General features: G+C 46.1%; 63 protein-coding genes and 2 tRNA genes (1 of these 65 running past the window's edge). 49 read left to right on the top strand and 16 right to left on the bottom strand.

Going from position 1 to position 56273, the window contains the following annotated elements; translation table 11 throughout:
• Positions 1-213, top strand: partial view of a CCA tRNA nucleotidyltransferase gene (locus tag DWW13_RS05535; RefSeq protein WP_117801461.1) — the 3' end only. 1116 nt of this gene lie to the left of the window's left edge; the window shows 213 of its 1329 coding nt (coding positions 1117-1329); its start codon lies beyond the left edge, outside the window; the stop codon is at positions 211-213.
• Positions 214-287: 74 nt separating this feature from the next.
• Here the strand turns inward: DWW13_RS05535 and DWW13_RS05530 are convergent, their stop codons facing one another.
• Entirely contained in the window at positions 288-2153 is a 1866-nt protein-coding gene (locus DWW13_RS05530) for a beta-N-acetylhexosaminidase (protein WP_118600703.1), read from the bottom strand.
• A 248-nt stretch (positions 2154-2401) separates the two neighbouring features.
• Between DWW13_RS05530 and DWW13_RS05525 the strand changes: the two genes are divergently transcribed.
• The 11 genes from DWW13_RS05525 (at position 2402) to DWW13_RS05475 (ending at position 13256) form a co-directional block, all read left to right on the top strand.
• Positions 2402-3379, top strand: coding sequence for a phosphotransferase (locus DWW13_RS05525; RefSeq protein WP_117509466.1), 978 nt, complete (start codon positions 2402-2404; stop codon positions 3377-3379).
• A 241-nt stretch (positions 3380-3620) separates the two neighbouring features.
• Positions 3621-3893, top strand: a complete 273-nt coding sequence (locus DWW13_RS05520) for an HU family DNA-binding protein (protein ID WP_022462103.1) — start codon at positions 3621-3623, stop codon at positions 3891-3893.
• 10 nt (positions 3894-3903) lie between these two features.
• The gene (locus DWW13_RS05515) at positions 3904-4143 is read left to right on the top strand and encodes an RNA-binding S4 domain-containing protein (protein ID WP_022462104.1); all 240 of its coding nucleotides are present in this window, start codon (positions 3904-3906) and stop codon (positions 4141-4143) included.
• Positions 4144-4230: 87 nt separating this feature from the next.
• Complete coding sequence (yabP, locus tag DWW13_RS05510; RefSeq protein ID WP_330410109.1) at positions 4231-4509, top strand: sporulation protein YabP; 279 nt, start codon at positions 4231-4233, stop codon at positions 4507-4509.
• Positions 4510-4511: 2 nt separating this feature from the next.
• Positions 4512-4919, top strand: coding sequence for a spore cortex biosynthesis protein YabQ (gene yabQ / locus DWW13_RS05505; protein WP_117509465.1), 408 nt, complete (start codon positions 4512-4514; stop codon positions 4917-4919).
• Positions 4920-5019: 100 nt separating this feature from the next.
• Positions 5020-5349, top strand: a complete 330-nt coding sequence (locus tag DWW13_RS05500; protein WP_118719512.1) for an FtsB family cell division protein — start codon at positions 5020-5022, stop codon at positions 5347-5349.
• A gap of 74 nt (positions 5350-5423) precedes the next feature.
• Positions 5424-6905 carry a SpoIIE family protein phosphatase gene (locus DWW13_RS05495; RefSeq protein ID WP_055218705.1) on the top strand — a complete coding sequence of 494 codons (1482 nt, stop codon included), beginning with the start codon at positions 5424-5426 and terminating at the stop codon, positions 6903-6905.
• 15 nt (positions 6906-6920) lie between these two features.
• Complete coding sequence (gene tilS, locus DWW13_RS05490) at positions 6921-8342, top strand: tRNA lysidine(34) synthetase TilS (protein ID WP_118719510.1); 1422 nt, start codon at positions 6921-6923, stop codon at positions 8340-8342.
• On the top strand, positions 8339-8875 hold the full coding sequence (hpt, locus tag DWW13_RS05485; RefSeq protein WP_022462110.1) for a hypoxanthine phosphoribosyltransferase: 537 nt from the start codon (positions 8339-8341) through the stop codon (positions 8873-8875). Before tilS ends, hpt begins: the two co-directional genes overlap by 4 nt.
• A 9-nt stretch (positions 8876-8884) precedes the next feature.
• Positions 8885-10747: an ATP-dependent zinc metalloprotease FtsH gene (ftsH, locus tag DWW13_RS05480; protein ID WP_118719508.1), complete on the top strand. Its 1863-nt coding sequence runs from the start codon at positions 8885-8887 to the stop codon at positions 10745-10747.
• Between the two features lie 418 nt (positions 10748-11165).
• The gene (locus tag DWW13_RS05475; RefSeq protein WP_118719506.1) at positions 11166-13256 is read left to right on the top strand and encodes a glycoside hydrolase family 13 protein; all 2091 of its coding nucleotides are present in this window, start codon (positions 11166-11168) and stop codon (positions 13254-13256) included.
• Positions 13257-13382: 126 nt separating this feature from the next.
• Here DWW13_RS05475 and DWW13_RS05470 read toward each other — a convergent pair.
• Together DWW13_RS05470 and DWW13_RS05465 are read right to left on the bottom strand one after the other, a co-directional pair.
• Positions 13383-13468: transfer RNA gene (locus DWW13_RS05470), tRNA-Leu, on the bottom strand.
• A gap of 3 nt (positions 13469-13471) precedes the next feature.
• Positions 13472-13553, bottom strand: a tRNA-Tyr gene (locus DWW13_RS05465).
• Between the two features lie 192 nt (positions 13554-13745).
• Between DWW13_RS05465 and DWW13_RS05460 the strand changes: the two genes are divergently transcribed.
• The 16 genes from DWW13_RS05460 (at position 13746) to guaA (ending at position 28264) form a co-directional block, all read left to right on the top strand.
• Positions 13746-14555: an FAD binding domain-containing protein gene (locus tag DWW13_RS05460; protein WP_117761114.1), complete on the top strand. Its 810-nt coding sequence runs from the start codon at positions 13746-13748 to the stop codon at positions 14553-14555.
• A complete protein-coding gene (locus DWW13_RS05455; RefSeq protein ID WP_022462114.1) occupies positions 14555-15025 on the top strand; it encodes a (2Fe-2S)-binding protein in 471 nt (156 codons plus the stop codon). The genes DWW13_RS05460 and DWW13_RS05455 overlap by 1 nt, the downstream gene beginning before the upstream one ends.
• A complete protein-coding gene (locus DWW13_RS05450) occupies positions 15022-17361 on the top strand; it encodes a xanthine dehydrogenase family protein molybdopterin-binding subunit (RefSeq protein ID WP_082424482.1) in 2340 nt (779 codons plus the stop codon). Before DWW13_RS05455 ends, DWW13_RS05450 begins: the two co-directional genes overlap by 4 nt.
• A complete protein-coding gene (locus DWW13_RS05445; RefSeq protein ID WP_118719504.1) occupies positions 17352-17939 on the top strand; it encodes a nucleotidyltransferase family protein in 588 nt (195 codons plus the stop codon). Before DWW13_RS05450 ends, DWW13_RS05445 begins: the two co-directional genes overlap by 10 nt.
• Before the next feature lie 126 nt (positions 17940-18065).
• Positions 18066-18647: a xanthine phosphoribosyltransferase gene (locus DWW13_RS05440; RefSeq protein WP_055218716.1), complete on the top strand. Its 582-nt coding sequence runs from the start codon at positions 18066-18068 to the stop codon at positions 18645-18647.
• A gap of 12 nt (positions 18648-18659) precedes the next feature.
• Positions 18660-18911 carry a hypothetical protein gene (locus DWW13_RS05435; protein WP_022462118.1) on the top strand — a complete coding sequence of 84 codons (252 nt, stop codon included), beginning with the start codon at positions 18660-18662 and terminating at the stop codon, positions 18909-18911.
• Entirely contained in the window at positions 18908-19387 is a 480-nt protein-coding gene (locus tag DWW13_RS05430; RefSeq protein ID WP_118719502.1) for a sensor histidine kinase, read from the top strand. Before DWW13_RS05435 ends, DWW13_RS05430 begins: the two co-directional genes overlap by 4 nt.
• Before the next feature lie 127 nt (positions 19388-19514).
• Positions 19515-20612: a glycoside hydrolase family 172 protein gene (locus DWW13_RS05425; RefSeq protein WP_055218718.1), complete on the top strand. Its 1098-nt coding sequence runs from the start codon at positions 19515-19517 to the stop codon at positions 20610-20612.
• Positions 20613-20889: 277 nt separating this feature from the next.
• Complete coding sequence (locus tag DWW13_RS05420; RefSeq protein WP_117761120.1) at positions 20890-21669, top strand: polyphosphate polymerase domain-containing protein; 780 nt, start codon at positions 20890-20892, stop codon at positions 21667-21669.
• A gap of 286 nt (positions 21670-21955) precedes the next feature.
• The gene (locus DWW13_RS19850) at positions 21956-22189 is read left to right on the top strand and encodes a hypothetical protein (protein ID WP_330418082.1); all 234 of its coding nucleotides are present in this window, start codon (positions 21956-21958) and stop codon (positions 22187-22189) included.
• Complete coding sequence (locus DWW13_RS19845; protein ID WP_055227235.1) at positions 22161-22409, top strand: hypothetical protein; 249 nt, start codon at positions 22161-22163, stop codon at positions 22407-22409. Before DWW13_RS19850 ends, DWW13_RS19845 begins: the two co-directional genes overlap by 29 nt.
• A complete protein-coding gene (locus DWW13_RS05410) occupies positions 22409-24442 on the top strand; it encodes a carbohydrate-binding domain-containing protein (RefSeq protein WP_118719500.1) in 2034 nt (677 codons plus the stop codon). Before DWW13_RS19845 ends, DWW13_RS05410 begins: the two co-directional genes overlap by 1 nt.
• A 138-nt stretch (positions 24443-24580) precedes the next feature.
• Positions 24581-25081, top strand: a complete 501-nt coding sequence (locus tag DWW13_RS05405) for a GreA/GreB family elongation factor (protein ID WP_022462124.1) — start codon at positions 24581-24583, stop codon at positions 25079-25081.
• Between the two features lie 28 nt (positions 25082-25109).
• Positions 25110-25589 carry an S-ribosylhomocysteine lyase gene (locus DWW13_RS05400; protein ID WP_022462125.1) on the top strand — a complete coding sequence of 160 codons (480 nt, stop codon included), beginning with the start codon at positions 25110-25112 and terminating at the stop codon, positions 25587-25589.
• A 90-nt stretch (positions 25590-25679) separates the two neighbouring features.
• Positions 25680-26558, top strand: coding sequence for an aldose 1-epimerase family protein (locus DWW13_RS05395; RefSeq protein ID WP_117761124.1), 879 nt, complete (start codon positions 25680-25682; stop codon positions 26556-26558).
• A gap of 161 nt (positions 26559-26719) precedes the next feature.
• Positions 26720-28264, top strand: a complete 1545-nt coding sequence (guaA, locus tag DWW13_RS05390) for a glutamine-hydrolyzing GMP synthase (RefSeq protein WP_055218727.1) — start codon at positions 26720-26722, stop codon at positions 28262-28264.
• A 77-nt stretch (positions 28265-28341) separates the two neighbouring features.
• Here guaA and DWW13_RS05385 read toward each other — a convergent pair whose 3' ends face one another.
• The 3 genes from DWW13_RS05385 to DWW13_RS05375 all read right to left on the bottom strand — a co-directional run bounded on the left by DWW13_RS05385 (position 28342) and on the right by DWW13_RS05375 (position 30451).
• Entirely contained in the window at positions 28342-29523 is a 1182-nt protein-coding gene (locus tag DWW13_RS05385) for a site-specific integrase (protein WP_005333347.1), read from the bottom strand.
• A gap of 34 nt (positions 29524-29557) precedes the next feature.
• A complete protein-coding gene (locus DWW13_RS05380) occupies positions 29558-29752 on the bottom strand; it encodes a DUF3173 domain-containing protein (RefSeq protein WP_005333349.1) in 195 nt (64 codons plus the stop codon).
• A 381-nt stretch (positions 29753-30133) separates the two neighbouring features.
• On the bottom strand, positions 30134-30451 hold the full coding sequence (locus DWW13_RS05375; RefSeq protein WP_005333350.1) for a helix-turn-helix domain-containing protein: 318 nt from the start codon (positions 30449-30451) through the stop codon (positions 30134-30136).
• A gap of 192 nt (positions 30452-30643) precedes the next feature.
• On the opposite strand from DWW13_RS05375, the gene DWW13_RS05370 reads away from it, so the two are divergent.
• The 8 genes from DWW13_RS05370 (at position 30644) to DWW13_RS05330 (ending at position 39275) form a co-directional block, all read left to right on the top strand.
• Positions 30644-30832: a 2-ketoisovalerate ferredoxin oxidoreductase gene (locus tag DWW13_RS05370; protein ID WP_425458801.1), complete on the top strand. Its 189-nt coding sequence runs from the start codon at positions 30644-30646 to the stop codon at positions 30830-30832.
• Between the two features lie 398 nt (positions 30833-31230).
• Entirely contained in the window at positions 31231-32370 is a 1140-nt protein-coding gene (locus DWW13_RS05360; protein ID WP_117887977.1) for a transposase, read from the top strand.
• Positions 32364-33422, top strand: coding sequence for a YqaJ viral recombinase family nuclease (locus tag DWW13_RS05355; protein ID WP_005333354.1), 1059 nt, complete (start codon positions 32364-32366; stop codon positions 33420-33422). The genes DWW13_RS05360 and DWW13_RS05355 overlap by 7 nt, the downstream gene beginning before the upstream one ends.
• Positions 33423-33473: 51 nt before the next feature.
• Positions 33474-35711 (top strand): SF1B family DNA helicase RecD2, encoded by a 2238-nt coding sequence (recD2, locus tag DWW13_RS05350; protein ID WP_117887978.1) that lies wholly within the window; start codon positions 33474-33476, stop codon positions 35709-35711.
• Between the two features lie 83 nt (positions 35712-35794).
• Positions 35795-36742: a hypothetical protein gene (locus DWW13_RS05345; RefSeq protein ID WP_117887979.1), complete on the top strand. Its 948-nt coding sequence runs from the start codon at positions 35795-35797 to the stop codon at positions 36740-36742.
• A gap of 54 nt (positions 36743-36796) precedes the next feature.
• Complete coding sequence (locus tag DWW13_RS05340) at positions 36797-38011, top strand: CHC2 zinc finger domain-containing protein (RefSeq protein ID WP_117887980.1); 1215 nt, start codon at positions 36797-36799, stop codon at positions 38009-38011.
• A 2-nt stretch (positions 38012-38013) separates the two neighbouring features.
• Complete coding sequence (gene srtB / locus DWW13_RS05335; RefSeq protein ID WP_117887981.1) at positions 38014-38796, top strand: class B sortase; 783 nt, start codon at positions 38014-38016, stop codon at positions 38794-38796.
• Positions 38797-38858: 62 nt separating this feature from the next.
• Complete coding sequence (locus DWW13_RS05330) at positions 38859-39275, top strand: hypothetical protein (protein ID WP_020436703.1); 417 nt, start codon at positions 38859-38861, stop codon at positions 39273-39275.
• A 577-nt stretch (positions 39276-39852) separates the two neighbouring features.
• Here DWW13_RS05330 and DWW13_RS05325 read toward each other — a convergent pair.
• The 3 genes from DWW13_RS05325 to DWW13_RS18710 all read right to left on the bottom strand — a co-directional run bounded on the left by DWW13_RS05325 (position 39853) and on the right by DWW13_RS18710 (position 41769).
• On the bottom strand, positions 39853-40659 hold the full coding sequence (locus DWW13_RS05325; protein WP_117887982.1) for a hypothetical protein: 807 nt from the start codon (positions 40657-40659) through the stop codon (positions 39853-39855).
• Positions 40631-41224: an RNA polymerase sigma factor gene (locus DWW13_RS05320; RefSeq protein ID WP_020436704.1), complete on the bottom strand. Its 594-nt coding sequence runs from the start codon at positions 41222-41224 to the stop codon at positions 40631-40633. The genes DWW13_RS05325 and DWW13_RS05320 overlap by 29 nt, the downstream gene beginning before the upstream one ends.
• Positions 41225-41373: 149 nt before the next feature.
• On the bottom strand, positions 41374-41769 hold the full coding sequence (locus DWW13_RS18710; protein ID WP_118011129.1) for a hypothetical protein: 396 nt from the start codon (positions 41767-41769) through the stop codon (positions 41374-41376).
• A 321-nt stretch (positions 41770-42090) separates the two neighbouring features.
• Here DWW13_RS18710 and DWW13_RS05310 point away from each other — a divergent pair, with 321 nt between their 5' ends.
• A complete protein-coding gene (locus DWW13_RS05310; RefSeq protein ID WP_020436706.1) occupies positions 42091-43029 on the top strand; it encodes a ParM/StbA family protein in 939 nt (312 codons plus the stop codon).
• Positions 43030-43033: 4 nt separating this feature from the next.
• Entirely contained in the window at positions 43034-43405 is a 372-nt protein-coding gene (locus DWW13_RS05305) for a hypothetical protein (protein WP_005333400.1), read from the top strand.
• Positions 43406-43555: 150 nt separating this feature from the next.
• Here DWW13_RS05305 and DWW13_RS05300 read toward each other — a convergent pair whose 3' ends face one another.
• Positions 43556-43885 carry a helix-turn-helix transcriptional regulator gene (locus DWW13_RS05300; RefSeq protein WP_005333402.1) on the bottom strand — a complete coding sequence of 110 codons (330 nt, stop codon included), beginning with the start codon at positions 43883-43885 and terminating at the stop codon, positions 43556-43558.
• 413 nt (positions 43886-44298) lie between these two features.
• Between DWW13_RS05300 and DWW13_RS05295 the strand changes: the two genes are divergently transcribed.
• Positions 44299-44739, top strand: a complete 441-nt coding sequence (locus tag DWW13_RS05295; protein WP_023921559.1) for a sigma factor-like helix-turn-helix DNA-binding protein — start codon at positions 44299-44301, stop codon at positions 44737-44739.
• Complete coding sequence (locus DWW13_RS05290; RefSeq protein ID WP_005333406.1) at positions 44739-44927, top strand: helix-turn-helix domain-containing protein; 189 nt, start codon at positions 44739-44741, stop codon at positions 44925-44927. The genes DWW13_RS05295 and DWW13_RS05290 overlap by 1 nt, the downstream gene beginning before the upstream one ends.
• Positions 44928-45057: 130 nt before the next feature.
• Here the strand turns inward: DWW13_RS05290 and DWW13_RS05285 are convergent, their stop codons facing one another.
• Positions 45058-46413: an MATE family efflux transporter gene (locus DWW13_RS05285; RefSeq protein ID WP_005333407.1), complete on the bottom strand. Its 1356-nt coding sequence runs from the start codon at positions 46411-46413 to the stop codon at positions 45058-45060.
• A 210-nt stretch (positions 46414-46623) separates the two neighbouring features.
• Between DWW13_RS05285 and DWW13_RS05280 the strand changes: the two genes are divergently transcribed.
• Positions 46624-47148 carry a PadR family transcriptional regulator gene (locus DWW13_RS05280; RefSeq protein WP_005333410.1) on the top strand — a complete coding sequence of 175 codons (525 nt, stop codon included), beginning with the start codon at positions 46624-46626 and terminating at the stop codon, positions 47146-47148.
• 153 nt (positions 47149-47301) lie between these two features.
• Here DWW13_RS05280 and DWW13_RS19985 read toward each other — a convergent pair whose 3' ends face one another.
• A complete protein-coding gene (locus DWW13_RS19985) occupies positions 47302-47604 on the bottom strand; it encodes a winged helix-turn-helix domain-containing protein (RefSeq protein WP_226861513.1) in 303 nt (100 codons plus the stop codon).
• Between the two features lie 292 nt (positions 47605-47896).
• Between DWW13_RS19985 and DWW13_RS05270 the strand changes: the two genes are divergently transcribed.
• From DWW13_RS05270 to DWW13_RS05245, 6 genes are all read left to right on the top strand, one after another.
• Complete coding sequence (locus DWW13_RS05270) at positions 47897-48208, top strand: winged helix-turn-helix domain-containing protein (RefSeq protein WP_023921561.1); 312 nt, start codon at positions 47897-47899, stop codon at positions 48206-48208.
• Positions 48209-48413: 205 nt separating this feature from the next.
• On the top strand, positions 48414-49073 hold the full coding sequence (locus tag DWW13_RS05265) for a recombinase family protein (protein ID WP_040015506.1): 660 nt from the start codon (positions 48414-48416) through the stop codon (positions 49071-49073).
• Between the two features lie 46 nt (positions 49074-49119).
• Positions 49120-49341, top strand: a complete 222-nt coding sequence (locus tag DWW13_RS05260; protein WP_005333419.1) for a DUF5348 domain-containing protein — start codon at positions 49120-49122, stop codon at positions 49339-49341.
• 114 nt (positions 49342-49455) lie between these two features.
• A complete protein-coding gene (locus tag DWW13_RS05255; RefSeq protein WP_243026036.1) occupies positions 49456-49707 on the top strand; it encodes a hypothetical protein in 252 nt (83 codons plus the stop codon).
• A 2-nt stretch (positions 49708-49709) separates the two neighbouring features.
• A complete protein-coding gene (locus DWW13_RS05250; RefSeq protein ID WP_005333422.1) occupies positions 49710-49967 on the top strand; it encodes a type II toxin-antitoxin system HicA family toxin in 258 nt (85 codons plus the stop codon).
• A complete protein-coding gene (locus DWW13_RS05245) occupies positions 49951-50313 on the top strand; it encodes a type II toxin-antitoxin system HicB family antitoxin (RefSeq protein ID WP_005333424.1) in 363 nt (120 codons plus the stop codon). Before DWW13_RS05250 ends, DWW13_RS05245 begins: the two co-directional genes overlap by 17 nt.
• Positions 50314-50373: 60 nt before the next feature.
• Here DWW13_RS05245 and DWW13_RS05240 read toward each other — a convergent pair whose 3' ends face one another.
• The 4 genes from DWW13_RS05240 to ligA form a co-directional block, all read right to left on the bottom strand.
• The gene (locus tag DWW13_RS05240) at positions 50374-51738 is read right to left on the bottom strand and encodes an ATP-binding protein (RefSeq protein ID WP_117470422.1); all 1365 of its coding nucleotides are present in this window, start codon (positions 51736-51738) and stop codon (positions 50374-50376) included.
• Between the two features lie 89 nt (positions 51739-51827).
• Positions 51828-52301: an LPD11 domain-containing protein gene (locus tag DWW13_RS05235; RefSeq protein ID WP_005333427.1), complete on the bottom strand. Its 474-nt coding sequence runs from the start codon at positions 52299-52301 to the stop codon at positions 51828-51830.
• Positions 52302-52322: 21 nt separating this feature from the next.
• Positions 52323-52826, bottom strand: coding sequence for an NADAR family protein (locus tag DWW13_RS05230; protein WP_023921566.1), 504 nt, complete (start codon positions 52824-52826; stop codon positions 52323-52325).
• A gap of 77 nt (positions 52827-52903) precedes the next feature.
• Positions 52904-54898 carry an NAD-dependent DNA ligase LigA gene (gene ligA / locus DWW13_RS05225; RefSeq protein WP_040015507.1) on the bottom strand — a complete coding sequence of 665 codons (1995 nt, stop codon included), beginning with the start codon at positions 54896-54898 and terminating at the stop codon, positions 52904-52906.
• 277 nt (positions 54899-55175) lie between these two features.
• Between ligA and DWW13_RS05220 the strand changes: the two genes are divergently transcribed.
• Entirely contained in the window at positions 55176-55430 is a 255-nt protein-coding gene (locus tag DWW13_RS05220; protein WP_005333435.1) for a hypothetical protein, read from the top strand.
• A 73-nt stretch (positions 55431-55503) separates the two neighbouring features.
• Complete coding sequence (locus tag DWW13_RS05215) at positions 55504-56229, top strand: M15 family metallopeptidase (RefSeq protein ID WP_008373954.1); 726 nt, start codon at positions 55504-55506, stop codon at positions 56227-56229.
• The last annotated feature ends 44 nt before the right edge of the window (positions 56230-56273 follow it).

The following is a 56273-nucleotide window of genomic DNA, read 5'->3' as shown; positions in this document are numbered from 1 at the left end:
AAGGTAAGGGAGTGCGTCAGAGAAATTCTCGATAACGGCGACTGCTTTACGTTGAAAATGCTGGCCGTTTCCGGCAAAGATCTGATGGAACTCGGTGTCCCAAAAGGCCCGAAAATCGGCGAATGCCTGAACGCGGCGCTGGAAGAAGTGATGAAAGATCCGGCGAAGAATACAAAAGAATACCTGACAGAGTACGTAAAAACACTGCTGTAAAGCCAAAACGGCAAACAAAAGAGAGCCGGGGACAGAACAATCCGTCCCCGGCTCTCTTTTGTTTTTTGCTGGTTTTATGCGTTCAGATCACGCAGCAGATCCGCATACCAGCAGAACACATGGGCAATGCGGTACAGTTCGCTCTCCTTGGAGACGGTGCGCCACAGCTCTTTATAGCTGTGCAGCCACCGTTCGAGATCTCCGGCGAGTGCAAAACAGTCTTCTTTCTCCGGCAGAGTGCCCTCGGAAAGAAGGGAAGCGCGCAGGAACGGCAGCAGGCGGTTCAGCACTTTCAGGCCGTCTGCGGCGAGCAGGTACGCATAGATCATCGGACGGTTCTCCGGGCGGACGGTGCCGGCTTTCTCGTACAGAACGGCGCAGAGCGCGTCGATTGAAGCATTTGCTGCATCCGCATCGCCTTCCGCGCAGGAGCGGAGCAGTTCGGCAGCCTCTTCTTTGTCCTGATGCAGTTCGAGTGCTTCCTGTACCATAACGGCAGTGCGCCACGGATACGCATCCTGATGGCAGAGAAGATCGAGCACGGAAACGAGTTTTCCGGAAGCATCACCAAATTCCAGCACGGAAATCTGGCGGTTGATTTCCTCCTCCGGCAGAATGTCTGCATTCCAGGAGAACGCCGCGCCGTAGATCATGCCGATGCGGGAGAAGTCCGGGTGATTGATGTGGCCGTAATCGCCCCAGTCAGTGTTCAGAAGTCCCATCGCATGGCATTCGTGGCCGTAGCGCGCCATTCTGGAAATGTTTTCATACGCCTCATGATACTTGTTGATGAGCTGGTTCCATCCCTGTACGCCCGGGCACACATACAGATGCTCGGCACCGGAATTGGCAAGGCGGGTCAGACGCTCCGATGAAACATTTGACGCATAATCCCAGTGGAGGCAGATCAGGTTCTTCGGCAGGAGATGATAAGCTTCCGGCTCCTGGCTGATGACATCACTCCAGAACATCGGCGTGCGGCCGGATTCAGTGATATAGTTGGCAAGCTCTGTCACAAACTCGGTGTAGATGACGGTGGTTCCCTTTTCCTCGGCGAGTGCGCGGGAAGCCCCTTTTCCAAGGTCAAACGTTTCATCCGCGCAGAGATTGAAATACTTCGAGGAGAAGAGCTGCATATATTCGGAAAGAATGTGTTTGGCAAGGGAGAGGCTCTCCGGGTTTGTGATATCGAGCGTATGGTGCGCCTGGCGGTCATAGAAGGAGAACGGAGCCGAAGCAGAGCCTTCCAGTTCGCACAGATGTGCATACGATTTCGTGCAGAGCAGCTTGTACAGATGGCCGAAGCTTGCAAGCGACGGAACGAGATCAATGCCAAGTCCCTTGCAGTAGCGGTCCAGCTCGAGGATGTCCTCTGCAGTGAGCGGCGTATCGTCGCGCCACATCTCGGTCAGATCGTCGAAGAGATAGCTGTGCTCGATGTAGAGCTGAAGCTGATTGATTTTATAGAAGCTCAAGGTGGCGGCAAGCTGTTTCAGATAGGAAAGCGTCGGAACACGTCCGCGGGTCGCATCGTGGTAGAAGCCGCGGTTTTCCATGGCCGGTTTGTCGGAGATCAGGACGGTTGGAAGAACAGCACCTGCCTGGCGGATCATCTGACGGAGTGTCTGCACGCCGTAGAGAACGCCGCTTTCCAGAGATCCGCAGATCGTGATGTTTTCCGGTGTGACAGCGAGGGTATAAGCCTCACGGGATAATTCCGGAGAGGCAGTCAGATAGATCAGGTGTGATCCCACCGGCTGATGACGGCGGCAGATGGCAGGACGGAATCCCGTCTGTGTCTCAATCTCCTGCTGCAGAAGCTGTGCTGCAGAAAAAAGCTCAGCCGGGCTCTCGGAATCGAGAAAAATGCGGCTGTCATAGTGAATTGTAAAGGTGCCCTCTCCGTAGGAAAGGGAAGATGGCTGTGGTAAGAAAATCATAAAAACCCTCCTTAAAATAAAATGATTTTAGAGAACCCCATAACAGGTGTTTTTCATCCTGTCAAGTTTGGAATATTTTACCATGCGGTGAAATTAAAAACAATAAAATAAGAGAAAAAGAAAACACTTTCAACATTGCTTTTGGGATGAAAGAAAAAACAGAAACCAGTATGCATGGCACAGGGCGGATACGCATACATTGAATCGTGACCCCAAAAACGATCACAACAGGGAAAGGAGTCAGGCTCTTGTATGATTATGGATTGAGTGTGCTGTCCCATTACGGTCTTACGGCTTCCGGCACAATGCGGGTGCGGGGCGCTTTATTGTGCCACACCGAACAGGGGGATAAGCTGATCAGCGAGTTCGGGACGGCGGCGGAAAAACTGGAGCAGCGGTATCTTCTACAGTGCCGCATCACGGAGTCGGGGCTCCTGCGGTGCGATCAGATTCTGCGGAACGAAGAGGGAGCGCTTGCAACGCGCGGGGACGACGGAGGAACGTACATTGTGCGGAACTGGTACCCGGGCCGGGAATGTGAGACGGGAAACAGTGAGGATCTTATCCGCGCCTCGGACGCGCTGGCGCGGCTACATACGGCAGCTCATCTGCCGGTGAAAATGGAATACCGGAGGGAATCCATCGTGGAGGAGTGCATCCGCCACAATGTGGAAATTCGAAAGATCCGAAAGTATTTGCAGACAAAAAAGAAGAAAAATGAGTTCGAAAAACTGCTGTTGGCAAGCGCCGGTCCGTATCTGGAACAGGGAGAGCGGGCGGCCGCGGAAATGAAAGCTTCTTCCTATGAAAAACTGCGGCAGCGGGCGGACGAAGAAGGCGCCGTCTGCCACGGGGAATTCAGCCAGCACAATATTCTGCTGGAAAACGGCAGAGGCGAAACGGCGGTCAATTTCGACAAGTGGAACTTCGATCTCCAGGTGGCAGATCTTGGCTATTTTATGCGGAAAATTCTGGAAAAACACGGCTGGAGCGAGCGCGCGGCAGAACGGATTTTAAACGCCTACAGCGCCAGACGGCCGCTCGATGAGGGGGAAATCGAGACACTCCGCCTCTATCTTTCCTATCCGTGGAAATACTGGAAACTGGCAAACCGCTACTACGGAAGCAGAAAATCGTGGATATCCGGGCGGAATACGGAGAAACTAAAAACACTCAATGCGCAGCAGGCAGACTGGCTGCGGTTTGTTAAGGGATCCTTCTTTTAACCGTGCGGTGGAAAAGAGTCTGTTTTGGGCAGAAATCGCCATAAAACCGCTGGTATGGGGGACTTTTTTCTTGACAAGAGAGACGCATTAGTATATAAATATATACAGCTACGCGAAAAAGCCGGTCAACGTAACAGACTGATCATCCGGAAGAAAAACAGCCGGCAGGGCAGGTCGTGTGTATCAGCGGGCCCGCGTACCATGTAAAAAACAAATGTAAGATACAGGAGGAGTAAAACTCATGAACAAAACAGAATTAGTTGCAGCTATGGCTGAGCAGACAAATTTATCCAAAAAAGATGCAGAGGCTGCTTTAAAAGCATTTATCGATGTAGTATCTGAAGAATTAAAGAAAGGTGAGAAAGTTCAGCTGGTAGGCTTTGGTACCTTCGAAGTATCCGAAAGAGCAGCAAGAGAAGGAAGAAATCCGCAGACTGGCGAGACCATGGAAATCAAAGCTTCCAAAACTCCGAAATTCAAAGCAGGAAAAGCTTTAAAGGACATGATGAACTAAGTAAAAATCTATGCGCTTAGATAAATTTTTAAAAGTATCACGACTGATCAAGCGGCGTACCGTAGCCAATGAAGCCTGTGATGCAGGCCGTGTCCTCGTCAACGACAGACCGGCAAAAGCATCCGCACAGGTCAAGGCAGGAGATGTACTGGAAATTCAGTTCGGAAGTAAATCCGTCAGGGTAGAAGTGCTGAATGTGCAGGAAACCGTGAAAAAAGAAGAAGCACAGGAGCTTTACCGCTACTTATAAGAAGTGCGGCAGGATTCATGTGCAGCGAATAAAAAGAGAAAACCTTCATATAATGGGTGTATAGACCATTGTATGGAGGTTTTTTGTATGGGGGAGATGAACGAACAGGCGCACCGCCTTTTGCTGGAACAGCGGAAAACACTTTCTCTTGGCGGCGTGCAGGATGTGAAAAGCTTTGATGAGAACGAAGTTCTGCTCGTGACCGTCTGCGGTGTTCTTACCATCCGCGGAAAAGAGCTGCATGTGGGCCGCCTGGAGCTGGAAAAGGGAGAGGCGGATATCGAAGGCAGCATCGACAGCCTGGTCTATACGGAACATGGGCCGCTGCAGAAGAAGGGGTCTGCGCTTGCGCGGCTGTTCCGGTAAAAATGAGTGCGTATGTCACCCGGGAGCTGATTCTGTTCGCCTGTTCCATCTGGCAGGGGGCAGTCCTGGGGTTCTGGTACGATCTGATCAAGACAGCGCGGAAACTGATCCGCCACAGCCATGCGGCGGTATCTGCAGAGGACCTCTGCTACTGGATTGCGGCAGCGCTGTATCTGTTTGTACGGATTTACGGAGAGAACAGCGGCATTCTCCGCGGGTATCTGTTTGGTGGCATCCTTGGGGGCGCTGCATTGTACCACGCATCGTTTGGACGCTTTCTTCCGGAACTTCTGGCAAAGGGAATCAAAAAAGCAGGGCGAATCCTCGCTTTTCCAGGAAAATGGCTGGTAAAAAGTATGAAAAAACGGAGAAAAAGGTTGAAATTTCATGGGAAGAACGGTAAGATGTAACTACACATGTAAGAACAAAAGAAACAAGTCTGCGGACGAAAAACAACAGATAGTTTGGCTGCAGACGGTTGGAAAATAGAAAGCAAGGGTAAAGAAAAGAATGAAAGAAAGGGAAGAAAAGAATTCTGGCCGAAAGAAAAAAGTCAGAAAGAAGAGCCGTACAACAGAGTTCTCAATTACCGTAGTCCTGTGCTGCCTGGTTGCAGTCCTTACCGTAAAGGGAATCAGCCTTCAGCAGAAGGTCAATGCAAATGCATCCCGTCTTTCCAGTCTGGACAGCCAGATTGAAGAGGAGAAGCAGCGCACCGATGATATTACCGCCTTGAAAGAATACATGCAGACCGATGAGTACATAGAAAAAACGGCAAGAGAAAAATTTGGCATGGTAAAGGATAATGAGATTTTATTTAAAGAATCCCAGTCGAAATAAACAAAACAGATAAAGAAAGGGCATGATTTCGCAGTCCCCTTTGAAGTCCAGAACAAAGAGAGGAGGAGCGGAACATGCCGGAGTGGATCATTGCCATGTTCCTGATCGGCGCATTGCTGTCAGCAGGGGACATGGCTAAAATTTTTTTGGAAGCCAGAAGAAGCCGCCGGGAAGCGGCCGTCTATGACAATCATCCGCAGAAACTGCAGATGGAGCACTACGCCGATTCGTTCCGCGTTCTGGCAGAGAGCTTTTACCAGATGCCGTCAAAAAGTGTGATGCCGGAGACGGGCCGGGTGGACAAGATTCTGGAAAAAGAACAGCAGGAAGTCTGTAGCCGCTGTGCGAAGGCGTCGTGGTGCTGGGAGCAGTACGGAAACCTGACGCGCGAGCGGTGCCAGGAACTTCTTCAGACAATCGCCGACGGGGATGAGGACGAGATCAGCCGTGCAAAAGGCGAATGGAACGCCTCCTGCCTGAACGGCTCCCGCTTTCTGGAACTGTTCTGGAACCGCTACCAGCAGGAACGCCAGACGGCGCTCTGGTCGGGGCGTGTGGCGGAGAGCCGCCGCGTGGTGGCAGAACAGTTAAGTGAAGTCGCCGGGATTATGGACCGCGCCGCGTGTGATCTGTACAGCCTCAACAGTCTGCCGGACGAGCTCTCGGAAAAAATCTGCCGCCAGATGAAGAAAAACGGGGCTTTCGTCCAGAAAATCTGGCTCCAGGAGCGGCCGAAAGAGCATTTACAGATCTATATGACGGTCAAAGCAGGCCGTCACTGCCGGATCACGCTTCGCCAGACGGCGGAACTGATCGGTTCCCTGTGCGGAATCCCGATGGTTGCGGTACGCGACGGGGCACAGGTCTTAAGCGGAGAATACCAGACGGTGCTGTTTCAGGAGGATGTGAAATTCCAGGTTCTCTACGGTGTGGGACGCATCACCAAGGAGCAGGAGAGTATCTCCGGGGACAATTACAGTGTGCTCTGCGAAAACGGCCAGTTTGTCCTCTGCCTGTCGGACGGCATGGGTTCCGGGATCGAGGCAAACAGGGAGAGCGAGACGGTGGTGGAGCTGTTTGAACAGTTCCTGCGCGCCGGATTCCCGCGGATCATGGCGGCACGGATGATCAATTCGATGCTTCTGCTGCAGCCAAAGGAAGGGATGTTTTCCACGTTTGATGTTGCTTCGATTAATCTCTACACAGGCGTCTGCAGCTTTTTGAAAGGAGGTGCATCGCCGACGTTCCTTAGGCGGGATACGTGGGTGGAGGTTGTGGAGTCGACCAGTCTTGCCGCAGGTCTCGTTTCCCAGACGGATTTTGATACCACAACGAAAAAGCTGTACGACGGTGATTACCTTGTGATGATGACGGACGGAGTGCTGGACGCGCTGCCCGGGGACAGGACGGAGCAGATGAAGCAGCTTCTTCTCGAAGTGAAAAACAGCGAGCCGCGGGAATTTGCCCGGGAGCTTTTGGAACGCGTGCTGCGCCTCGGCGGCTGCCGCGCACGGGATGATATGACGGTTCTGGTCGCCAGAATCTGGAAAAAATAGGAGTAAAAACGAAGGATGCGAGAGAAAGTAAGAGCCTTTATGGAACAGTATCATATGGTAACGGCAGGCGAACGCGTGCTGCTCGGCCTCTCCGGCGGCGCGGATTCTGTCTGCCTGTTTCATCTGCTGCGGGAACTGCAGGAGCCGCTTGGCTTTTCGCTGCTGGCTGTCCACGTCAACCATAACCTGCGCGGCGCGGAAGCCGGGCGGGATGCGGCATTTGCAGAAAATCTGTGCCGGGAATATGATGTTCCGTTCTATCTCTATTCCTGTCCCGTGGAGAAGATCGCAAAAGAAAAGCATCTCTCGACGGAGGAGGCGGGACGCGCGGCGCGGCAGGAAGTTTTTGCAGCGTGCGCAAAGGAGCAGAGGGCAGTGAAAATTGCGCTCGCCCATCACCAGGATGACGTTGCGGAGACGATGCTGCATCACCTGGCACGGGGAACGTCGCTGGCCGGACTTGCCTCCTTACGCCCCGTGCGGGGGAATGTGATCCGTCCGCTTCTCTGCGTCGGACGAAAAGAGATCCGGCAGGAACTGGAAAGCCGGAAGTGTTCCTGGTGTGAGGACAGCACGAATGCAGAGGATGCTTACACGAGGAACGGAATCCGCCACCATGTGCTGCCGTATCTGACCGAAGAGGTCAATCCGCGTGCCGCCGCGCATATGGCACAGACATCGCTGGACCTGCTGGAAACGGAGGAATATCTGGAGCAGCAGACGGATCAGCTGATGGAGCGGTATGCATCCGCAGAGAAAAATGCGGTTGTGCTGCGTGATGCGGTGAGCAGCGAAGCGCCTCTTCTGCAGCGCTACGTGATCCGGCGCGTTCTGGAACAGCTGGCGGGAAAACGGAAGGATCTTACCAGGGAGCATCTGGAATCTGTGCGGGAACTTTTTGAAAAGCAGGTCGGAAAAAGTGTCTGCCTGCCGTATGGAATCACCGCCGTGCGCGGATACGAGACGCTCCGCCTGGAAAAGCAGGGAGTGCATTTAAAAGAAGAACGGAAAAGGAAAAGCGGCGAAGAAGTTCCAATTCCGGTTCCGGCCGGGTGTGAAGAGGAAAAAAGTCTCGCATTTGCAGAAAATCCAGTCACGATTGTGAAAAAAACATCGGTTTTTCCCGAAAGAATTGAAGAAAAAAAGTATACGAAATGCTTTGACTGTGATAAAATAAAAGACGGTCTTGTCCTCCGCACGAGAAGAAGCGGAGATTATCTGAGAGTAACCGCAAAAGGCGGGAAAAAGAAACTAAAAGATTATATGATTGATGCCAAGATACCGAAAGAGGAGCGGGATTCCATTCTGCTGCTCGCCGACGGACCGGAGATCTGGTGGGTCGTGGGGTATCGCAGAGGAGAGAGCGGCCGTGTCGGGGAAGACACGAAAGCAGTTCTGCAGATACAGATTGGCGTTGGTAAGGAGGAAAACAGATGAAAGAGACAATCAGAGTATTATTAAGCGAAGAAGAAGTAGACAGACGAATTAAAGAAGTAGCAGACCAGATCAACCGCGATTACGCAGGAAAGGAAGTGCACCTGATCTGCGTTTTAAAAGGCGGCGTATTCTTTATGTGCGAGCTGGCAAAACGCATCACAGTGCCGGTAAGCCTTGACTTTATGTCCGTATCAAGTTACGGCGATGACACCAAGTCCAGCGGAGTTGTCCGTATTGTAAAAGACCTGGATCAGCCGCTGGAAGGAAAAGACGTTCTGATCGTGGAGGATATCATCGATTCCGGAAGAACGCTTTACTATCTGATCGACATCCTGAAAAAGAGAAATCCGAAATCCGTACACCTGTGTACTCTGCTCGACAAGCCGGAGCGCAGAGTGCGCGATGTCAAAGTAGATTATACCTGCTTTAATATCCCGGACGAGTTCGTCGTAGGCTACGGTCTGGATTACGCACAGAAATATCGGAATCTTCCATACATCGGAGTAGTGGAGTTTCACGAAGACGAGGAGTAAAAAGAAAATATGAACAGACAGCGCAGTGGATTTGGACTCTACGCGGCGTTTATGGTGATTATCGTGCTTGCCATGTTCTACATCACCGGAAAAATCAGCGCAGGCAGCAGCCCAAGTCAGCAGAAATTTGAAACCGCCGTAAAAGACGGCAAAGTGACATCCGCGCAGATTGTCCAGAACAAAGAAGTGCCGACCGGCTCCGTCGTGGTACAGGAGCAGGGCGGTGACAGTTATACGGTCAATGTGACCGACGTAAACGCAGCTATCAGCCTTCTGGAGAATGCTGATGTAACGTACACCGTGCAGAATGTCCAGAGAGACAGCATTTTCATGACATCCGTCCTGCCGGCCCTGCTGCTCGGTATGATCCTTCTTTTCGGCATGTCGATGATGAACCGCTCCATGGGCGGCGGTGGAGGCGGCGGAAACAAAATGATGAATTTTGGAAAAAGCAACGCCCATATGTCCACCGACAAAGACAAAAAAGTCCTGTTCCGCGATGTTGCGGGCTTAAAAGAGGAAAAAGAAGACCTTGTTGAGGTGGTCGATTTCCTGAAAGCACCGGAGAAATATACACAGGTCGGTGCGAGAATCCCGAAAGGAGTTCTTCTTGTGGGCCCTCCTGGAACCGGTAAAACCCTTCTGGCGAAAGCTGTTGCAGGAGAGGCAGGCGTGCCGTTCTTCAGCATTTCCGGATCGGATTTCGTGGAAATGTTCGTCGGCGTCGGCGCTTCCCGTGTCCGCGACTTGTTTGAGGAAGGAAAAAAACATGCGCCGTGTATCATCTTCATCGATGAGATCGACGCCGTGGCAAGACGAAGAGGCACCGGCATGGGCGGCGGCCACGATGAGAGAGAGCAGACATTAAACCAGCTTCTCGTTGAGATGGATGGTTTCGGCGTCAATGAGGGCATCATCGTGATGGCAGCGACGAACCGTGTCGATATCCTGGATCCGGCGATTCTCCGTCCGGGACGTTTTGACCGCCGCGTGGTTGTAGGACCGCCGGATGTCATGGGCCGTGAGGAAATCCTGAAAGTCCATGCAAAGAACAAACCGCTGGCCGAGGATGTGGATCTGAAGCAGATCGCGCAGACGACCGCAGGCTTCACCGGCGCAGAGCTGGAGAACCTGCTGAACGAGGCAGCGATTATGGCGGCAAAGGACCGCAGAAGATTTGTGCGCCAGTCCGATATCAAGTCTGCTTTCATCAAAGTGGGCATCGGTGCGGAGAAGCGCAGTAAAGTCATTTCGGATAAAGAAAAACGGATCACCGCATACCATGAGACAGGCCATGCGATCCTGTTCCATATGCTGCCGGATATGGAGGCGGTCTATACGATCTCCATTATCCCGACCGGTCCTGGCGCAGCGGGCTACACGATGCCGCAGCCGGAGAACGATGATATGTTCCAGACGAGAGGCAAAATGATGCAGTACATCACCGTATGCCTCGGCGGCCGTGTGGCAGAGGAGCTGATCTTCGACGATATCACAACGGGCGCATCCCAGGATATCAAACAGGCGACGGCTACCGCGCGTTCCATGATTACGAAGTACGGTATGTCTGAGAACCTTGGTCTTGTCGCTTACGATTCCGACTCGGATGAGGTCTTCATCGGCCGCGACTGGGGCCATACGAAGAGCTACAGCGAGAATGTAGCCGCAGCCATCGACGAGGAAGTCCGCCAGATGATCGAGAAATGCCACGATCAGGCGAAACAGATTATTCTGGAGCATTCCTATGTGCTGCATGAGTGTGCAAAGCAGCTGATGGAAAAAGAGAAGCTGAGCCGTGCTGAATTCGAAGCCATTTTTGAGCAGGAAGCACAGATGACAGGAACAGCACCGGAAGTTTCTGGAGAAATCTGATATCTTTTTATTTGCAATAGAAAACCTGCAGAGAACAAAAAAAGTTTTTTGCAGGTTTTTTTCTGTGATTTTACGGGCGTTTGTGCAAATTAAAACAGAAAATCCGAAACGCCGGAAAAATTCATCGTTATTTTGAATAAGAATCAAATGAAAAAAAATCGCGATTTGTGCAGACTTTTCGAGGGACGTATGGTACTATAATAACTGTAAAAACCCCCCAATACATTATATAGTTTTTGCTACACCCCATAAGAGAAATACCTTCTCCAAAAGAGCCAGCGTACCCCGCTGGCTCTTTTACTATATAAAAATCCAATAAACACAATCGTTACATGTGTTCAGAAAAAGGTTGTATTACATGGCGGTGTGGGGTAAAATATAAGGAATGAATGATTGAGAAAGACAGAGGCGTTAGTTCATGGATAAAACAAGAATGCAGCAGTATATGTCACAGATGCGGGCGATGTTCAACAAGCATGCGCTCTACAGCGATGAATCCCCGCAGTATCAGATTCCGTTTGAGCCGAACCCGGGCGACACGGTGAAGATCCGGTTCCGTACCCTGAAAAATAATGTAGATGCGGTTTATTTCATCAGCGGTTCCACCCGTGCACAGATGCAGGTCGGTTTGGTCCGGAACGGTTTTGATTATTACGAGATCGAGATTCCGGTCGGAAATGAGCCGATCCGCTATTTTTTTGAGATTCAGGCAGGCCGCGTGGTCTGTTATTACAACAAGCTCGGTGTCACAAGAGAGCTGCAGGAGATGTACTCTTTCGGCATTATCCCGGGCTTCCATACGCCGGACTGGGCGAAGGGCGCTGTCATGTATCAGATTTTTGTGGACCGCTTCTGCAACGGAGATCCGTCCAACGATGTGCTGACGGGAGAGTACAGCTACATCGGTGAGCAGGTCAACAAGGTGGATGACTGGAACCGCTTCCCGGAGCAGATGGATGTCCGCAATTTCTACGGCGGCGATCTGCAGGGCGTCATTGACAAGATGGATTATCTGCAGGATCTCGGTGTGCAGGTCATTTATCTGAATCCGGTGTTTGTTTCGCCGTCGAACCATAAGTATGATATTCAGGATTATGACTATATTGATCCGCATTTCGGAAAGATTGTCTCCGACGAAGGCGATCTGCTCTGGCCGGGCGACAAGGACAATACGCGGGCAACGCGGTATATTGACCGTGTGACGAACAAGGCGAACCTGGAGGCGAGCAATGAACTGTTTATCCACCTGGTGGAGGAGGCGCACAAGCGCGGCATGAAGGTGATTCTGGACGGCGTTTTCAACCACTGTGGTTCGTTTAACAAGTGGCTGGACCGCGAGCGGATTTATGAGGCCGGAAAGGGCTATGAGCCGGGCGCGTATGTGGCGCAGGACAGTCCGTATCACACGTTTTTTAAGTTTTATAATGAGCATAGCTGGCCGTACAATGAGTTTTATGACGGCTGGTGGGGCCATGATACGCTGCCGAAGCTGAACTACGAGGGTTCGGAGAAGCTGATGGAGGATATTATGCGCATCGGCGCGAAGTGGGTTTCTCCGCCGTTTAATGCGGACGGCTGGCGGCTGGATGTGGCCGCTGACTTAGGACACAGCCCGGAGTTTAACCACAAGTTCTGGAAGGAGTTCCGGCGCGTTGTGAAGGAGGCGAATCCGGAGGCGATTATTCTGGCGGAGCACTACGGCGATGCGATGAGCTGGCTGCAGGGCGATGAGTGGGATACAGTGATGAACTATGATGCGTTTATGGAGCCGGTTTCCTGGTTCCTCACGGGTATGGAGAAGCACAGTGATGAGTTTAACCAGGGGCTTCTCGGAAACAGTGAGAGTTTTATCGGGGCGATGACGTATCATATGCCGGCGTTTTATGCGCCTTCGCTGTATACGGCGATGAATGAGCTGGATAATCATGATCATTCGCGGTTCCTCACGAGAACGAATCATCGTGTGGGGCGTGTGGCGAATGTTGGGCCGTATGCGGCTGCGGAGAATACGAATAAGGCGGTGCTGCGCGAGGCGGTTGTGATTCAGATGACGTGGCCGGGGGCGCCGACGCTGTATTATGGGGATGAGGCCGGCCAGGTCGGGTTTACGGATCCGGATAACCGGAGGACGTATCCCTGGGGACAGGAGGATCAGGAGCTGATCCGATTCTATAAAGAAATGATTGCGGTGCATCGGAGATTTCCGGTGCTGGCGATGGGATCGCTGAAATTTTTGTACCATGATTATAATGTGCTTTCTTATGGACGGTTTAATCAGGAGGAGCAGGTAATTGTGGTGATTAATAACCGGAATGAGAGGGTGCATGTGGAGATTCCGGTGTGGCTTACCGGGATTAACCGGAGTTCGGTGGTGAAGCTGACGCAGGTGTTTGCGACGGATGCGGTGGGATTTTCTTCGGAGGAGAAAGAAATCGAGGTACCGGCGGGCATACTGGAGATGGATTTGCTGCCGTTATCGGGAGTGGTACTGCATAGACGCGAGGAGTGACGGACGCCTCGCCGCCGCATCACGCAAGACCGAACGGGCGGCGGCGAGGCTGGTAGTGGGGGCGGAAGGTTGAAAAATAGAAATGGAAAAAGAGCTCCGATTCGTATGAATCAGAGCTCTTAATCGTGCCGCAAACCGGGATCGAACCGGTACGGGTATCACTACCCACGGGATTTTAAGTCCCGGGCGTCTGCCAGTTCCGCCACTGCGGCATATGGACGGAGATGGATTCGAACCATCGAAGCAATTTGCAGCAGATTTACAGTCTGTCCCCTTTGGCCACTCGGGAATCCGTCCATGTATTTTGTTTTGTGTCAGAATGACTTCCGACATTGATTGATTATACTGGATGTGGAGCAAAAATGCAAGTGTTTTTTTGAAAAAATAAGAAAAAAGTTGAAAGGGGGGAGCGGGTCAGGTATAATATGATATATATGGGCTTCTATATTGAGAAATAAACAACCTGAAAATGGAGGGCATAGGGTAACTATGATTAAAATTAAGGATTATATCCGTGCGGGGTCGCTGGAAGAGGCGTATGAGCTGAATCAGAAGAGAAGCGCCTGTATTTTAGGCGGAATGCTCTGGACGAAGATGGGAGAGCGACAGGTGCAGACGGCAATTGATCTTTCCGGACTCGGACTGGATCAGATTGAAGAGTCGGAAGAGGAGTTTTCCATCGGATGCATGGTGACGCTGCGGCAGATGGAGGAGCATGAGGGGCTGAATGCTTATACCGACGGTGCGGCACGGGAGAGTGTGCGGAGTATTGTCGGGGTGCAGTTCCGGAATCTGGCTACGGTGGGAGGCAGTATTTTCGGCAGATTTGGATTTTCGGATGTGCTGACGCTGTTTCTGGCGCTGGATACGGAGGTGGAGCTGGTTCATGCGGGACGGATGCCGCTGGCGGAGTTTGCCTGTTCAAAGAGAGACAGGGATGTGCTGGTAAGGCTGATTGTGAAGAAGCATGAGGGTGTTACGGTTTATCAGAGTCATCGAAATTCCAGAATGGATTTCCCGGTGCTGACGTGTGCGGTGCGGGTGGAAGACGGAAAAGGATGTGCGGTGCTTGGGGCAAGACCGGCGAAGGCGGCACGTGTAGAGCTTCCGGCGGAGCTGGCGGAAAAGCTGGCGGCTGGAAAGGCATCTGCGGAGGAGCTGAAGGCGGCGGCTTCGGAGATTTCTGATCAGTTTACGTATGGCAGTAATATGCGCGGAAGTGCAGAATATCGTCATCATCTGGGACGGGTGCTGCTGCGCAGATGTATGGAAGAAATTCAGAAGAAGGAGGAGCAGTGATGAAGATTTCGATGATCTTAAATGGAAAGAAGACGGAAGCGGAAATCGATGCAGACATGCTCCTGATCGATTTTGTGAGAAGCCAGGGATGCTACAGTGTGAAGCGCGGCTGTGAGACGTCGAACTGCGGGCTGTGTACGGTTTTTCTGGAGGGAAAACCGGTGCTGTCGTGTTCGGTGCTTGCGGCGCGGGCGAATGGATGTAAGGTGGATACGCTGGAAGGCCTGCAGGAGGAAGCAGAAGAATTTGGTTCCTTTATTGCCGGACAGGGCGCCGAGCAGTGCGGGTTCTGCAATCCGGGGATGATTATGAATGCGATTGCGCTGTTCCGGGAAAATCCGGATCCGAGTGAGGAAGAAATTAAAGAATATCTGGCGGGAAATCTCTGCCGCTGTTCCGGATATGAAGGACAGCTTCGGGGAATTTTGAATTTCCTTGCCTGGAAAAAGCAGCAGGGAGGTGCGTCATGAGCAGAGAAAATCATATCTATGAACCGGACTGGTCGGGAAGAACCGATCAGCTCTGCAGTGTGAATAAGCCGGTGATCAAAAAGGATGCCCTCGCGCTGGTAACCGGAAAGCCGGTTTATGTAGATGATCTGGCGCCGAAGGATTGTCTGATTGTCAAGGTACTGCGGAGTCCGCATGCCAATGCAATCGTAAAATCCGTGAAAAAGACGGCAGCAGAGCGTGTTCCGGGCATTGAGGCGATTTATACCTGGGAGGATGTGCCGAAACAGCGTTTTACAATGGCAGGACAGACCTACCCGGAACCAAGCCCGTATGACCGTCTGATCCTCGATCAGCATGTGCGCTACGTGGGAGATCCGGTGGCGATTATTGCCGGAAAAGATGAAAAATGCGTGGACCGTGCGCGGAAGCTCCTGAAAGTAGAGTACGAAGTGCTTCCGGCCATTCTGGATTTTCATCAGTCCAAGGATAATGAACTGCTGGTGCATCCGGAGGAAAGCTGGAAATCGCTCTGTCCGGTCGGTGCGGACAATCAGAGAAATCTCTGTGCAAGTGCGGAAGATCACAACGGAGATGTGGAAGCCGTGCTCGCAGAGTGCGATGAGGTTGTAGAGCATACGTATCATGTACGCGCAGCCCAGCAGGCGATGATGGAGACGTTCCGGACATACTGCTTTATGGATACCTACGGACGGCTGAATGTGCTGAGCTCGACCCAGATCGTTTACCATGCGCGCCGCATTCTGTCCAATGCACTCGGCATTCCGAAATCGAAGATCCGTGTTTCCAAGCCGAGAATCGGCGGCGGATTCGGAGCGAAGCAGACGGTGGTTGCCGAAATTTTCCCGGCGTTTGTAACCTGGAAAACCGGAAAACCGTCGAAAATGATCTTTACGAGAGAAGAGTCCCAGACAGCATCCACACCGCGCCATGAGATGGAAGTAACGATCCGCCTCGGTGCGATGAAGGATGGAAGAATCCGTGCGATCGATCTGTATACACTTTCCAACACGGGTGCATACGGCGAGCATGGACCGACAACGGTCGGCCTTTCCGGCCACAAATCGATTCCGATGTATGGATCTCTTGAGGCTTACCGGTTTGCGTATGATGTTGTGTATTCCAACGTAATGTCAGCCGGTGCTTACCGCGGATACGGTGCGACGCAGGGTATCTTTGCCGTAGAATCTGCTGTCAGTGAGATGGCAGCGCGTCTTGGCATCGATCCGATCCGGATCCGGGAGCAGAACATGGTCCGTGAGGGACAGTTCATGCCGGCTTACTATGGCGAAACGGCAAACAGCTGTGCGCTTGACCAGTGTGTGGAGCGTGCGAAAGAGATGATCGGCTGGGATGAGAAATATCCGTGCCGTGATATGGGAAATGGAAAGGTGCGCAGCGTCGGCATTGCGATGGCGATGCAGGGCTCCTGTATTTCCAATCTCGATGTCGGATCGGCAACAATCAAAGTCAACGACGACGGCGGCTATACGATGCTGATCGCAGCGGCCGATATGGGAACCGGCTGCGATACGATTCTGTCCCAGATGGCGGCAGAGTGTCTGGAGTGTGATGTGGATGACATTACCGTTGTCGGCGCAGATACCGATACGTCCCCGTATGACTCCGGTTCCTATGCATCGAGTACGACGTATATTACCGGAAAAGCGGTGGAAAAAGCCTGCATGACGCTTCGGAAACGAATCTGTGCCCTGGCGGCAGAGCGGATGAACGTGCCGGAAGATGAGACAGAATTTACCGGTACCGGCGTCGTGCATGAAAAGAGCGGAAGCAGCATGACGATGGAAGAAATCGCAACAGCGGCCATGTGCAATAACGGCATCGCGCTGGAAGCGACGGAAAGCAACTGCTCTCCGGTATCGCCGCCGCCTTATATGGCTGGTGCGGTCGAGATCGAGCTGGATAAAGAGACCGGCGAGGTCAGGATTCTCGATTATGCCGCCGTTGTCGACTGCGGAACCGTCATCAACCCGAACCTTGCGCGCGTACAGGTCGAGGGCGGTCTGGTGCAGGGCATCGGCATGACGCTGTTTGAAAATATCCAGTACACGGACAAGGGTCAGATGATCAATAATTCGTTTATGCAGTATAAAGTGCCGACCCGCCTCGATATGGGCAAGCTACGCGTCGAGTTTCGGAGCAGCTACGAGCCGACCGGTCCGTTCGGTGCAAAATCGATCGGCGAGATCGTCATCAACACACCGGCTCCGGCGCTGGCACATGCAATCTACAATGCGACGGGTCTGTGGTTCCGCGAACTGCCGATCACGAGCGAGCAGATTGCAATGGGAATTGCGGAAAAAGAATGCGAGTAACGATACTTTATCTGGCAGCCGGGAACAGCAGACGGTTCGGGGAAAATAAGCTGCTCTATCCGCTGGATGGAAAGGCGGTGTACCGCCATCTGCTGGACCGGCTGGCCCAAATTGCCGGAAGGCATGAGAACTGGGAACTGCTGGTTGTGACGCAGTATGAAAGGATTCTGGAGGAGCTTGCGCCGCTGGTAAAGGCCGGGCGTCTGCAGACGGTGTTTTCGCCGGACAGCGAAAAAGGAATTTCCTATACAATCCGCGCGGGAAGCGAGGCAGCGGAGAAGCAAAATGCCGATGCCTGTGCGTGTTTTGTGGCGGATCAGCCGTACCTGAAGGAAGAGACGGCGGAGCGCTTTCTGGAATCCATGGAGATGCAGAAGGCTCCACTTGGCTGCGTTTTCTGCGGCGGCGAGAGCGGCAATCCGGCGTGGTTTTCAAAACCTTATTTTTCAGAACTAAAAGAACTTTCCGGCGACCGCGGCGGGAAAAAGGTGCTGAAACGGCACTGGGAATCGGTAATTCCGTTCCTGGTCGAAGCCGCGTGGGAATTAAAGGATCTGGACCGGAAAGAGGATCTCTGATGCAGAGACACCGGCGGCTGCCATGAATAAAATTTGAGACAGTGCGAAATTTGATGGATTTGGACTTGCATTTCCAGTGAGAAGTAAGTACAATGGGTATAATAAAAATTCGGGAGGCTTCAAAAAATGCAGTTATTGGAAGACAGAATCCGCAAAGACGGAAAAGTACGCGAGGGAAATGTCCTGAAGGTGGACAGCTTTTTAAATCATCAGATGGACGTCAATCTGTTCCGGGAAATCGGAAAAGAGTTTCAGCGCCGTTTTGCGGGAGAGGAGATCACGAAAATTCTGACCATCGAGGCATCTGGAATCGGAATTGCCTGTGTTGTGGCTGAAATTTTTAATGTTCCGGTTGTGTTTGCAAAGAAAACACAGACCAAAAATATCGCCGGCGATGTTTATACCACAAAAGTAGAATCTTTCACCCATGGAAGAGTTTATGATATCATTGTTTCCAAAGAATTTCTGGGAAAAGGAGACAAAGTTCTCCTGATCGATGATTTCCTGGCAAACGGAAAAGCGCTGGAAGGACTGGCAACCCTGGTACAGGATTCCGGTGCAGAGCTCGTAGGAGCAGGCGTTGTCATCGAAAAAGGGTTCCAGATCGGAGGAAAACTGCTGCGTGACCGCGGCATTCATCTGGAATCTCTTGCCATCGTCGATGGTATGGATGATAAAACCGGGGAAATTACCTTCCGGAAACAGTAAGGAGGCGTCAAAATGGCAAATCTGATTGCAAGAATTGCCGTTCTTCTGGTTCTGGCGGCCGCAGGAATGGTGCTGGCCGACAGAAAAGAAAAAATTGATCTCAGTGTGTCACTGCTGCTGTTTCTGGCGGCAGTCAATGTGACCTCTTTTTTCAGCCTGAAAGATAACAGGATTGTAGTTGTCATGATTCTGACGGTATATTTTCTGTTGTACGCAGGCGCAAAAGAGCTGCTGCGGAGACGGGCAGAGAAAAAAAGAAAATGAATGCAAACCGAACATCCGGCTGCGAGCACCCATGCAAAAGTGCCGGTCGGATGTTTTTTGAATTTTCCTGTAAATTCAAAAAACATCCGGGCAGGATCGCGCTGCAGAGCGATATTGCAGAAGAACTCCATATGGAAGGGGATGCCGCAAGAATCCACCAGCTCGTTTCTCTTCTTGTGGATAACGCCGTTAAATACACTCCGGAGGGTGGAAAAATCCACATTTTCTGGCGAAAAAACGGCAAAAAAGCAGAATTTTCGGTGCAGAATACCTGCGATACCCTGCCGGAAGGTGATCTCAACCGCCTCTTTGACCGCTTCTACCGTGCGGATGCGTCGCGGGCCAGGGAAAGCGGCGGCTATGGAATCGGCCTTTTCGTGGCAGCTGCAATTGTAAAGGCACATAAGGGAAAAATCACCGCAGAGCGGACACGAGATGGCATCTGTTTTAAAGCAGTCTTTCCGGCAAAAGGATGAAAGAAACAAAATTCCGGAAAAATGACGGCAGGGTAGGAAAGGCAGACACACAAAAAAGCAGAAATCAAAAGCTTCCAAGAGAGAAAAAACAAAAGAAAACAAAAGAAAACAAAAGGAGGAATATATGATGTTTGATTGTGGTTTACAAAACATTTTCCAGCTGAAAAGCGGACAGTCCCGTTCTATTAACTGGGAAAATCGGAATGGAGAAAAAGGAAAAGGCGGCATGGCATCCAGCGATCTTGGTCCGTCCAGAAAAGGTTCCCCGTGTATCCCGAAAATAGAAGCAGGAGAGACCGTAACACTTGGTGAGATCCAGGGAGAAGGCATCATTCAGCACATCTGGATCACCGTCACAGACCGTACCAGTGAACGTAACCGTTATGTTCTGCGAGATCTTGTTCTGCGCATGTACTGGGACGATGAAGAATTCCCATCCGTTGAATGCCCGCTTGGCGATTTCTTCTGCTGCGGCTTCGGTGTTTCCTACCAGGTAAACTCAGTCCCGATTGCTGTCAATCCGACCCGTGGTTTCAACAGCTATTTCCCGATGCCGTTCCGTAAAAACGCCCGTATCACGATTGAAAATCAGTGTGACGAGCCGATTCCGGCCTTCTTTTATCAGATCGACTATTGTCTGACGACGGTTCCGGAAGATGCTGCCTATTTCCATGCCCAGTGGCGTCGTCAGCGTATCACGGAAAAGGCAAAAGACTACGTTGTCCTCGACAACATCAAAGGGAAAGGCCAGTACGTTGGAACTTATCTTGCACTTACCAGCCTCGAACGCTACTGGTACGGAGAAGGTGAGATGAAATTCTACATCGATGGAGACAAGGATTATCCAACCATCTGCGGAACCGGAACAGAAGATTACTTCGGCGGTGCCTGGAGCTTTGCAACACAGCAAAATGGCCAAACCGTTGAAAATCAGTACTGCACTCCGTATCTTGGATATCCTTACTACTCTACCCACGATACCTTCCTTCATAATGATTACCACAATGATGATCAGATGCCACAGCGTAGCTTCTACCGCTGGCATCTTCTTGATCCCATCCTTTTTGAGAAGGATCTTAAGGTAACCCTGCAGCAGATTGGTGTCAGTCACGGAGGCCTCTTTGAACGTCAGGATGATGTCGCTACCACAGCTTACTGGTACCAGACGCATCCTCATGTACCATTCGCGCCACTCATGTCCAGAAAAGAGCGCTGGCCAAGATGATTTTTGACGCTTTTCCTATTTTATATGTTTCATGACTTTGCATATCGGCTACAAGAGTCCGTTCCGAACAAATCTGCTTCCAACGAATTTGTCCGGAAACGGCTCTTTCTTTTTTTATATGGTATTCGAAAAGCGATCCGGATTACAGAGGTCCGTCTTTTCACAAAGCTTTCACATTTTCCGTCCATTCTTTAAGGTTCCTTTAAAGTTTCCTCATTATACTTAAAAATGTAAAAAACATTTCCGGAAGTAAATCAAACGAAAGGATCAATCGATTATGATGCAAAGCCAACAGATTCCCATGACCTTCCAACGGTATGAAACAAAATACATGCTTTCCCCGATCATGGCTCGCAAGCTTCGCAAGAGCCTTCCGGGTCATCTGCAGATGGATGAATACGGCCTTGATACCATCTGCAGCCTCTATTACGATACCCCGGATCACCAGCTCATCCGCCGTTCGCTGGAAAAACCCGTCTACAAAGAAAAACTGCGACTCCGCAGTTATGGTCCGGCCAAAGAGACCAGCCCCATATACGTAGAACTAAAGAAAAAATATGAAGGAATCGTCTACAAACGCCGCGAGCGCATGATATTATCAGAAGCGGTTCCCTATCTTGCGGGAAAATCAGAACCGGGCTTCGACAGCCAGATTCTCCACGAAATCACCTGGTTTCGCAACTACTACCGGGGGCTTGCTCCCGCTATGTACATCGCCTACGACCGCATCGCCTGCTTCGGCACGGAAGACAGGAACTTTCGTGTTACCTTCGACACCAATATCCGATGGCGTACCGAAAATCTGTGTCTTGACGGTCCAACGGAAGGAATCAGGCTTTTAGAACCAGGCTGGTATCTCATGGAGGTGAAAACACCAGGTGCTGTGCCCCTATGGTTCAGCAAAATTCTGGATGATCTTGCAATCTATCCGGCATCATTTTCTAAATACGGCTTTGCCTATCAGATCGAAAATCAGAAAGCATCAGAAGAAAAAGAAAAAGCTTTCATACCATTCACAGATATCCGGCAAACCGTATCAAAAACAGCATTCCGTTAGCTGAATCAGGTAAGTCCTCTGCGGCCATTGCGAAAAGCAAGAAGCAGTGGGTGGACTCACGGCTTGCGAAGAGCCTTTTTCAAACATAATCTGCTTCACAAAAAAGAAAATGTAACTATTCAGAGCCATGCAAAATAGAAGAAAAATCGCGAATCATGTTTGCATGAATGAGCGGTTTTTCTGGAATTTCATATGGCGAGAAGCAACATCGCAATGTAGCGTAAGCGGAATCGAGATGGGGCTCTGAATAGACAAGAAAATAAAAAAATTCTGGGAGGAATTTGCTATGCTTAACACAATATTCAGTTCCGTTTTTACAGAAACAACCGCCGCCTTCACCTTTGGTCAGTTCCTTGCCTGCACAGCAGTGTCTCTGATTCTGGGACTGTTGATCGCTGCTGTTTACAGGTACAAAAGTGAATGCACCAAAAGCTTTGCTGTCACGCTTGTTCTGATGCCTGTGATCATACAGATGGTGATCATGCTCGTCAATGGAAATCTTGGAACCGGAGTCCCTTGATTATACCAGTGTTTTTGACGATATCTTTACCAGGTATCTGACCCGTTGCGAGCTTGTACAGGTAAAAACCACGAATATGGGAAGTCTTTTCAAGCTGGAGTATCGCATCGTATTCCGCGAGGAAGGCGAAGAGAAAAACATGATTGACCAGCTCCGCTGCAGAAACGGAAACCTTGAAATCCTGTGCAGTCGTGCGCAGACCGGAAGGGAGGAATTATAATGAATCGAAACAGAAAGAAAAAAAACAGAAAAAAAGAGACCGGCGCAGTCGTCAGCCTGCTTCTTGCATCATCGCTGGCCTTCGGCGGATGCGGCACAGCAGTGACATCTTCCAGCTCTGTGAATGCCGAATCTGCCCGTACAGAGTCAACCGGCGAAACATCTGCCGACAACGCGGATACCACATCAGAGAGCACAGATTCGGAAAATGCAATGGAAAGTGCTTCCGATATTAATTTTGATCTGGAACTGACCGAATCCACTATCGACACCGAATTCACAGACCGTGAGAAGAGCGGAAGCTACAAAGCGTCGGAAGCCGTAAAAATTACACTTAATAAGACGACAGCTACCGTCTCCGGCAGCGGAGTCAAAGCAGATGGCAGCACAATTACCATCACGGAAGAAGGCGTTTACATCGTAAGCGGAACACTTGAGGATGGCCAGATTATCGTAGACGCATCCGATTCCGACAAGGTTCAGATCGTACTCGATGGAGTCCATATCAACTGTAAGACGAATGCTGCCATCTACGTTCGCGAAGCGGACAAAGTTTTCATCACGCTTGCTGAAAACAGCAGCAACACGCTTGGCGGTGGAAACGAGTACACTCAGATTGACGACAACACGGTAGACGGCGTTATCTTCTCCAAATCAAATCTTGTCTGCAACGGGACAGGAAGTCTGACCATCGAGGCAGACTACAAGCACGGGATTGTATCCAAAGATGACCTTGTGATTACCGGCGGAACCTACAAAATCGCCGCTGCGGACAACGGGATCACAGCCAAAGATCAGATTAAAATTCTGAACGGAAGCTTTGACATTGATGCTGCAAACAGTGCGGTCAAAGCGAAGAATACGGATGACGCAGAGCTTGGAAATATCTATATTGCTGGTGGGATTTTTACGATCGAGGCGGAACAGGATGGATTCCATGCAACCGGCAGCATCGTTGTCGATGATGGAACCATCACCGTAAACTCTGGTGACGACGGTTTCCATGCGGAGCTCGACACCGTCATCCATGGCGGAACGATCCTTGTTGAAAAAAGCAACGAAGGCCTGGAAGGAAAACGCGTCGTGGTCAACGGCGGTGACATTACCATAAACGCCAGCGACGATGGCATCAATGCCGCAAATTCCGGCGACGATGGCGTCAACGCCATAAATCCTGGCGCCAATGCTGTCGGTTCCGGTGACGATGACAGCAATGCCGCAAGCTCAAACAACGATAGCAGTGCTGCCGTAAACTCCGGTGATGATGGCAGCATATCCGGCGAGGCAGACGGAAAGGAACCTCAGCAAATGCCGCCTGATACAGAAAACGGCAGCGATATGCAGCCATCGCAGGACTTCGATCCGGAGAACGCTCCGTCTGACGGAAATGCGCCGCAGAACTTCGATCCGGGGAACGCTCCGTCTGACGGCGATGCTCCACAGAAGATGCAGGGAGGCCCCGGCGGTGGAGGCAACTCTGAGCTTTACATTAAAATTACCGGCGGAACCCTGACCGTATCCGCCGATGGTGATGGTCTTGATTCCAACGGCGGTCTTCTCGTGACCGGCGGAACTACGATCGTGTACGGGCCGACCAGCGATGGTGACAGTGCCCTCGATTATGACGGAAGTGCAATTGCAACCGGCGGAACCTTGGCTGCCATCGGCAGTGCCGGCATGACAGAAAGCTTCAGCGAAGATTCTACCCAGCCCGTCATCACCTACTACTGTACGGAAACCCAGTCCGCTGCCACTACCATCACACTGACAGACAGCGATGGAAGTGCCCTTTTCACGATTGCACCCGAAAAAGCCTACGCCAGCATTGTTTTCACCTGTTCCGAAATGAAACTGGACGCAACGTATACTCTGACTGCCGGTACCGACAACGAAGAGATCACCCTCACGGACATCATCACCACCGCCGGAACCCGGTCTGTTAAAACGATGAGCGATCCCAAAGGTGGAAAAATGTCAAATAACAGCGACAACAAAGGAACTCCGCCTTCAAAACCAAGCGACACGGCTGAGTGAACCGTTATAGTTCATTCAGCACCGGAACATTTGCTGTTCCGGTGCGTAAGAAAGTGATTCTACCGTGGCTGTCTTCCTACTTCCAATTTACCGTATTCTGTGCTAAAATAACCTCACAAGAAAAGAGGTAGAAAAATCATGTATGATAAACTGACCGAAAACGATATTAAAAAAATGCAGGAAGAAATCGACTACCGCAAACTGGTTGTCCGTCCAAAAGAACTCGAGGCTGTAAAAGAAGCCCGTGCCCAGGGCGATCTCAGCGAAAACTTTGAATACAAAGCTGCCAAACAGGACAAAAACCGCAACGAAAGCCGCATCCGCTATCTGGAAAAAATGATCAAAACCGCTCACGTTATTTCAGATACCTCAAAGGACGACGAAGTCGGCATCAACAATACCGTCCAGGTTTACATTGAAGAAGATGATGAGACAGAAACCTACAAACTTGTCACCACCGTTCGTGGTAATTCTCTCAAAGGATACGTCAGTATCGACTCGCCATTAGGAAAAGCCATTCTGGGTCATAAAGTCGGCGACCGCGTCACTGTAAAAGTAAGCGATGCCTATAGTTATGATCTCATCATCAAATCCATCGAAAACACTGCGGATACCGATGATGAACTCCGCAGCTATTAAAGGACAGAAAGAAAGGAAAATACCAGTCATGGAAAAAATTGCAAGCTTTACGATCGACCATATCAAACTTAAACCAGGCATTTACGTTTCAAGAAAAGATCACGTAGGTGACAGTGTCATCACAACCTTCGATCTGCGCATGACATCTCCAAACGATGAGCCTGTTATGAATACCGCTGAGGTCCACACCATCGAGCATCTTGGCGCAACGTTCCTGCGTAATCACGAAGAGTGGAAAGATAAAACCGTATATTTTGGTCCAATGGGCTGCCGTACAGGATTTTACCTGCTGCTGGCCGGTGATTACAGCTCGAAAGATATCGTTTCACTCGTAATAGAAATGTATGAATTTATCCGCGATTTCAAGGGCGAAGTCCCGGGTGCATCTCCGAAAGACTGCGGAAACTATCTGGATATGAATCTGTCCATGGCAAATTACCTTGGCAAAAAATACCTGGATGAGGTTTTGTACGGAATTGATGAATCCCGTCTCGTCTATCCGGAATAAATTCTAAAAATGGTAACTATTCAGCGCCATGCAATTTCGCATGGCTCTGAATAGTTACAAAAAATGAAAGAAAACAGGGGGAAACAGAGTATGAGAACCATGGAAAACGAAAAACTGCGTGTGCAGATCAGCGATCACGGTGCAGAACTTTGCAGTATCTACGATAAGGAAGCTGACCGTGAGGCAGTCTGGATCGGAGATCCGGCCTTCTGGAACCGCCACGCACCGGTTTTGTTCCCGTTTGTCGGAAAAGTAAACGGTGGATTCTATACCCACAAAGGAGTCAAATATCCGATGGGCCAGCACGGTTTCGCCCGCGACAACGAATTCGAGTGCATCGAAAACACCGAAAACAAAACAGTACACCGCCTGGTATCGACCGAAGAAACAAAAAAAGTCTACCCGTTCGATTTTGCCTTCACCGTAACCCAGGAACTCTCCGGCAGAACCCTGACCATAACCTGGAGCGTAGAAAACACCGGTGATGATGACATGTACTTCTCCGTCGGCGGACATCCTGCATTCATGATTCCGGAACAGTATGACATCGTCTTCAACAAAGGCCTGGAAAACCACACTGAGACCGAACTCGAATACGTCCTGATCGACCCGGAAACAGCAGGCGTCGATGTCGCACATCCGAGAAAACTGAAACTTCAGGACGGCAGAATCCCGTACACCAGAACTCTTTTCGAAGAGGACGCCCTGATCTTCGACAACACCCAGGTCGAGCGCGTCGGCGTAGAAGTTGATGGAAAACCGTATGTCACTCTCACCTGCAAAGGCTTCCCGAGCGTCGGCGTATGGTCCAAGCCAAAAGCAGATGCCCCGTTCGTGTGCCTCGAGCCATGGATCGGCCGCTGCGACAACGTCGGCTTTGACGGCGAATTAAAAGACAAATACGGCGAACAGCACCTGAAAGCCGGTGAAACCTTCCAGGCAGGCTACACCATCACCATCGGAGAATAAGGACCCGAAAAAAAAGAAAAACCTCCGAAGTACAGCGAAAAGAACACGATTCCTGTACTTCGGGGGTTGAAATTTTACGGTTTCTTTACTATAATTAGCATCAAACCCAAAAAACGCATGTAGTTCATCATGCACAGAAGAAAAAACAGGAGGGAACGTTCTTGAAAAGAGAAACGGTTATCGTACTTGATTTTGGCGGTCAGTACAATCAGTTAATTGCAAGACGTGTACGTGAGTGCAACGTTTACTGTGAGATTTATTCTTACAAAACAGACATCGAAAAGATCAAAGAAATTCAGCCGAAAGGTATTATCTTCACCGGCGGCCCGAACAGCGCATATCTGCCGGATTCCCCGACTTATACAAAAGAAATTTTTGAACTTGGAATCCCGATCCTCGGCATCTGCTACGGATCACAGCTGATGATGCATCTGCTCGGCGGAAAAGTAGAAGTAGCACCGGTCAGAGAATATGGAAAAATTGAGGTAACTGTAGATACCAGTTCCGCACTGTTTGAGAACGTATCCGAAAAAACCATCTGCTGGATGAGCCACAACGACTACATCTCCAAAGCAGCTCCGGGATTCGAAATCATCGCCCATACGGATGACTGTCCGGTAGCAGCCGTTGCAAACGTAGAGAAAAACCTCTATGCAACCCAGTTTCATCCAGAAGTTCTGCACACCAAAGAAGGAAAGAAAATGCTTTCCAACTTTGTATACAATGTCTGCCGCTGCGCCGGCGACTGGCACATGGACTCCTTCGTAGAAGAATCCATCAAAGCTATCCGCGAAAAAGTAGGCGACGGAAAAGTCCTCTGCGCACTGTCCGGCGGAGTCGATTCCTCCGTAGCAGCTGTTATGCTTTCCAAAGCAGTCGGAAACCAGCTGACCTGCGTATTCGTAGATCACGGCCTGCTGCGTAAAAACGAGGGCGATGAAGTAGAAGCAGTCTTCGGACCGGACGGCCCATACGACCTGAATTTCATCCGCGTTAACGCACAGGAGCGTTTCTATGCAAAATTAAAAGGCGTAGAAGAGCCGGAGAGAAAACGTAAAATCATCGGCGAAGAGTTCATCCGCGTCTTCGAAGAAGAAGCAAAGAAAATTGGTGCTGTAGACTTCCTGGTACAGGGAACCATCTACCCAGACGTTGTAGAGAGCGGCGTCGGCGGAGAATCCACCGTCATCAAATCCCATCATAACGTCGGAGGACTGCCGGACTACGTAGATTTCAAAGAAATCATCGAGCCGCTGCGCAACCTCTTCAAAGACGAAGTAAGAAAAGCCGGCCTTGAGCTCGGCATCCCGGAATACCTCGTATTCCGTCAGCCATTCCCGGGCCCGGGACTTGGCATCCGTATCATCGGCGAAGTAACCGCCGAGAAAGTCAAAATGGTACAGGACGCCGACGCGATCTGGCGCGAAGAAATCGACAAAGCCGGAATCGCCCACGAAATCGGCCAGTACTTCGCAGCACTGACCAACATGCGCTCCGTCGGAGTCATGGGAGATGAAAGAACCTACGATTACGCCATCGCCCTCCGCGCCGTCACCACCACCGATTTCATGACCGCCGAAAGCGCCGAAATCCCGTGGGATGTCATCGGAAGAACAACCAGTCGAATCGTAAACGAAGTCAAACACATCAACCGCGTCATGTACGATTGCACCGGAAAACCACCGGCAACGATCGAATTCGAATAGTTGGAGCTAAGCTGTAAAGCCTGTAACCACGGGGCTTTGCGGCTTTGGGTGTTTGAAATTGCATTATCATTGCATTTTTATATTTCTTTGTGATACATTGCAGTATGCTGATTACTGGTATAATTAGCAATACTTTGAGAAGCTGACTGGTAGCTGAGAACCCCGGTCAGCTTCTTTGCAATCTCAATATTGGTGTTTGGATACAGATGACCATAAGTTCCTAGTGTCGTCTGTATTTTTTCATGTCCAAGACGCTCTTTAATCAGCAGTGGATTTTCGCCCATGCTGATAAGCAGGGAAGCATGCGAATGTCTCAGGGCATGAATTTTGATTCTGTGGACACCAGCTAAATTTGCCAATTTCTCTAATGCTCTTGGAAGCGTTGTTTTGCTGGTGGGTGTACTGTTATAACTCAGTACGAATCCACAATTTGGTAAAACCTTTGCCTGGACCGCCTTCCATTCTTGTAATTCCTTGATGGTATCAGCATCAATATAAATGGTACGGTTGCTTGCCTGCGTCTTAGGTTCAACGAATTTGTAGTCATTCATTGTTTTATAGTACAGTGTTTTACTAATAATCAGCATACCTGTTTCAAAATCAATATCATCCCACTGTAAGGCGGCAGCCTCTCCAATACGCATTCCAGTCATAAATAAAAGCCAGAACGAGATGAAGAGATAGTGCTCGTAGTAGTCACCTTTGTACAGCAGGGATATTACCTTCTGAAACTCCTCCAAAGTCCAGAAGTCGATCTTTACTTTTTTAGATTTGATATTGCCGATCATGCGGGCAGGATTCTTCTTTGCAAGTCCGAGGATAATCGCCCGGTCAAAAGCTAAACATAACATTCCCTGAACAATGCGTACATAGTTTGGACTGAATTGTTTTGCCAACTTGAGCTGCCAGGTCTGTACATTTATCGCTTCTATTTCGGACACTTTCTTCTTGTAGAAATAGGCAAAGTGTTTTTGAATGGTCGAGTAACGATTCTTGTAGGTACTTTCTTTCACCTGAGTTTTGTACCACGGAAGATAGATTTCTTCAATAAACTTTTTGAAGGTAATGTCTTCCTTCTTATCAGCTAATTCTTCCGTTGATGCAAGAATCAATTTGGAATACTCGGCACGGGCTTCTTTTTTTGTTGAGAATCCGCTGCGGTATTTTTGAATCTGTTTTCCGGTTACAGGATGATATCCGAGGTTGGCTCGAAAATAATAAGTGCCGTTTTCTGCTTTTTTAATTGGATCTTTTGCCATGATTTCACTCCTTACTAAAATGCAAAAAGCACGATCATTCTTGCTTATCGGGCAAAGTAATCCCTAATAATTCTTCAACGGCTTCTTTTGGAACCCTGTCTAATTTTCTGGATTGATAATAGGTATGCCCCTTTTCTACCATAAGTTCCTTTGCTTTTTTGATAATATCAGCAGCAAAGGAAGGACCGTAGCCTAATTCAATCAAATCCCTTTTTGTTACAGTTATCATGAATCTCCTTTCCACAGACAGGGAATCAACTTGATACCTGTCTATTATTATATCAAATTTTGAGTAAAAGTTCTCTAATAAAAGCGCTATAAGCTAAAATCCCAAAAGTCTATGTTATTCTTTCAGAAGCCAGTTCCTATGCCCGTTCCGGCCACGTAAAACGGTGTTACTTTGTAACTATTAAGCTGCAGGCGTGCGAAGATGCAAACTATCTGCAGTCACCTATATCAATCTCCCGAAAGATTTCTTTTGTTTTCAAGGTACGGCGAATGGATATATTACCCATTCAATTAAGGAATAGGGGGCTTTTCTTTAAGATTGAAAAATTTTAAGAAAAAATGATAAAAATAAAAGCTGCCTTGATTTGGCAGCCACGGAAATCTATTTGCGTTTTAGAGCCAGACGATTCAGCATGGAAATGAGCGCAAGCATATCCTCGTCATCGAGTTGTTTCATCAGATCAGTTGCTTTGTCAATCAGAGGAAGATTGTGCAGCTCTGAATCGAAGAACTGTTGAGGAGTGACTTCCAGATAGTCACAGATATCCAGAAAGCTCTGCATGGTAGGCAGAGAACGTCCGGAAGTGAGGGACTGGATGTAGCTTTTATTTTTGCCAAGATCCAGACTCATCTGATATTCAGATACATTTTTCTTTAAACGCAGTTCGCTGATGCGTTCTCCAATAAAGTTTTTATCCATACATTTACACCTCTCTTCCACATTTTAAACTATTTACTTACAGCAAATTACGGAATAAAATAGAGATATATTTGAAATATAGTGATTATTCCGTAATATAACCGTAATTTACTAAAATGATACAAAAAAAGAAATTATGGATGATAGAAAATGGATTTTGGGGTATGATGATAGCAAAGGAAGTGGATGTCTGTGCGGATTATAGGAAATGAGCAGGAAATTGAATGGGCGAAGGAAGCACTGCGGAATCAATGTAACGATTGTCCCTACTTGGACTGCTGTAATGAAAAGGCGAAAGAGGAGTCAAAGCAGTGTGGAACGGTTCGGTTTGGCTGCCGGGAGTATCTGAAAGAGAAGATTGAATTCGTAGTAGAAAAATAGATGTAGTATTTTGAACAAATATAAACACCATATATAGTATAAGCCTGAATTGACATGAGGAATATCTTGTGCTAGTATACTGATATAGTTTATTTTATGCACACCCTTTTTGGGGAGTTTCGGGATTCATAAGAATCTCCAAACTTACAGGAAACAGCAGGAGCTGATTCCTGGCATAAGTAGTTTATGTTTGTAGTGAGTGTCACGGTATGCCTTTTTTGGCTGCGTGGCACTTTTGTTTTTTCAGGAAGAAACCAGACTTTTAAGAATGAACAGAGAAAAGACTCTCTTTTCATTCTTTTTTTGTGCTTACATTTAGGTTTCGGCATAGTTGCATGCCACAACCAGCTTCGGCTGTTGATGGATAAATATTATTTTAAGAAAGGTGGAATAAGAACATGAATGAAGCAAGAGTGTATGCAGATGGATTTGAGAGATCCTTTGCAGAAGTAAAAGATCTGCTGGAGTTTCTGGCAGAGAGAGGAAGAAATGCCAAATGGATCAGAAAGCCAACGAATACGTTACGGCTGGCACCACTGGAAAAGGAGGCTCAAAATCTGGATGCGGCAGATGCATCCATGGAAGAAATTTTGGAGGATACAGAGAAGAATACGCAGCTTATACTGAAAATGAGAGGAGAATCCTATCCGGTACGTGACTGTGCCATCCGCACCATTTTAAGCCGCGCAGGTGTCAATGGAGACGGGCTTCGCAAGCTGGATAAGGCAACATATGCGAAGGTAGTCAATTACTGCCTGCGGGTTGCAAAAGGGGATGCCCTGATTAAGATTGCGGACGGAAAGGTTTCCGCAGTACATGGCGGGGATAAACATGATTATTGCATCCTTGATATGAAAGCCATGTTTGAGACAACCTGCGAATATCTGAATCTGAATTTCAAAGGCAGTGTTTACATGGAGGGCTCTGGTATCTATGACCATTCCATTGTATCTGCCATGTGGAAGCTCGGAGGAAGTCAGGAACTTCTGGATACTTACCGAAAAGCACTGGATGCACACGGAATGGATGAGAAGATCCTGTCACCGGCACTTCGTTTTACCACATCTGACGTGGCAGCGAGCGGTGCAAATCTGTATCCGATGCTTTTGACAGACGGACCAAACGGCGTTATCAGTCTGGGAAGTCCAATCAAGCTGGCTCACGATAAAGGGGCAACGATTCTGGACTTCCGGAAAAATCTGGAGCAGGTATGCGCCCGCTATGTGGATGCGATGAAGAATCTTACTCAGCTTATGGACATTGAGATCCGTAATCCGGTGAACTGCCTGAAGCTGCTGATGAAGGAACTTGGCATTAAACAGAAGATCCGGAATGAGGTGGTGGAGCTATTTGTATCCCAGAACGGGGAAGGTGCCTGTACGGCACATGATCTTTATTATGCCATGAATGAAGCCTCCTTTTTTGCAGCCTGTGAAGGAATGTCCGGACAGGGCATCCTGAAGCTGGAGGAGGATATTACGAAGGCGCTTATAAAAGACTGGAAAAAATATGACGTTTATGGAGCAGTCAAATGTTAGGAGGAATTGGAATGAATAACAAAGCAGAGTATACACCGGAAAAGGTTGTGGATATCAGTAACCTGTCAAGAGAAGACTGGTTGGAATACCGCAAAAAAGGAATCGGCGGCAGTGATGTAGCGGCAATCATGGGGATCTCTCCATTTGCCACTATCCGGGATCTGTTTTACAACAAAACAGGTGTGCAGCCGGTCATTCAGGAGGAAGAGGAAAGCAACTGGGTTGCCAAGGAAGTCGGACACCGGCTGGAAGATCTGGTGGCAGAAATCTTTTCCAAAAAGACCGGACTGGAAGTATTTCCGGTACGTGTCATGTTCCGGCATCCATTATATCCGTTCATGCTTGCAGATGTGGATTTTTTTGTTCGTATGCCGGATGGGACATTTGCGATTCTGGAATGTAAAACCTGCAATTATAATGCGAAAGATAAGTGGGCTGATGAGGGTATTCCAGCTCATTATGTGCTGCAGGTAAGGCATTATCTGTCTGTGATGAATATGCAGAAAGCCTTTATCGCATGCCTGTATGGAAATAACGAGAATGAGTTTGTGTATCGCACCATTGAGCGTGATCTGATTGAGGAAGAAGACATCATTGATCAGGAAACGTATTTCTGGCAGGAACATGTATTGAAAAATGTAGTACCGCCGCATAACGGGAATTCCGATCTGGTTCTGGCAAATATCCGTAATTATGGTGGTTTTGCAGACAAATCTATTCCGGAAATTGTGCTTTCCGGTCTGGAATCAAAAAATCTTGAGAAGTATCTTACCCTTTCGGAGGAAAAGTCACAGTTGGAAAAACGGAAAAAGGAAATCGAAGCAGAACAGCGGGCAATCAGTGTTCCTTTTGTGGAACAGCTGGGGCAGGGCTGCAAGGCAGTGCTGGAGGACGGTACGAACCGTTACCGTATTACCTATAATCCGACCAGACGTACTTCGGTTGGGAAAGACCAGATGGAGAAGCTGAAAAACCAGCATCCGGATATCTATGAGGAATATACAAAAACAACGGAGAGCCGTACTTTCCGAATTAAGAAGGAGGCGGCGTAATGAGAAAACTAAATGAACGGATGCGGGTAAAAAGCTGGAGGGATATAAACAATGAGGTGCAGATTTAAACATAAGATTTTCCGGAATGAGGAGAATGGGTATACGATTGCCATATTCACCACACAGGATACGTCTGTCCCCCTGTCAGCCAGAGACAAATATCTGGCATCCCGGAATATCATCGGCTTCTCAGCGATTGGATTCGGTCTTCCGCTTACAGACGAGATTGAGCTTGAGATGGAAGGCAGATGGGAGAGCGGGGAGCATGGAACCCAGTATCAGGTGGAAAATTTCATGGAGGTTGTACCACGGACAAAGGAGGGTATCTTAGGATACCTTTCTTCCGGTGCAGTCAAAGGCATCGGTCCCAAGATGGCAGATACTATTTTCCGGAAGTTTGGGCTTCAGACGTTGGAAATCATGGAAAACAGTCCGAAAGAACTTTTAAAGATCCGTGGGATTTCCGAGAAGAAGCTTTCTGCTATTGTGGAGTCCTATGGAAAAAACCAGGTGTTCCGGGAACTGATGACGTTTCTGGCGCCTTTTAAGGTGACACCCAAAAAAGTGAATAAGATTCTGAAGAAATTCGGAAATGAATCGGTGGATATTATCCGGCACCGCCCTTACATGCTGAGTGCAGTCAAAGGCTTCGGGTTTCTGACTGTGGATGCGATCGGAAGACAGTGCTGCTGTGCACTCAATGATCCCATGCGGATATCCGGGTGCATCGGACATATCATGAATCAGGCAATGAAAGATGGACATCTGTTTAAGCAGCGTCAGGAGGTTATCAGGGAAGCACTGGAAATGCTGAACCGGGATCTGCAGGTCATGGCAGTATCGGAGCAGGATGTCAGTCAGGTGCTTTACCGGCTGGTGCTGCAAAAAAGCATTGTAGTGGAGGAAGAACGGATCTATTCTATCCGGCAGTATGAAGAAGAAACGCAGACTGCTTCCATGATAGCGAGACGGCTTTTGGAAAAGCCGGTTCCGTTGTCCATTGAACTGGAGCTGGAAAAGGCACAGAAGACACTGGGGATCACGCTGTCAGAAACACAGAAACAGGCAGTGCGGATGGTGTTTGCACATCCCATCAGTATTATTACCGGAGGTCCCGGAACCGGAAAGACAACGGTTCTCAAGGTGATTCTCTATATCCATCAGGCGTTATGCAGGTCAGAGGTACAGCTTATGGCTCCGACCGGACGTGCGGCAAGACGTATGGTGGAGAGTACCGGCTGTGAAAATGCATCCACGATGCATCTGGCCCTGGGGCTTTTGGGAGATGATACGGATTTTGAACCGGATTTTGAGTACCTGTCTGCCGGATTTTTAAATGTAGATGAGGTGTCCATGGTGGACATGCATCTTGCCTATGAATTTTTCCGGCGGGTAAGCAGACATGCCAGAGTCCTTTTAGTCGGGGATAAGAACCAGCTCCCATCGGTAGGAGCCGGGGATGTGTTCCGGCAGATGATTGCCTGCGGGCTGATTCCGGTCACGGTACTGGATCTGGTTTACCGACAGGGCGCTTTGAGCAGCATCCCTTATAATGCAAAACTGATGCAGGAGAATAAGACTAATCTGAGCTTTGGGGAGGATTTTCAGTTCATTGCCTGCAAAGGAGCAGATGAGGCGGCAGAGATTGTCCGGAGGATTTATCTGGACGAGATTGCAAAAAACGGCATGGATCAGGTACAGATCCTGACTCCGTATCGGAAACGCAGTGCTGCCGGAGTGGATGAATTGAACAAATCTCTGGAGGATTTTGTAAATCCGCCAATCGCAGGGAAGAAGGAACTGCATATCGGCAGTCAGGTGTTCCGGGTTGGCGATAAGATTTTACAGAATAAAAATACCGAGATGGCGAGTAACGGCGATCTGGGCAAGATACTGGACTGTATCACGGATGAGGATGGAAATGCCAGGGCAGTGATCGGATTCCCGGACGGGCGGCAGGTGCAATATGAAGCTGACCAGATGGAAATGCTCGAACATGCCAACGCAACAACCATCCATAAGGCACAGGGTTCCGAATGTCCGGTTGTCATCATCCCTTGGGTAAAAGCCTTTTATATGATGCTGAAGCGCAATATTCTCTATACCGGAGTGACCAGAGCGAAAAGCAAGGTTTATCTGGTAGGGGAATGGGCTGCAGTCTGTCAGGCAATCCATACGGATGACAGCGGGACAAGGAACACCATTCTGAGTGAGCGGATCGTACAGTATTACGATCAGTATCAGAGTGAACAGAAACCGGAAATGGAGCAGTTAAAACTTGTTGTTTAAAAATATTTTTCAATTTTTGAAATAAGCGGACTATTACTCTTATATAGGGGAACGTCTGCTTTTCTAAATGAAAGGAGCAGAGAATGAAAGAATTATTGTATAAGAAATCAGAGGCAGTTGCCGCTTTAAACCGTGTGGATGGCTTCCATCCGATGGAACTGGCAAGAAAGATTGGAGAAGAAGGGCAGGAGGAGCAGCTTTATCTGGATGTGAAATACCGGAAGCTCTGGTTTCGTCTGGTCAATCCTGCAGGAAAGATCATCAGCCGGATTATCACTTTCACAGAGAATATGGCAGTTGTGGAAGCACGTATCTATCTGGATAAATGTGATCAGGAAGACAATTATGTAGCCAATTCCTTTTCACAGAAATTCCGGAGCGATGATCCGAAGTTTGGAGACAAATTTCTGGAAATGGCGGAAACAGCAGCCGTAGGAAGGGCATTATCGGATGCTGGATATGGTGTGCAGTTTGCGGATGTGGGAGAGGAAAATGATCCTGCACAGGTAGATGCCGGAATTCCATATCAGAATCCACAGATGCCGGATTCAGATGCCATGGCAAATGCTGCCATGTCGGATTCGGGTGTCATGCCAAAGGCGGCTATGCCAAATTATGGAGAGATGCCAGGCCAGTCGGAATATGCAGGTCAGCAGATGATGAATCAGTTCTATCAGCAGGCACAGGCGGCGGGAAGCACCATTTACCATGGCAGTGGACAAATGCCTGGCTACGGTTCCGCTCCGGCTGCCTCTACGCCGCCAAAGACCGGACAGATGCTGCAGGGAGCATTACAGAATCTGGATACGTCCCTTCCGGTAGAAGAACTGATGAAACACATGAACTATGAAATGGCAGTCGGGACTGTGATTCCGGGAAAGGGAAAATACGGCGGAAAGACCATGGGACAGGTGGCAGTTGAAAGCCCGTCAACGATCCAGTGGTTTGCCGAGCAATATTCCGGACCGAACAATCTGGTTCCGGCGGCAGCAAAGGTAATTTTACAAAAAGCAATGCCGATGGCTGGTTAAGGAAGAACCCCGCAGAGAGCTTTTTTCTGTGGGGGAAAGGAGGAAGAGACCGGGATGTATTATGATATGTCTGGGTTTGATTATGGAATACTGGATGTGGTGCAGGTGCTGCATCTCAGAAAGCGGCGGGGAAACTATTATGACTGCCCGTTTTGTGGAGAGACGCATGGAAAACTCAATATCAATGTGGAAAAGAATGTATTCCGGTGCAACCGCTGTGATGCGTCCGGGGGGATGCTGAAGCTTTATGCGGATTTGCACAATGTTACACTCTCCGAAGCAAATCAGCAGATCCGGGAAGCATTAGGAAAAGGAGAATACCGGACGGATTATATCAAAGCAACGCCGGTACAGGAAGAAAAGGCAACGGCAGAGCTTGCACCCATAGAGGAAATCCATCGGACGTATCAGAGAATGCTGTCCATGCTCACGCTTAACAGGAAGCATCAGGAGGATCTGCAAAGACGGGGATTAAAACCGGAACAGATCGAAGCACAGCGTTACCGGAGTGTCCCGCTGTTTGGAATGAAGAAGCTGGTCAAAAGGCTGGCAGAAGAAGGATATAGGGTGAAAGGCGTGCCGGGATTCTACCGGGATACAGACGGAAACTGGACGATTAACTTCAAAGCAGAAAACTCAGGAATCCTGATTCCCATAGTTTCTTTGGACGGGTTCATCCAGGGTTTTCAGATCCGGGTAGATCATGTGACTGACACGAAAAAATATATCTGGCTGTCCAGTGTCAATTATGACCAGGGAGTTTCCTCTGGAAGTCCGGTACATGTCATCGGTGATCTTCATGCTGAACGAGTCTATTTGACAGAAGGGGCGTTAAAAGGAACTATCGCCCATTATCTATCCAGTGCGACCTTTGTATGTGTTGCCGGAGTGAATCAGTATCGGAATTTAAAACCAGTGCTGGAACGGATGAAAGGTTATGGGATGAAACAGCTTTTGGAGGCGTATGACATGGATAAGAAGATGAAAGTAGCCTGTAATCATCATGACAGTAAGTGTGCGGTCTGTTTTGAGCGTTCCCCTGTTATCTGCCAGCATAAGGCGGAGAAACGGAGGATTATCCAGAACGGTTGCAATAAGGTCTATGAAATCTGCCGGGAGCTTTCCCTGCCGATGAACCGGATGGTCTGGGATATGGACGAGAGCGGGGAGTGGAACGGGAAACACAAGGGGATTGATGACTATTTAGCCGCCATCAAACAGAAGGAAGGAGCCGGGGCACAGACTTCGGCTCTTCCGAAAGGAGAATAATCATGAGAAAAAAAGGAAATACGGTTCTTGCAGGACTCATTATCTGCCTGTTGCTTGTTTTTCTCGCAGCGGCAGGAAAACTCTTTGGTGCTTATCTGAAGTATCAGAAAGGGGACGTAAGTTACGAGAAACTGCAGGAATATGTTCAGGAACCAGAGGAAGAAGAATCACCGGAGCCTGAGAAAGAAAAGGAGGAACCTAAGAATAGGTATCTGGAAATTGATTTTGCAGGTTTAAAAGCGGTTAATCCGGATGTCATAGCGTGGATTCAGATTCCGGCACTGGATATCAGTTATCCAGTGGTACAGGGGAAAGATAATGCATATTATCTTCATCACCTTTTTTCGGGAGAATCCAATATCAACGGGAGCATCTTTGTGGACTGCCATAATCAGCCGGACTTTACGGATCAGAATACGATCGTGTACGGGCATAATATGAAAAACGGGAGCATGTTCGGAACTCTGGATAAGTACCAAGACAAAGAGCTATTTGAACAACATCCGGAGTTTTATCTCTATTTGCCGGACAAGATCCTCAAGTATCGTATCTTTTCCTGCTATGCGGGAAGAACCGGAAGTGAGGGATATAGGTATCATTTCCCGGAAGCGGAAGATTTTCAGACGTTTCTGGATACGGTGTCTTCTTATAGGGATTATGATACCGGCACCGAGCTGTCGGCAACGGATCGGATAGTTACGCTGTCTACCTGTGTCAATTCCAGACGGAATTATCGCTATCTGGTACATGGAAAATTAAGCAGTGAGATCATCACAGAGGAATAAAAGAATCGTGCTGGTGTGAGAAGAAATTTCTTATGCCAGCTTTTATTATGGGAGGAAATGTAATGGGAACAGCATTGGTTATGGAACATGCAAACGCACTGGCACAGATGATAGTCAGTGAAAAGGACAAGTTATTTGATGAAAGAGTGGAGGCTCTTGTAAAACTTTATAGAAGGGCGGAATTTTATCTGAAGCAGGGATTTCTGGAGAGCATCGTCTGCGAGTTCCATCGGAAGAAAGTGGAAATGATTATGCAGGCGGAAACAAAAGGAGAGATTACGGAAATACTGAAGTTATCAAAACCGCATTTTGACGGGAAAAAATTTGTCTATACCTCTCCGTATGCTGTGGAAGAGGAAGAGCTTCTCCTTTGGTCTCTGACATCACTGCAAGGTCCACTCCGGGATGAAGGGTATCGAAGATATCGGGAATTATTTGAGAAGTGCCTGCCGGAGATGGCAGAAAAGATTCCGGCGTAGAACAATGGCATAACAAAGGAACGAAAAAACTATCTTTTATTTTACTGTAATTTCACTCTTTATTGAATCTGCAATACTTTACAAAGTTTTTTACGGAAAAATGCTTCGGATTAATATACTTAACACCAGTATCTATCAGCTTAAATTTTGAATAACCAAACACCAGTGTTTCATTATTCACAAAAATCGTCATCTATCCAGAAAGCAGGTAAAATATGTTCACAATAATCAGAGTATTTTCTGCATTCAATACATTCTTCATCTAAAGAATCTACGCCGACATAATGAATATGATAATCTACAGTATCGTTTACAAATCTTTCAAGGAAGATGTTCAAAACAAAGGCTACTCTATCATCACAATAAACATAACCAATTAAATTCTTATGAATGATACAGTAAACGAGATAAACACAGCGTGTATCAACGATGCAGTTGAAATTGTATCCAGATTAAAGCCTATTTATACTTTAAAGCATGCACGGAGACAGCAAGAAGACCTATTCCTGTACGGAAGAGGTCTTCCTGTCCTTATACTAAAGTTAATTGGTATGCTGAAGTCCCGCAAAAGCAACATTTAATTTACCTCCAGATTACCGCTTTTAAGAGATAGATAATCGGAACTTCCGCTAAGCAGATAGAAAAAATATTCCCCTTTTTCATCTGGTGAGAAACTATATTTTCCACTCAGTTCATCGAACACTTCTCCTTCATACATTATCCCGTCTTTTACATAACCGATAATCAAATCTTGGGATACTGTAATGTCTGATTTATATTTATCAAACGAAATGACTATATTATCTTTATCAGTTAGTTTCCATCCCTTTCCATTGTCTTGTGTAAGTACACAAAGTGAATTGTTGATTAGAATTATTTCTGGAATGATATACATTTCATCTGATTTATCAGTAGGAATCTCTACTATTGATGATGGTATGAAATTAGGCATCAGACTGCTTTTAACAATTCTGCTTTCAGGAAATTCTGATGAAGATTTGGCTAATTCCTCAATATCAACAACTTTCCCCTTTTCATTGGTATATACACCGTCTTTTAATATGATGTAGCTTCTATCATTGGTTTCTGTCCCGATTAAATGTCGATTGCTGTCATCAATTAAAGCCGATGTTAACAGATGACTGATTGCAGCATATACAGGCATACACAAAAACACTGAAACCACAGTTACAATAATTGCAGTTCTATAAGTGAACTTTAAAGGCTTATGTTTTGAAGCTGTTTTACAAAATACATTTTGACGTATCTTTTGTTTGGAATATTTTTTCAGTATTTTATTGCAATCATGAAAATACACTTCCTCAATAAAAGATTCATCAATTTCACTCATTAACTCATTCAAAGAAAATTTTACAGTCTTCATATCTAAATCCCTTCTTTTCCATTTTTAGTTTTAATTTTTTACGTCCGCGTAACAGTTTGGATTTTACTGTAGATTCTTTTAATCCGGTTTCTTCTGCTATTACAGCGATTGTCTTAGTGTAATAGTAGTACGAGATAAAACATTTTCTTTCGTCAACTGATAGTTCATATATGCTTTCTTTTAAGCATTTGATTACTTCTTCTTTTAACGGCCCGTATTCAATATGTTCGTTCGTTCCAACCTGAAACGCATCTTCGTAATTTTCAAAATGCATCTTAGAGGTTTTTCGTAATGCGTTTTTTGCCATGTTTCTTGCGATTGTTCCTAAATAGGGTTTGAATGTGCTGTAGTTATCTGTATCTAAATCTGCACTGTAATTCCATAGAGCTACAAAAACATTAGACACGACCTCCTCCTTGTCTTCATATGGCAAAGCACTTCCAATAATATTCTCCACTATGTATACAACATATCTGTAGTATTTGTTCATACATATTTTTAAAGCGCGCTCATCTTTATTTTTTAGTTCGAGCATCAGTTGTTTCTCATCTATGTTAAATAACATGCTTCTACCTCATAAATTCAGTGAATACTATAGCAGTGGTTTAATAATGGGAATGTGTATTTTCAAAAAAGGGAACCGAGAAACCAAGTTAAAAAGCTTCAATTAAAATCAGGATAAGTACTCACCAGCACTTGAAATATTTTCCACTATTAAAATGTAATAGAAAATGATTTGATTGTAAAGGCATCAGAGGACAGATTAGTTACCATGCCGTAATAGTAATCTGTTGCCTGTGTCGTAAATCCTGAACGCAAACCACTTGCTGTAATCTCACGCACAAATTCTGATGAAGGTCCAGCTACGTATGCGCGTACTCTTGAACGATGAAAAGCAGAACGGCTCAAAGTGTAATTTATAGTTATGTATCTGCCGCTATTACAATAAAGTCCCATACTGTTATTTGATGGTGTTAATATGGCGACTTCGCCATTTTTCAATGTGATTCCGCGCCAAGTATATCGGGCATATGCATTTGGAATAACACCTTCTTCAACAACTTTCTGCAGGCTTTCGTCAGCAAACACAGTGTACTTCCATTCAATCATATTAGGGTCATCTGTAAGCGGCTCTGCTGCAAAAACATTAACACTTAGCGACAGCATCATAACGAGTGTTAGGATAAAACTGATTATTTTTTATAAGCCTTCATATATGTACACGACTCCTTTCCAAGGTTCCCTTTGTAATAAGATACACAGTAAATATTGTAACGGTTGCATTTATTTAAAAAATTAAAAAAGATAATTTTTAATTTTTGTTTTTTGAATTTTTTGATTGGTAAAATAAGAAAATGGATTATAAAGAGTTGCACTCTAGGTACCTCCTACGTACAGAATAAGTATCAAATACAAAGGAGTGAAATCATTATGATTAAAAAATTAAGAGTAGCCGTGGATCACGGGAACCGGAACATGAAAACCTGTCATTTTATCTTTACCACAGGACTGACGGAACAGGATAAAAAGCCTGCCAGGGGAGAGAAGTATCTGAAATATCAGGGAAAGTATTATACCCTTAGTGAGAAGCGGATTCCGTACCAGAGGGACAAGACGCAGGACAGCCGGAACCGATTCTGGATTCTGACCTTATTTGCCATTGCAATGGAGCTGGAGCAGAAAAGCCAGATCCAGCCGGAGGATGTCATTCAGGTGGAACTTCCGATTGGGCTTCCGCCGAAGCATTTTGCAGAGCTTTGTGAGAGATATGAACGCTATTTCAAAGGGGACGGGAAGGTGCAGGAACTGTGCTTCAACGATAAAGTCTATCACCTCTGTATACAGAATGTAATGGCGTTTCCGCAGGATTATGCAGCCATGATGACGAGGATGATGGAAATCCGTGAGATTCCGAAAGTCGTAGGGATTGATATTGGCGGATTTACTTCTGATTATCTTCTGATGAGAAGTGGCAGACCGGATATGGATTATTGTGATTCTCTGGAAAAAGGTGTGATTACCATGTATAACGATATCATTTCCAGTATTAACAGTGAATATGACATGCTTCTGGAGGAGGCAGATATCGACAGTATCATCAAGGGAAAAACGCAGTATTATGAGGAAGCTGTTGTACAGGCAGTAGAAACCATGGTTCAGAATTTTGTTACCGATCTTCTGAACAGCATCCGAGAGCGGGGCATTGATACAAAATCTACTTATACGGTGTTTATCGGCGGCGGAGCAGTGCTTCTGGAACGATTTCTGGAGCAGGCAGACCGGTTGGGAAAACATACCTTTATCCGGGATATGAAAGCAAATGCCGATGGATATGATCTTTTGTATCGCATGACACAGGCTGGAGTGTGATTTTATGGGAAAGAAAAATCCGTTTGTATTCACTATTGGTTTTGATAAGTCGGATCCAGATCACGTGTATGTGACAGAACTTCTGAATACGACAGAGAAAAAAGCAAAACTGATCGTTGCGGCAATTCTGGCATATACGGGAAGAACGGATGAGACAGGTAATGGCAGTATAAGCATGGAACCGGATATGCTCCGGCCAATGATGCAGCAAATCATCCGGGAAGAAGTAAGAAAGGTATTGGAAGGGCAGGACGTTTCTAAGATAAATAGAGAAATGCCCACAGAAGTTGATTTGATGGAAGAAGAACCGCTGCGGATGGATCAGACTATGAGACAGAATGTAGTGGATGCTATCAGTGCATTTCGCAGGGCATAAAAAAGCAGGAGAGATACACATGCTTATGGCAGTGTACTCTCCTGTTCTTTGTATCAGAATGGGAATAGACAGAAAACTCACAGACTATTCACAGATTACTCACAGATTGTCTTTGTATAATGTGTAGATGATGAAGGATACGGGAGAGCCTTAACTTAGGTTCTTGAATCCATCCAGAAGTCCACGCAGTGTAGAAAGGGCAAGCTGTTTCTGCTCCTCCGGGCAGGAATTTAGTTCTGCCATGATTTGCTGCATGGTAGAATCCGGGTTCGTTTTCTGGTTAGAAAATATAGCATCTATGGAAATATGTAAGTAAGTTGCCAAGGCATAAAGTGTTTCCAACTGTGGATTGCCAATATAGTTTTCAATATCAGAGACAGTCCGTAAAGAAATCTTTGCCTGTTCCGCAAGGCTGTTTTGCGAAAGATTGCGGCGGAGACGTTCTTCCCTGACTGCATCTCCCAATAATTTTTTCACCATCTATATCACCTCACTTAATGCATATATTTTATCGTAGATTAACACTATACGAAATGCGTTAAAGTGCGTTATGATAAGCAGGATAACACATGCACAAATAGAGAAACATGGAAGTAAGTACGACAGACATGAATGGACAGCATAAGATAAAAGCCAAAGAGGAACTGAATCTGTTAAAAAAATCTTATCCATACAATGTGTCGGAGAGAAGTTAGAATATGCAGTATATGAGATACTATCATCGCATATCCTACACAATTACATAGAAAGAGAAGTATCGGCTGGACTACGAATAGAGTGGTCCAGCCTTTCTTTTTTTCGAAAAAATGAAGGCAGTGTCACGTTTTGTTGCCGCTCACCGCCATCCTCGGAATTTTTTGGAACGTGATAAAAAATTTCGGAGGATAAAACAAATGAACAAAAAAACATATACAGGATCAAAGATACAAAATCACTTTACAGCATATCTGATACAGTTTGTCCGTGGAAAACGACATGATTATCTGGAGAAGAAAATCCAGATGGCTGATGCAGAAGAACTGTTGGAGGATATTGGACAGATGGAGGCAAGAATTGTAATCGAAGAATTGCTGGAGAACCAAACGAGGGAGCAGCTTTTATTGCAGGAGGCACAGGGGAAATATCCAGAATGGAATAAGATGTCAGATGAAAGACTGATGAAAGCGCTTCATACGCTGCGGGATGAAGAACGGAAGCTGATTTACCAGCATGTGTTTGAAGAACGTACTTTTGAGGAAATGAGCAGGCTAAACGGGTTATCAGAGGAGCGATGCAAGGGTATTTATTATTATGCAATCCGGAAGATCCGCAAGGTGATGGGAGGTGAAAACTAATGAATTTTGAACGATTACTTTTAAAGGCAAAAGAAGGAAATGCAGATGCGGTACTGAAGATTTTAGAGATATATAAGCCGCTTTTAATTAAGAATGCGATTGTGAATGGCAGATTTGATGAAGATCTGTATCAGGAACTGGTAAGTACATTGCTTCAGTGTATCCAGAGATTCCAGATAATTGAGTAAGTTATCTTAAACAAAGGCTGCAATCACTCTCAGGGGAGTAACATCCTCTGGGAGTGATTGTTTTTTGAAGGGTGATATTGCCTCAGTTCGAAGCGGCAGACGGTGTTGATCTATTATGTTGCCTGATGCTTTAATGCTCTTTTGTTGTTGCCAGTTCTTTATGAAGATGTAGAGCCATAAACACAGTAACAATAGCAGAAATTACATCGGCAATCGGTTGTGCATATAGTATTCCATTTATGCCCCAGAATGATGGGAGCAACAGAATGATCGGAACAAAGCAAATACCTTGTCGGCAAGCCCCAAGAACGAATCCGGCGGTGCCTTTTCCAAGTGCAAGAAACAGAGAAGAATACACTGTGTAAAATCCAAATACGAAGAAGGAAAATCCATTTGCCATTAGCGATTTTTGACCTACAGAAATCATCTCTGTATTGCCTTCTGTAAATTGCGAAATAATCTGTGTGGAAAATAGGGCTATTGTCAATCCCACAACTACACAAAATATTGTTGACCATAAGATAGAAGTTTTAATTGCTTCCCTGAGCCGATCAAACTTTTTGGCACCATAGCTAAAGCCGGCAATTGGTTGGAAACCTTTTAAGAAGCCGAACACAACCAGAGTTCCCATTGAAGTGATTCTTGTAACAGCGCCCATTCCGGCGATAACAGCATCTCCATAGATATTAGCTTCCCGGTTTATGAATGCGATAGAAAGGCTTGTAAGAAGCTGGAAAGTCAATGTGGGTATACCGATTTTCAGAATTTCAGTTATGATCTGCTTAGAAGGACAAAATTCCTTAATGGAAAATGTAAAAGCGCTTTTTTTCTGTAATGCATAAATTAAATATACAAGAGTAGAAGCCATTTGAGAAATTGCTGTAGCGATTGCCGCACCAGCAACCCCCATGTCGAGAGTATAGATGAAAATAGGATCTAAACCAATATTCAATACAGCTCCTAATAATAATGCACACATAGTTGTTTTTGCGGCGCCTTCACTTGCAACGATATTGTTCATCGTTACATTAAATACATTGAAAATACATGAAATAACATAGATTCTTCCATAAGAAAGGGCGTATGGCATAATCGTGTCTGTTGCACCTAACATGGTTAAAATAGGTTTCAAAAAAATTGCAGTTCCGATAATAATAACTGCGCCAATACAAACACTGCTGTATAATGCAGTACTGGCGACTTTACTTGCAGCTTCCCTATCTCCTCGCCCTAAAAGTCTTGATAAGTAGGAGGCGGCACCATTGCCAAACATCAGACCTAAACCAACAACTACTTGTCCTAAAGGAAACGCAATGGAAATTGCACCCATTTGACTCTCGCCAAGTCCTCCTATGAAATAAGCATCCACCAAATTGTAGAGAGCGTTAATAAGCATACCAATCATTATCGGTATACCAAGAGCCATTAGTGCTTGGGGAACAGGTGCATTTCCTAATAAATCCATTTTGTTGTTATTCTTGTTCATTTCAAATACTCCTTTCAATTAAGAATATAAATTATAGTAGTATAAATTATAGTATACTACGTGAGAGAATACTACTATAATTTATAGTAGTTGTCAAGCGTGTATCCTGCAATTTCCTTGACAAGAGGTATAAAATCAAATACTATAAATTACAGTATATATAACCGTAAGTATTTTATAGCTTTCGTGGATATAGAAAGTGGGTGAACTATGGCTACAATAGATTTAATTGTGTTAGGAATATTGAAAAAGGAACCGATGGGAGCCTATGATATTCAAAAATTAGTGGAATATCGTAATATATCAAAATGGGTAAAAATCAGTACACCATCCATTTACAAAAAAGCAATTCAGTTGGAGGAAAAAGGCTTCATTAAAGGAGAAATTGTGAAAGAAGGTAAGATGCCTGAAAAAGCAGTTTATTCATTAACAGATGAAGGCGAAAAAGAATTTGTAAAGCTTATGATGGAAACAGCCTCTAAACCCATTCACTTTTTTTTAGATTTTAATGCAGTAATTGTAAATTTGGATAAGTTACCGCCTGAAAGTCAACAATCATGTATTGCCAGTATTGAGGAAAATATTGAAATATTAAAAACTTATCTGGAGGAAAATCTTCGAGAGAAAGAGAATGATCCGGAAATCCCTAAGACTGGTATGGCAGTATTGCAACAGCAGATAGTTTTGGCGGATGCTATTGAAAAATGGATTATTTCTCTAAAAAAAGACTTTTGATGAAGAAGTCACTAGCTGATTTCTTATTAGGTCTGCAGGATTGGGAAGAAACAGGGATGGATGCCGACCTATGTTCCGGCTTTGTAGCCAGAACATAGAAATTTTCTTAGTGGGGAATCTCCCTCAAACCCGGTGCTCCTTATATCCTGCAGATTAAACTTCAAATTTATACCCATATCCAACTACTGTTTTTATGTAATTCTTGTCGCTGGAATACTTTTTTATCTTCTTGCGTATTTGAAAAATAGTGTTTTCCACGGCGTGGAAATAACCATTTGCTTTTTCATGCCAAACTGCTTCATAAATCTGTTGTTTAGTAAAAGCCATCCCTGGATTAGAATATAGCATATAAAGTACATCAAATTCTTTTACAGAAAAGTTAATGTCTTTTCGTACTATTAAGCCGTAGGTCGTAAAGGTCTGCGACTTTAACTTTACCCGGAAAGGAGCTGCCACATATATAGGCAGTGCTGTAATTTTAACAGTAACGGTCACCAATCTATGGGGATGGCTTGTATATCCGGCTGAAATGCTAAAAAATCAGTGGTTCTTATTTATCACTTCACTCTGCCCCGGTAATTATGTGTTTGCCGTTTCTGGCTCTTGCAGCTATTGCGATTCTACTGGTCTATTACCAGACTATTTGCAGGTAAAGCATTGCTCTGGTTTTGAATTTGAGTTTTGGCAGTCTAATAATAGCATTTTAGATTAGCTGTGATAAGGTGAAACAGATTAGGAGGAAAGTAAATTGCATTACAAAGACAAAAACCTACAGATAGATATTCGCTGTCATACTGTTTTTATGAATGATCAAAAGATTGAATTGAGTCTGAAAGAATTTACGGTACTAAAATATCTAACAGAACATCCTGGCTGGGTATTCTCTCACGAGGAGATTTATCGTAATGTCTGGAAGGAAGAACCGATTGACTGTGCTAATGCGGTTATGTGCTGCATTAGCCAGCTTCGTAAAAAGTTAAAAGTAGATTCACGGAACTGGAATTACATCCGCACCGTCCGAGGTGTGGGCTATAAGTTTCAACCACTCTCAGGGGAGTAACATCCTCTGGGAGTTTTTTGTCATATTTGTTGCACTTTTCGGCTCTGGTACGTACAGAAATAGAAAAGAAACATATCCCAAAATGTATACATTTTAGAAGTACGTTCCGGAAAGAGGGATTATATTTCAAAAAGGTTACACACACAGTTTTGAAATATACCAATAAAAGTGTGGATATTTTGGGACATGGAAAGGAGAAATGTGGATGCAGATATATGGATATCACCGTACCAGTACAAAGGAGCAGCATCTTGACCGTGGCATACAGGAAATTGAGCGGTACTGTAACGAGCATGAGATGGCACTTACGAATATTTTTACGGATCAGGAGACAGGGAAGAATTTTAATCGTCCGAGATATACCGTTTTAGTGGAGGATGTCCTGCGGCCGGGAGATATTTTGATTGTTACAGAATTGGACAGACTGGGAAGAAACAAGTATGACACCATGCAACAGATCCAGCGGATTAAGAACATGGGAGTGCGGCTTATGGTTCTGGAACTGCCGACTACGCTTATGGATTTATCTGTGATGGATAATGCGATGGCAAGGATGATGCTGGAAACAATCAATAACATGATGCTGGAGCTTTATGCTTCTATGGCGCAGGCAGAGCTGGAGAAAAAGGAGAAGCGACAGCGGGAAGGGATAGAAGCGAAGAAATTGCGGGGCGAATGGGATGATTATGGAAGACCAAGTGTGATGAAGCAGGAAACTTTTGATGAGAACTTTCAAAGCGTAGTTTCTGGAGAAACGACACCTACACAGCTTCGTAAAAATTTGGGAATGACGCACTCAACTTTTTATCGCTATCGAAAAACTTTTTATGAAAAATACCCGGAACTTTCAAATTCTGCAAATTAAAGTCCTATTACTTATATAGACCAAAGAATTTCAGGAGGAAAGAAATATGAGTGAAAAGAGAATAGGTACTTTAATTTATGATCCATCAATGGGAAGATTTGATATCCGGTTTGGGATTGAATCTTATTATGGAGGTCTTCATTGCGGAGAATGTTTTGATGTGAAGGTAAAGGATGCATGGATTCCGGTTCGGATTGAAATGGATGAAGACTGGTATCTGGTAGGGCTTCCTAAGACGAGTCTCAGTGGACTGACGGTTCGAATGTAGGAGGAGCATATGATGGAAGCTAAAAAGAAATATGAAAAGCCGGCATTCCGATTGGTGACAGATTTGGGGAGTATTTTGGAATGACTGTATGAGGTATATGGAACGGATGGAACGATGTTGATTGCTGGGAACAAGTTATCGGATACGGTAATCTATCCGTTTATCCGCATGATTAAAAAGAAATGCAAAGCAGTGGATGCGGAAAAGCTGAATCTGATGCTCTGGAAGATTTATATGGTAAGTTCGAGAAAAGAAGAATTTGTGACGGCTGCTAAGAAAGAGCTGCAGCCTTATTTGACCAAGAAAGATGAAAAACAGATTGACACCACATATGACACCACATATACTATAGATAGGAGGCATTAAAGATGTCGAAATGGGATAAACTATTGACAAGAATTTGCTCATTATCGAAAGACCTTCGTTTTGATGAACTAAGAAAAGTATTAGAAAGTTATGGATATGAGATAAATGCTCCGAGAAGTGGGAGCAGCCATTATACATTCCGTAAAGCGGGATGCCAGCCGATAACAATACCGAAACACGAACCAATCAAGAAAATTTATGTTGAAATGGTAAAGCAGATTGTAGAAAGTGAGGCGAAAAACGATGAAGACACTGAATGATTATTTGGCAATGTCCTATCGCATGGAAATTGTGGAAGATAAGGATGAAGGTGGATTTGTGGTTTCTTATCCGGAACTGCCGGGATGCATCACCTGTGGAGAGACGATAGAAAGGGCAGTTGAAAATGCAGCGGATGCAAAAAAAGCATGGTTAGAAGCTGCACTGGAAGAAGGGATTGAGATTCACGAACCGGGAAGCCTGGAAGAGTATTCGGGACAGTTTAAAATAAGGATGCCACGCAGCTTACACCGGGATCTGGCGGAACACTCAAAAAAAGAAGGCATCAGTATGAATCAATACTGTATATATCTTCTTTCAAAGAATGATGCGCTGTTAGTAAAATAAATATACAAGAATATAGATGAAAAGAGCCGTCCGGATGGGCGGCTCGAAGTCTTTTATAGATTAAAAATGATATTGCTCCAGCAGGTATAGGGGAAGTGTTTGTACATTCCCAGCGGTTCCGCCTTTGGTATCACCTTTTAAATACAATAGTTTGTGGGCCTTCCCCTGTTCCAATGCCTTCAAGGCAGTAGATGCAGTTCCCTTACCGGCTTTAACTTCAATCAGATAGCGGATGTGAGTTTTCAATGTCTGAGCTACAAAATCAATTTCACCACCTTTATAAGTAGCAAAAGCCGGTGTCTCAAAGATAATTTCTTCCGGGAATTCCTGGCGTTTGGACAAGTTAATGTAAACATAGTTTTCGTTCAATGAGCCATCCATAGTTGATACAGTAGCACCAGTTCTGGAGAGATAATAATATGCAACTCCAAGATCCATGAAGAAGCAGCGGCTTCCCGGTTTGAAATTCAGGATGTCCAGTTCTGTGATTTTGCCACAGAAACCGATGATTCCAGAATGATAAAGCCAGTTGATAGCACGATAGCAGGTTGCTTTAGAAAGATTACTGGAGTAATTCTTTGTAACGAGCTTTTGCAGTTCTTCACTTATACTGTCCTCATCTAATCCTTTCTTTTCACGAAGCAGAATACGGCAGATGCTTAAAAAGATGTTGGTAAAAACACTAATATCTGTGATGTCATCAAAGTACCGCATAGATTCGTTTAAGAAAATGCGGATGATTCTAACAAGCTCTTTTTGAGCTGCTTCCACGTCTTTTGTGTTAAGGTATGTTTCCACAACCTTTGGATAGCCGCCAATCTGTCTATAGATGTCGTAAACATTCTTTAATTCGTCATATAGTTCCGGTACGGTGTCATCTGCATGATCCAGTGGAAGTGATAGATATTTCTGAAAAAGCTGGTCATCCAATGCTTCCAAAAACTCTTTAAAGGAAAGGGTATAAATACGGATACTGGTAATATCTCCACTGGAGAATTTGAATTCCGGTTCCAGTACACGTCCCAGATAACTTCCAGTTACAATGAAATGCGCTTGAAAATAGCGGGTAAATTCTCGGATACGGTTGAATATCTCTGAGGATTCCTGAATTTCATCAATAATGATGACTGTATCGTTGGTATCTTCAAAATCCGGATCGAAGAGTTTAAAAGCATCGTGAAGCGGCTGCTCCGGTCGTTTTGTACCGGGAGTCCAGTCTGTGGCTTTTTTGTAACATTCCATAAATTGTTTGCCGGACAAATCAAACAGGTTAATGTAGATCTTGTGCCTGAAGTTCTCATCCGCAAATTTATTGATAATATATGTTTTTCCGACCTGTCTGGCACCATTCACTTCCAAGGTGCTGTGGACGGTATCGTTTTTCCAATCCAGAAGCTGATCGTAAACTTTTCTTTTCAGATACATGGGAAATGCTCCTTTCTTTCAACTGTTCCTATTATATCAAAATATGAATGGATAATATAGAGGGTAATTTCTGATAAATGATGAATTGTCTAGTCTGAGCAGTTCTTCACGGGTATTCCGGTTTCTGTCATTACTTTTTCGTACTGAAGAAGCTGTTCCCAGGTCAGCCATTCCGGTTTCTGATCTGTGGGAAAACCATTCCATAATTCTTTCATACGGGCAATATGGTTTTGAACGCTATGATTGCATAGGATAGACGGACTGCGATTTCCGTAGCCCAGATAGTATTCACAGTCAGACTGTAATTTACTTAACATCCGGTACTCGAATTCATAGGAACTTCTTTGATACGGAGCCGGATGAAATGTGTACTCCTGCTGTATGGGATGGGAAGGTTCTCCATCAATATGGTTAAAAGATAAAGAATAAAGATTCGGTTCAGGCTCTTTGCCAAGGTCAATATCCTTCCACAACTTTCCGAATTGGTCCTTATATACCGGACAGGAAAAATCATCCATGCCAGTATACTCAAGCACTAATTTTGTTTTTGCATTTTCATTCATTCTATTAGACCATCCTTTCCTTTATTGCAGACATTGAGGTATATTATTGGGCGCTGTTTCTGCATTCCACTGCAGCTTCGCACGTACATCCATCAGGATGATTCCTAACTGGTTTTCTCCGCAGTTATTGACTTTGCCCCAGAAATAGTCACCCCAGTTGTTTCCTTCAATAAGTGTGGACTCTCCGGTTGCAAGAAGTTTATCCCGGAGTTCCGGGTTCTGCATGAATTTGCACATGCAGATTTCATACATGAGCCGGACTTTCACTTTTTCCCAGTCCGGGCGTAATGTAAGATCTCTGCCGAGTTTCTTTGCATCAGAAGGATTATGCATCCGAAAAATACAGAATTTGCGTTGCTCTCTCGCAGAGAGTGTTTTCTGCGCTTGAAAAGCAGCTTCATTATTTGCATAGGTTTGTCCCATGTAAGAGACCGGTGCCGGATAGAAATTGCTTAGAAAAGCATAATCTCCCCGAAATTCATTGATCTGTGTAGGTATGCGCTTGCTTGTATTTGTTTGATTCATTATAAATTCCTCCTTTGTAAAAGAGGTGCGGCCTTTCAGCCACACCTCAAAATAATTCTCATCTATTGCAGAGATGGTTATGCAATCATCTCCAAAAATTCAGCTTCTGTAAGAATTGGAATACCAAGGCTCTGGGCTTTTGCCAGTTTGCTGCCGGCTTTTTCCCCGCAGATCAGGTAATCGGTTTTCTTTGTTACAGAGCTGCCAGGTTTGGCACCAAGCTCCAGAATCTTATCGTTGATACCGTCTCTGGTAAAATGCTCCAGTTTCCCTGTTGCTACGATGGTACATCCTGTAAATTTGTTTTCTTTTGTCATAATGGTCTCTTCCTTTCTTTGTTCAAATGTGAATTCGTTCTGTAAGTTTTTCCATAAATCAAGATTTGCTTCATCTGCAAACCAGGAATGGATGTTGTGATTTAAGATTTCGCCAAAATCCTCTAACTGAGTGAAGTCGTAATCTCCGACAGCCGCCTGTTCAAATGCAGTTAAATTTCCGGAAAATACGGTGTCCAGAATCCGGCTTTTGGTTCTGCCGATCATAGGAATATCCATGGAAACCAGATAGCGGACAAAGCTGGTCCTCCGGCTGGCGTTGATGGATTCCCACAAGCGGTCGAAAGATTTCTCACCATATCCGTCCAGTGCCACAATATCTTCCCGGTGTTCCTCCAGATGATAGATGTCCTGAAAAGAGTGCAGATAGCCCAGATTCAGGAATTTTTCTAAAGTGGCTTCTGACAGTCCTTCGATGTTCATTGCCTTCTTGCTGGCAAAATGGACAAACCTTCTTGTGATCTGGCTGTCGCACTGCGGATTATCACAATGCAGAGTTTCTACGGTGCGACCGTCGCTGGTCTTACGGCTGTAGGTTCTGGTTTTGGAACCACAGCAAGGGCAGACCGGAGGCGTGATGTCGGTATACCTTCCACGATCCAGATTATCCTCTATATGTGGGATGATCATGTTTCGTTTGGAAACAAGAATCCGGCATCCGGGTACAAGCTCCAGATTTTTGATAAAGGTCAGATTATGAAGGGAAGCTCTGGAAACATCACAGCCGTCAATCTCCACGGTATCGAAGATGCCGACCGGAGCAATCTCTCCGAATCTGGTCGGTGTCCATTCAATTTCACGCAAGAAAGTTTCGTAGGTATCATCCTCAAACTTATAGGCGAGGCCGTCCTTATAGTGGTGTCCGGTTTTTCCGCAGCTTTTGGAGTAGCTGAGACTGTCAAAAATCATGACAATGCCATCGATAGGAAGATGTAAATTTGCTGCTGTGGATACCAATTCCTGAATGAATTTCTCCGCATATTCTTTTGAAAGTCCGGTTCCTGAAATTGAGAAAAACGGGCAGTAACCAAAGCCCAGGTGTGTTAAACCTTCTAATTTGCAGGCTCTGCTGTCCGGGAAGGGAACATCCTCCATTCCTTCTAATACATTGAACGGAAGAAAGCGAACACAACGTCCGATACAGTTCTTCGGATCAAGACTTCGTACTGATCCGGAAGCAAAATTACGTCCGTTTTTATAAGGTTTTCCATTTCCATCACGCAGAGTATCTTTCAGACGTTCAAAATCATTGGTTGGTATAAAAGACTCACCGGTAATGACCAGACGTTCTTTGTGTGGAATGGTAAGCGGTACATTTAAAAATGCCGGGATATTGTGTGTAATATCTTCCCCCACTTCACCATCTCCACGGGTAGAAGCCTGAATCAGTCTGCCATCTTCGTAAATGAGTTTGGTAGTCAAACCGTCCAGTTTCAGCATAAAGAGAACTTCCTGTCCTTTCATGAAATCTAAAAGCTCTGAAATCAGTTTTGTTTTCTCAAGCGAGAGCAGTGGAATCGGATGGGTGACTTTGGCAAGTTCACTGACCGGATAATATCCAACCGTCTGTGTCGGAGAATTTGACAGGATGAAACCAGTCTGTTCCTCCAGTTCCTTCAGTTCGTCAAAGAGTCGGTCATACTCGGCATCAGATACCAGAGGGGCATCCTGATTGTAGTAGGCATGACGGTATTCATTGAGTTGTTTTACAAGATTCTTAATTCTTTTGACTGACATAGAGTCTCCTTTCTTTTGTGGCGTGCCAGTTCCGGAATCATTTGTTTCCGTAATCCTCCTTTCCCTGCGTTCAGGCATAAAAAAAGAGAATGACGCTTATGTTCATTCTCAAAATAGATGCAGTTTCCTGCAAAATAAAAAAAGCCAGAAGTCCCTGCTGCTTGTTGGGCATAGGAAAACTCCTGACTACGTTTCAAACCTAAACTGCGTGTGATAAATCCTTTCCGGATTGACACAAATAATTGATATAAGAACAGTATAACACTAGATGTAGTATATGTCAAATGAAATAGATTCCTCAATGAAGCTTTTGCCTTATGTTGATGACAAATTTGTCGGCTACAGGAATAAAAGCGTTCAGGATTTCAGATTTGCCCTAAGCGAAGGAATTCGTAGCCAGGTATTTTTTGCCACTTTCGTGGAGAAAGTCGAAAACCAGATAAAATCAATCTCTGTCATAAATGCCTCTAAACTGTTTTTACATCGTAGTGGTTATGCAAGTTCTAAATTTAAAAATAATTTTCACGAATAACTAACTTTTCTATATGCTGAATTGTCATAAAATATAGATTATTAAATTTGAAAGCAGATTGAAGGTGATAAACATGAGAAGTTATAAACGGTATACCAGGCGAAAGAGACTTTTGAAGCAAATCGCTGTGGTTGCTTTAGTGTTTATATTGGGATTTGTGCTTTTGCGGGCTGTTTCGTATATGGCGATTCAGGGTGAAATTCCGATGATTAACAGTTTCAATCTATTTAGAAGGGAAGCTGATACTTCTTTTGGATGGAACTTGATTCTTGTAAATGACGATTATTGTGTTCCCCGTAATTATGAGGTAGAACTCACAGAATTATCAAACGGAGAAAAAGTGGATTCGAGAATCTATCCTCAGCTTCAGCAGATGTTTGATGATGCCAGAGCTGAGGGACTTGAATTATTTGTAAGGGAAGGGTACAGGACAACTCAGGATCAGAAAGATATTATGAATGAGAGAATTCAGCAGTATCAGGATGAAGGCTATTCACGTGGGGAGGCAAAAAAACTTGCGAAAGAATATGTTGCCGAACCTGGAACAAGTGAGCATGAACTTGGGATAGCCGTTGATATCAATGCGGATACGTCCAAGTGTTCTTCGGATGCTGTTTATACATGGCTTGCCAATAATGCATATAAATATGGTTTTATTAAAAGGTATCCTGATAATAAGATAGAAATTACAGGAGTGAACAATGAACCCTGGCATTATAGGTATGTAGGGGTGGATGCTGCCCTGGAAATGCAGAAAAAAGGATTGTGTCTGGAGGAGTATATCGAGACTCTAAAATAAAAATTAAAAAATAATTTATCTTTAACTAACTTTTTATGCTTGTT

The sequence above is a fragment of the Blautia sp. AF14-40 genome (assembly GCF_003479665.1).
Taxonomy (GTDB): Bacteria; Bacillota; Clostridia; order Lachnospirales; family Lachnospiraceae; genus Fusicatenibacter; species Fusicatenibacter saccharivorans.
The sequence above is the reverse complement of the archived record's forward strand: the minus strand, read 5'-3'. Positions and strand labels throughout refer to the sequence as shown.

Excerpts from the sequence above, each read along its gene's own strand:
- DWW13_RS05530 (WP_118600703.1), bottom strand. The coding sequence starts at position 2,153 with ATGATTTTCTTACCACAGCCATCTTCCCTTTCCTACGGAGAGGGCACC.
- DWW13_RS05520 (WP_022462103.1), top strand. The coding sequence starts at position 3,621 with ATGAACAAAACAGAATTAGTTGCAGCTATGGCTGAGCAGACAAATTTA.
- DWW13_RS05515 (WP_022462104.1), top strand. The coding sequence starts at position 3,904 with ATGCGCTTAGATAAATTTTTAAAAGTATCACGACTGATCAAGCGGCGT.
- yabP (WP_330410109.1), top strand. The coding sequence starts at position 4,231 with ATGGGGGAGATGAACGAACAGGCGCACCGCCTTTTGCTGGAACAGCGG.
- yabQ (WP_117509465.1), top strand. The coding sequence starts at position 4,512 with ATGAGTGCGTATGTCACCCGGGAGCTGATTCTGTTCGCCTGTTCCATC.
- DWW13_RS05500 (WP_118719512.1), top strand. The coding sequence starts at position 5,020 with ATGAAAGAAAGGGAAGAAAAGAATTCTGGCCGAAAGAAAAAAGTCAGA.
- DWW13_RS05495 (WP_055218705.1), top strand. The coding sequence starts at position 5,424 with ATGCCGGAGTGGATCATTGCCATGTTCCTGATCGGCGCATTGCTGTCA.
- tilS (WP_118719510.1), top strand. The coding sequence starts at position 6,921 with ATGCGAGAGAAAGTAAGAGCCTTTATGGAACAGTATCATATGGTAACG.
- hpt (WP_022462110.1), top strand. The coding sequence starts at position 8,339 with ATGAAAGAGACAATCAGAGTATTATTAAGCGAAGAAGAAGTAGACAGA.
- ftsH (WP_118719508.1), top strand. The coding sequence starts at position 8,885 with ATGAACAGACAGCGCAGTGGATTTGGACTCTACGCGGCGTTTATGGTG.
- DWW13_RS05475 (WP_118719506.1), top strand. The coding sequence starts at position 11,166 with ATGGATAAAACAAGAATGCAGCAGTATATGTCACAGATGCGGGCGATG.
- DWW13_RS05460 (WP_117761114.1), top strand. The coding sequence starts at position 13,746 with ATGATTAAAATTAAGGATTATATCCGTGCGGGGTCGCTGGAAGAGGCG.
- DWW13_RS05455 (WP_022462114.1), top strand. The coding sequence starts at position 14,555 with ATGAAGATTTCGATGATCTTAAATGGAAAGAAGACGGAAGCGGAAATC.
- DWW13_RS05450 (WP_082424482.1), top strand. The coding sequence starts at position 15,022 with ATGAGCAGAGAAAATCATATCTATGAACCGGACTGGTCGGGAAGAACC.
- DWW13_RS05445 (WP_118719504.1), top strand. The coding sequence starts at position 17,352 with ATGCGAGTAACGATACTTTATCTGGCAGCCGGGAACAGCAGACGGTTC.
- DWW13_RS05440 (WP_055218716.1), top strand. The coding sequence starts at position 18,066 with ATGCAGTTATTGGAAGACAGAATCCGCAAAGACGGAAAAGTACGCGAG.
- DWW13_RS05435 (WP_022462118.1), top strand. The coding sequence starts at position 18,660 with ATGGCAAATCTGATTGCAAGAATTGCCGTTCTTCTGGTTCTGGCGGCC.
- DWW13_RS05430 (WP_118719502.1), top strand. The coding sequence starts at position 18,908 with ATGAATGCAAACCGAACATCCGGCTGCGAGCACCCATGCAAAAGTGCC.
- DWW13_RS05425 (WP_055218718.1), top strand. The coding sequence starts at position 19,515 with ATGTTTGATTGTGGTTTACAAAACATTTTCCAGCTGAAAAGCGGACAG.
- DWW13_RS05420 (WP_117761120.1), top strand. The coding sequence starts at position 20,890 with ATGATGCAAAGCCAACAGATTCCCATGACCTTCCAACGGTATGAAACA.
- DWW13_RS19850 (WP_330418082.1), top strand. The coding sequence starts at position 21,956 with ATGCTTAACACAATATTCAGTTCCGTTTTTACAGAAACAACCGCCGCC.
- DWW13_RS19845 (WP_055227235.1), top strand. The coding sequence starts at position 22,161 with ATGGAAATCTTGGAACCGGAGTCCCTTGATTATACCAGTGTTTTTGAC.
- DWW13_RS05410 (WP_118719500.1), top strand. The coding sequence starts at position 22,409 with ATGAATCGAAACAGAAAGAAAAAAAACAGAAAAAAAGAGACCGGCGCA.
- DWW13_RS05405 (WP_022462124.1), top strand. The coding sequence starts at position 24,581 with ATGTATGATAAACTGACCGAAAACGATATTAAAAAAATGCAGGAAGAA.
- DWW13_RS05400 (WP_022462125.1), top strand. The coding sequence starts at position 25,110 with ATGGAAAAAATTGCAAGCTTTACGATCGACCATATCAAACTTAAACCA.
- DWW13_RS05395 (WP_117761124.1), top strand. The coding sequence starts at position 25,680 with ATGAGAACCATGGAAAACGAAAAACTGCGTGTGCAGATCAGCGATCAC.
- DWW13_RS05385 (WP_005333347.1), bottom strand. The coding sequence starts at position 29,523 with ATGGCAAAAGATCCAATTAAAAAAGCAGAAAACGGCACTTATTATTTT.
- DWW13_RS05380 (WP_005333349.1), bottom strand. The coding sequence starts at position 29,752 with ATGATAACTGTAACAAAAAGGGATTTGATTGAATTAGGCTACGGTCCT.
- DWW13_RS05375 (WP_005333350.1), bottom strand. The coding sequence starts at position 30,451 with ATGGATAAAAACTTTATTGGAGAACGCATCAGCGAACTGCGTTTAAAG.
- DWW13_RS05360 (WP_117887977.1), top strand. The coding sequence starts at position 31,231 with ATGAATGAAGCAAGAGTGTATGCAGATGGATTTGAGAGATCCTTTGCA.
- DWW13_RS05355 (WP_005333354.1), top strand. The coding sequence starts at position 32,364 with ATGTTAGGAGGAATTGGAATGAATAACAAAGCAGAGTATACACCGGAA.
- recD2 (WP_117887978.1), top strand. The coding sequence starts at position 33,474 with ATGAGGTGCAGATTTAAACATAAGATTTTCCGGAATGAGGAGAATGGG.
- DWW13_RS05345 (WP_117887979.1), top strand. The coding sequence starts at position 35,795 with ATGAAAGAATTATTGTATAAGAAATCAGAGGCAGTTGCCGCTTTAAAC.
- DWW13_RS05340 (WP_117887980.1), top strand. The coding sequence starts at position 36,797 with ATGTATTATGATATGTCTGGGTTTGATTATGGAATACTGGATGTGGTG.
- srtB (WP_117887981.1), top strand. The coding sequence starts at position 38,014 with ATGAGAAAAAAAGGAAATACGGTTCTTGCAGGACTCATTATCTGCCTG.
- DWW13_RS05330 (WP_020436703.1), top strand. The coding sequence starts at position 38,859 with ATGGGAACAGCATTGGTTATGGAACATGCAAACGCACTGGCACAGATG.
- DWW13_RS05325 (WP_117887982.1), bottom strand. The coding sequence starts at position 40,659 with ATGAAGACTGTAAAATTTTCTTTGAATGAGTTAATGAGTGAAATTGAT.
- DWW13_RS05320 (WP_020436704.1), bottom strand. The coding sequence starts at position 41,224 with ATGTTATTTAACATAGATGAGAAACAACTGATGCTCGAACTAAAAAAT.
- DWW13_RS18710 (WP_118011129.1), bottom strand. The coding sequence starts at position 41,769 with ATGATTGAATGGAAGTACACTGTGTTTGCTGACGAAAGCCTGCAGAAA.
- DWW13_RS05310 (WP_020436706.1), top strand. The coding sequence starts at position 42,091 with ATGATTAAAAAATTAAGAGTAGCCGTGGATCACGGGAACCGGAACATG.
- DWW13_RS05305 (WP_005333400.1), top strand. The coding sequence starts at position 43,034 with ATGGGAAAGAAAAATCCGTTTGTATTCACTATTGGTTTTGATAAGTCG.
- DWW13_RS05300 (WP_005333402.1), bottom strand. The coding sequence starts at position 43,885 with ATGGTGAAAAAATTATTGGGAGATGCAGTCAGGGAAGAACGTCTCCGC.
- DWW13_RS05295 (WP_023921559.1), top strand. The coding sequence starts at position 44,299 with ATGAACAAAAAAACATATACAGGATCAAAGATACAAAATCACTTTACA.
- DWW13_RS05290 (WP_005333406.1), top strand. The coding sequence starts at position 44,739 with ATGAATTTTGAACGATTACTTTTAAAGGCAAAAGAAGGAAATGCAGAT.
- DWW13_RS05285 (WP_005333407.1), bottom strand. The coding sequence starts at position 46,413 with ATGAACAAGAATAACAACAAAATGGATTTATTAGGAAATGCACCTGTT.
- DWW13_RS05280 (WP_005333410.1), top strand. The coding sequence starts at position 46,624 with ATGGCTACAATAGATTTAATTGTGTTAGGAATATTGAAAAAGGAACCG.
- DWW13_RS05265 (WP_040015506.1), top strand. The coding sequence starts at position 48,414 with ATGCAGATATATGGATATCACCGTACCAGTACAAAGGAGCAGCATCTT.
- DWW13_RS05260 (WP_005333419.1), top strand. The coding sequence starts at position 49,120 with ATGAGTGAAAAGAGAATAGGTACTTTAATTTATGATCCATCAATGGGA.
- DWW13_RS05255 (WP_243026036.1), top strand. The coding sequence starts at position 49,456 with ATGTTGATTGCTGGGAACAAGTTATCGGATACGGTAATCTATCCGTTT.
- DWW13_RS05250 (WP_005333422.1), top strand. The coding sequence starts at position 49,710 with ATGTCGAAATGGGATAAACTATTGACAAGAATTTGCTCATTATCGAAA.
- DWW13_RS05245 (WP_005333424.1), top strand. The coding sequence starts at position 49,951 with ATGAAGACACTGAATGATTATTTGGCAATGTCCTATCGCATGGAAATT.
- DWW13_RS05240 (WP_117470422.1), bottom strand. The coding sequence starts at position 51,738 with ATGTATCTGAAAAGAAAAGTTTACGATCAGCTTCTGGATTGGAAAAAC.
- DWW13_RS05235 (WP_005333427.1), bottom strand. The coding sequence starts at position 52,301 with ATGAATGAAAATGCAAAAACAAAATTAGTGCTTGAGTATACTGGCATG.
- DWW13_RS05230 (WP_023921566.1), bottom strand. The coding sequence starts at position 52,826 with ATGAATCAAACAAATACAAGCAAGCGCATACCTACACAGATCAATGAA.
- ligA (WP_040015507.1), bottom strand. The coding sequence starts at position 54,898 with ATGTCAGTCAAAAGAATTAAGAATCTTGTAAAACAACTCAATGAATAC.
- DWW13_RS05220 (WP_005333435.1), top strand. The coding sequence starts at position 55,176 with ATGTCAAATGAAATAGATTCCTCAATGAAGCTTTTGCCTTATGTTGAT.
- DWW13_RS05215 (WP_008373954.1), top strand. The coding sequence starts at position 55,504 with ATGAGAAGTTATAAACGGTATACCAGGCGAAAGAGACTTTTGAAGCAA.